50 protein-coding genes and 3 pseudogenes (2 of these 53 cut by a window edge) are annotated in these 56,632 nt (G+C 70.2%); 24 read left to right on the top strand and 29 right to left on the bottom strand.

Annotated features, from left to right (window positions below):
* On the bottom strand, window positions 1-46 hold the beginning of the coding sequence (locus J2853_RS07950) for a spheroidene monooxygenase (protein ID WP_307556319.1). The gene continues 596 nt to the left of window position 1, outside the view; the window shows 46 of its 642 coding nt (coding positions 1-46); its start codon is at window positions 44-46; the stop codon falls past the left edge of the window.
* 40 nt (window positions 47-86) lie between these two features.
* On the opposite strand from J2853_RS07950, the gene J2853_RS07955 reads away from it, so the two are divergent.
* On the top strand, window positions 87-701 hold the full coding sequence (locus tag J2853_RS07955) for a glycerol-3-phosphate acyltransferase (RefSeq protein WP_307556320.1): 615 nt from the start codon (window positions 87-89) through the stop codon (window positions 699-701).
* Here J2853_RS07955 and J2853_RS07960 read toward each other — a convergent pair.
* Entirely contained in the window at window positions 634-1,767 is a 1,134-nt protein-coding gene (locus J2853_RS07960; protein ID WP_307556321.1) for a glycosyltransferase family 2 protein, read from the bottom strand. The two genes, J2853_RS07955 and J2853_RS07960, sit on opposite strands and share 68 nt — an antisense overlap.
* Entirely contained in the window at window positions 1,764-3,194 is a 1,431-nt protein-coding gene (locus J2853_RS07965; protein ID WP_307556322.1) for a phytoene desaturase family protein, read from the bottom strand. The genes J2853_RS07960 and J2853_RS07965 overlap by 4 nt, the downstream gene beginning before the upstream one ends.
* A 494-nt stretch (window positions 3,195-3,688) precedes the next feature.
* On the opposite strand from J2853_RS07965, the gene J2853_RS07970 reads away from it, so the two are divergent.
* Window positions 3,689-4,984: an esterase-like activity of phytase family protein gene (locus J2853_RS07970; protein WP_307556323.1), complete on the top strand. Its 1,296-nt coding sequence runs from the start codon at window positions 3,689-3,691 to the stop codon at window positions 4,982-4,984.
* A gap of 87 nt (window positions 4,985-5,071) precedes the next feature.
* Here J2853_RS07970 and J2853_RS07975 read toward each other — a convergent pair whose 3' ends face one another.
* The 9 genes and pseudogenes from J2853_RS07975 to J2853_RS08015 form a co-directional block, all read right to left on the bottom strand.
* On the bottom strand, window positions 5,072-5,854 hold the full coding sequence (locus J2853_RS07975; RefSeq protein ID WP_307556324.1) for a carotenoid biosynthesis protein: 783 nt from the start codon (window positions 5,852-5,854) through the stop codon (window positions 5,072-5,074).
* Window positions 5,855-6,348: 494 nt separating this feature from the next.
* On the bottom strand, window positions 6,349-7,650 hold the full coding sequence (locus J2853_RS07980; RefSeq protein WP_307568630.1) for a CehA/McbA family metallohydrolase: 1,302 nt from the start codon (window positions 7,648-7,650) through the stop codon (window positions 6,349-6,351).
* Entirely contained in the window at window positions 7,542-8,525 is a 984-nt protein-coding gene (locus J2853_RS07985) for a hypothetical protein (protein WP_307556325.1), read from the bottom strand. Before J2853_RS07985 ends, J2853_RS07980 begins: the two co-directional genes overlap by 109 nt.
* A 281-nt stretch (window positions 8,526-8,806) precedes the next feature.
* Window positions 8,807-8,986, bottom strand: a pseudogene (locus J2853_RS07990) (aldo/keto reductase); the annotation flags it as partial.
* A 13-nt stretch (window positions 8,987-8,999) separates the two neighbouring features.
* The gene (locus J2853_RS07995) at window positions 9,000-10,661 is read right to left on the bottom strand and encodes a dipeptide ABC transporter ATP-binding protein (RefSeq protein WP_307556326.1); all 1,662 of its coding nucleotides are present in this window, start codon (window positions 10,659-10,661) and stop codon (window positions 9,000-9,002) included.
* Window positions 10,658-11,512, bottom strand: a complete 855-nt coding sequence (locus tag J2853_RS08000; protein WP_307556327.1) for an ABC transporter permease — start codon at window positions 11,510-11,512, stop codon at window positions 10,658-10,660. Before J2853_RS08000 ends, J2853_RS07995 begins: the two co-directional genes overlap by 4 nt.
* Window positions 11,509-12,489: an ABC transporter permease gene (locus J2853_RS08005; RefSeq protein WP_307556328.1), complete on the bottom strand. Its 981-nt coding sequence runs from the start codon at window positions 12,487-12,489 to the stop codon at window positions 11,509-11,511. The genes J2853_RS08000 and J2853_RS08005 overlap by 4 nt, the downstream gene beginning before the upstream one ends.
* Window positions 12,486-14,123: an ABC transporter substrate-binding protein gene (locus tag J2853_RS08010; protein WP_307556329.1), complete on the bottom strand. Its 1,638-nt coding sequence runs from the start codon at window positions 14,121-14,123 to the stop codon at window positions 12,486-12,488. The genes J2853_RS08005 and J2853_RS08010 overlap by 4 nt, the downstream gene beginning before the upstream one ends.
* Window positions 14,124-14,670: 547 nt before the next feature.
* Window positions 14,671-16,098, bottom strand: a complete 1,428-nt coding sequence (locus tag J2853_RS08015; protein ID WP_307556330.1) for an LLM class flavin-dependent oxidoreductase — start codon at window positions 16,096-16,098, stop codon at window positions 14,671-14,673.
* A gap of 281 nt (window positions 16,099-16,379) precedes the next feature.
* Between J2853_RS08015 and J2853_RS08020 the strand changes: the two genes are divergently transcribed.
* From J2853_RS08020 to J2853_RS08030, 3 genes are all read left to right on the top strand, one after another.
* On the top strand, window positions 16,380-17,600 hold the full coding sequence (locus J2853_RS08020; RefSeq protein WP_307556331.1) for an SfnB family sulfur acquisition oxidoreductase: 1,221 nt from the start codon (window positions 16,380-16,382) through the stop codon (window positions 17,598-17,600).
* An 8-nt stretch (window positions 17,601-17,608) separates the two neighbouring features.
* Entirely contained in the window at window positions 17,609-18,763 is a 1,155-nt protein-coding gene (locus J2853_RS08025; RefSeq protein ID WP_307556332.1) for an LLM class flavin-dependent oxidoreductase, read from the top strand.
* A 405-nt stretch (window positions 18,764-19,168) separates the two neighbouring features.
* Window positions 19,169-19,651: an inorganic diphosphatase gene (locus tag J2853_RS08030; protein WP_307556333.1), complete on the top strand. Its 483-nt coding sequence runs from the start codon at window positions 19,169-19,171 to the stop codon at window positions 19,649-19,651.
* Window positions 19,652-19,741: 90 nt separating this feature from the next.
* Here J2853_RS08030 and J2853_RS08035 read toward each other — a convergent pair whose 3' ends face one another.
* The 6 genes from J2853_RS08035 to J2853_RS08060 form a co-directional block, all read right to left on the bottom strand.
* Window positions 19,742-20,362, bottom strand: a complete 621-nt coding sequence (locus J2853_RS08035) for a response regulator (protein WP_307556334.1) — start codon at window positions 20,360-20,362, stop codon at window positions 19,742-19,744.
* Complete coding sequence (locus tag J2853_RS08040; RefSeq protein ID WP_307556335.1) at window positions 20,359-21,567, bottom strand: sensor histidine kinase; 1,209 nt, start codon at window positions 21,565-21,567, stop codon at window positions 20,359-20,361. The genes J2853_RS08035 and J2853_RS08040 overlap by 4 nt, the downstream gene beginning before the upstream one ends.
* A 36-nt stretch (window positions 21,568-21,603) precedes the next feature.
* The gene (locus J2853_RS08045; RefSeq protein WP_307556336.1) at window positions 21,604-23,424 is read right to left on the bottom strand and encodes a hypothetical protein; all 1,821 of its coding nucleotides are present in this window, start codon (window positions 23,422-23,424) and stop codon (window positions 21,604-21,606) included.
* On the bottom strand, window positions 23,409-24,176 hold the full coding sequence (locus J2853_RS08050; protein WP_307556337.1) for an ABC transporter ATP-binding protein: 768 nt from the start codon (window positions 24,174-24,176) through the stop codon (window positions 23,409-23,411). Before J2853_RS08050 ends, J2853_RS08045 begins: the two co-directional genes overlap by 16 nt.
* Before the next feature lie 110 nt (window positions 24,177-24,286).
* Window positions 24,287-25,360 carry a LacI family DNA-binding transcriptional regulator gene (locus J2853_RS08055; protein WP_307556338.1) on the bottom strand — a complete coding sequence of 358 codons (1,074 nt, stop codon included), beginning with the start codon at window positions 25,358-25,360 and terminating at the stop codon, window positions 24,287-24,289.
* Complete coding sequence (locus J2853_RS08060; protein ID WP_307556339.1) at window positions 25,357-26,271, bottom strand: PhnD/SsuA/transferrin family substrate-binding protein; 915 nt, start codon at window positions 26,269-26,271, stop codon at window positions 25,357-25,359. The genes J2853_RS08055 and J2853_RS08060 overlap by 4 nt, the downstream gene beginning before the upstream one ends.
* Before the next feature lie 367 nt (window positions 26,272-26,638).
* Between J2853_RS08060 and J2853_RS08065 the strand changes: the two genes are divergently transcribed.
* From J2853_RS08065 to J2853_RS08090, 6 genes are all read left to right on the top strand, one after another.
* Complete coding sequence (locus J2853_RS08065; RefSeq protein ID WP_307556340.1) at window positions 26,639-27,529, top strand: ABC transporter ATP-binding protein; 891 nt, start codon at window positions 26,639-26,641, stop codon at window positions 27,527-27,529.
* Window positions 27,526-28,365, top strand: coding sequence for an ABC transporter permease (locus J2853_RS08070; protein WP_307556341.1), 840 nt, complete (start codon window positions 27,526-27,528; stop codon window positions 28,363-28,365). Before J2853_RS08065 ends, J2853_RS08070 begins: the two co-directional genes overlap by 4 nt.
* Window positions 28,366-28,441: 76 nt before the next feature.
* Window positions 28,442-29,569, top strand: coding sequence for an ABC transporter substrate-binding protein (locus J2853_RS08075; RefSeq protein WP_307556342.1), 1,128 nt, complete (start codon window positions 28,442-28,444; stop codon window positions 29,567-29,569).
* Window positions 29,570-29,573: 4 nt separating this feature from the next.
* A complete protein-coding gene (locus tag J2853_RS08080; RefSeq protein WP_307556343.1) occupies window positions 29,574-30,743 on the top strand; it encodes an LVIVD repeat-containing protein in 1,170 nt (389 codons plus the stop codon).
* Window positions 30,744-31,016: 273 nt separating this feature from the next.
* The gene (locus J2853_RS08085; RefSeq protein WP_307556344.1) at window positions 31,017-31,268 is read left to right on the top strand and encodes an AbrB/MazE/SpoVT family DNA-binding domain-containing protein; all 252 of its coding nucleotides are present in this window, start codon (window positions 31,017-31,019) and stop codon (window positions 31,266-31,268) included.
* Window positions 31,269-31,272: 4 nt separating this feature from the next.
* The gene (locus tag J2853_RS08090) at window positions 31,273-31,683 is read left to right on the top strand and encodes a type II toxin-antitoxin system VapC family toxin (RefSeq protein ID WP_307556345.1); all 411 of its coding nucleotides are present in this window, start codon (window positions 31,273-31,275) and stop codon (window positions 31,681-31,683) included.
* A gap of 129 nt (window positions 31,684-31,812) precedes the next feature.
* Here J2853_RS08090 and J2853_RS08095 read toward each other — a convergent pair whose 3' ends face one another.
* On the bottom strand, window positions 31,813-32,310 hold the full coding sequence (locus tag J2853_RS08095; RefSeq protein WP_307556346.1) for a MarR family winged helix-turn-helix transcriptional regulator: 498 nt from the start codon (window positions 32,308-32,310) through the stop codon (window positions 31,813-31,815).
* Between the two features lie 99 nt (window positions 32,311-32,409).
* Between J2853_RS08095 and J2853_RS08100 the strand changes: the two genes are divergently transcribed.
* From J2853_RS08100 to J2853_RS08110, 3 genes are read left to right on the top strand one after another with little or no spacing between them, the layout of a single operon-like run.
* Window positions 32,410-33,252 (top strand): NAD(P)H-binding protein, encoded by an 843-nt coding sequence (locus J2853_RS08100; protein ID WP_307556347.1) that lies wholly within the window; start codon window positions 32,410-32,412, stop codon window positions 33,250-33,252.
* A 53-nt stretch (window positions 33,253-33,305) separates the two neighbouring features.
* Window positions 33,306-34,772, top strand: a complete 1,467-nt coding sequence (locus J2853_RS08105) for an MFS transporter (RefSeq protein WP_307556348.1) — start codon at window positions 33,306-33,308, stop codon at window positions 34,770-34,772.
* Window positions 34,773-34,784: 12 nt separating this feature from the next.
* Window positions 34,785-35,207, top strand: coding sequence for a MarR family winged helix-turn-helix transcriptional regulator (locus tag J2853_RS08110; RefSeq protein ID WP_307556349.1), 423 nt, complete (start codon window positions 34,785-34,787; stop codon window positions 35,205-35,207).
* A gap of 38 nt (window positions 35,208-35,245) precedes the next feature.
* On the opposite strand, the gene J2853_RS08115 is transcribed toward J2853_RS08110, so the two are convergent.
* Window positions 35,246-36,451: a M24 family metallopeptidase gene (locus J2853_RS08115; RefSeq protein ID WP_307556350.1), complete on the bottom strand. Its 1,206-nt coding sequence runs from the start codon at window positions 36,449-36,451 to the stop codon at window positions 35,246-35,248.
* Between the two features lie 51 nt (window positions 36,452-36,502).
* Here J2853_RS08115 and J2853_RS08120 point away from each other — a divergent pair, with 51 nt between their 5' ends.
* The 6 genes from J2853_RS08120 to J2853_RS08145 are packed head-to-tail and all read left to right on the top strand — an operon-like array spanning window position 36,503 to window position 43,344.
* Window positions 36,503-37,567, top strand: a complete 1,065-nt coding sequence (locus J2853_RS08120; protein WP_307556351.1) for an alpha/beta hydrolase family protein — start codon at window positions 36,503-36,505, stop codon at window positions 37,565-37,567.
* Window positions 37,568-37,626: 59 nt separating this feature from the next.
* Entirely contained in the window at window positions 37,627-38,574 is a 948-nt protein-coding gene (locus J2853_RS08125) for an NAD(P)-dependent oxidoreductase (RefSeq protein WP_307556352.1), read from the top strand.
* A gap of 35 nt (window positions 38,575-38,609) precedes the next feature.
* A complete protein-coding gene (locus tag J2853_RS08130; RefSeq protein WP_307556353.1) occupies window positions 38,610-39,860 on the top strand; it encodes a M24 family metallopeptidase in 1,251 nt (416 codons plus the stop codon).
* The gene (locus tag J2853_RS08135) at window positions 39,844-40,875 is read left to right on the top strand and encodes a thiamine pyrophosphate-dependent dehydrogenase E1 component subunit alpha (RefSeq protein WP_307556354.1); all 1,032 of its coding nucleotides are present in this window, start codon (window positions 39,844-39,846) and stop codon (window positions 40,873-40,875) included. Before J2853_RS08130 ends, J2853_RS08135 begins: the two co-directional genes overlap by 17 nt.
* A 43-nt stretch (window positions 40,876-40,918) precedes the next feature.
* Window positions 40,919-41,893, top strand: a complete 975-nt coding sequence (locus tag J2853_RS08140) for an alpha-ketoacid dehydrogenase subunit beta (protein WP_307556355.1) — start codon at window positions 40,919-40,921, stop codon at window positions 41,891-41,893.
* Window positions 41,893-43,344, top strand: a complete 1,452-nt coding sequence (locus J2853_RS08145) for an NAD-dependent succinate-semialdehyde dehydrogenase (RefSeq protein WP_307556356.1) — start codon at window positions 41,893-41,895, stop codon at window positions 43,342-43,344. The genes J2853_RS08140 and J2853_RS08145 overlap by 1 nt, the downstream gene beginning before the upstream one ends.
* Before the next feature lie 77 nt (window positions 43,345-43,421).
* Here the strand turns inward: J2853_RS08145 and J2853_RS08150 are convergent.
* Window positions 43,422-44,203, bottom strand: a pseudogene (locus J2853_RS08150) (IS5 family transposase).
* A gap of 105 nt (window positions 44,204-44,308) precedes the next feature.
* Here J2853_RS08150 and J2853_RS48120 point away from each other — a divergent pair.
* Window positions 44,309-44,443, top strand: a pseudogene (locus J2853_RS48120) (IS256 family transposase); the annotation flags it as partial.
* 152 nt (window positions 44,444-44,595) lie between these two features.
* Window positions 44,596-45,735, top strand: a complete 1,140-nt coding sequence (locus J2853_RS08155) for a hypothetical protein (protein ID WP_307556357.1) — start codon at window positions 44,596-44,598, stop codon at window positions 45,733-45,735.
* Between the two features lie 128 nt (window positions 45,736-45,863).
* Here J2853_RS08155 and J2853_RS08160 read toward each other — a convergent pair whose 3' ends face one another.
* The 5 genes from J2853_RS08160 to J2853_RS08180 form a co-directional block, all read right to left on the bottom strand.
* Window positions 45,864-46,712 carry a hypothetical protein gene (locus J2853_RS08160; RefSeq protein ID WP_307556358.1) on the bottom strand — a complete coding sequence of 283 codons (849 nt, stop codon included), beginning with the start codon at window positions 46,710-46,712 and terminating at the stop codon, window positions 45,864-45,866.
* 258 nt (window positions 46,713-46,970) lie between these two features.
* Entirely contained in the window at window positions 46,971-49,178 is a 2,208-nt protein-coding gene (locus J2853_RS08165; protein ID WP_307556359.1) for a molybdopterin cofactor-binding domain-containing protein, read from the bottom strand.
* On the bottom strand, window positions 49,175-49,639 hold the full coding sequence (locus J2853_RS08170) for a (2Fe-2S)-binding protein (protein WP_307556360.1): 465 nt from the start codon (window positions 49,637-49,639) through the stop codon (window positions 49,175-49,177). Before J2853_RS08170 ends, J2853_RS08165 begins: the two co-directional genes overlap by 4 nt.
* A 172-nt stretch (window positions 49,640-49,811) precedes the next feature.
* Window positions 49,812-50,996 (bottom strand): aminotransferase class V-fold PLP-dependent enzyme, encoded by a 1,185-nt coding sequence (locus J2853_RS08175; protein ID WP_307556361.1) that lies wholly within the window; start codon window positions 50,994-50,996, stop codon window positions 49,812-49,814.
* 43 nt (window positions 50,997-51,039) lie between these two features.
* Window positions 51,040-52,494, bottom strand: a complete 1,455-nt coding sequence (locus J2853_RS08180) for an aminopeptidase P family protein (RefSeq protein ID WP_307556362.1) — start codon at window positions 52,492-52,494, stop codon at window positions 51,040-51,042.
* Window positions 52,495-52,611: 117 nt separating this feature from the next.
* Between J2853_RS08180 and J2853_RS08185 the strand changes: the two genes are divergently transcribed.
* A complete protein-coding gene (locus J2853_RS08185) occupies window positions 52,612-52,800 on the top strand; it encodes a hypothetical protein (RefSeq protein ID WP_307556363.1) in 189 nt (62 codons plus the stop codon).
* A 226-nt stretch (window positions 52,801-53,026) separates the two neighbouring features.
* On the opposite strand, the gene J2853_RS08190 is transcribed toward J2853_RS08185, so the two are convergent.
* On the bottom strand, window positions 53,027-53,617 hold the full coding sequence (locus J2853_RS08190) for a TetR/AcrR family transcriptional regulator (protein ID WP_307556364.1): 591 nt from the start codon (window positions 53,615-53,617) through the stop codon (window positions 53,027-53,029).
* Between the two features lie 51 nt (window positions 53,618-53,668).
* Here J2853_RS08190 and J2853_RS08195 point away from each other — a divergent pair, with 51 nt between their 5' ends.
* Window positions 53,669-54,223, top strand: a complete 555-nt coding sequence (locus J2853_RS08195) for a GNAT family N-acetyltransferase (protein ID WP_307556365.1) — start codon at window positions 53,669-53,671, stop codon at window positions 54,221-54,223.
* Between the two features lie 36 nt (window positions 54,224-54,259).
* On the opposite strand, the gene J2853_RS08200 is transcribed toward J2853_RS08195, so the two are convergent.
* The gene (locus tag J2853_RS08200; protein WP_307556366.1) at window positions 54,260-55,495 is read right to left on the bottom strand and encodes an NAD(P)/FAD-dependent oxidoreductase; all 1,236 of its coding nucleotides are present in this window, start codon (window positions 55,493-55,495) and stop codon (window positions 54,260-54,262) included.
* Window positions 55,496-55,787: 292 nt separating this feature from the next.
* A protein-coding gene (locus J2853_RS08205) for an RICIN domain-containing protein (protein WP_307556367.1) crosses the window boundary here: on the bottom strand, window positions 55,788-56,632 show its 3' portion. Its footprint extends 262 nt past the window's final position; only the last 845 of its 1,107 coding nucleotides appear in the window; its start codon lies beyond the right edge, outside the window; its stop codon occupies window positions 55,788-55,790.

Here is a 56,632-nt window from a genome sequence, read left to right on the forward strand (position 1 = left end):
CCGGGGTGCTCCTCAGCACGGGCCGGTCGAACGCCATGTAGCGCATGGCTCCCCTGTCCGCATACCTGGTGAGGTGGAAAGAAGCGATGGTTCCTCTGCTCGTCGCGGTCATCGGCGGCTATCTTCTCGGATCCGTGCCGGTCGCCGTGCCGGTCGCCGTCGTGCACGGCTTCGACCCCCGTGAGGTGGGGGACCGCAACCCCGGATTCTGGAACGTCCGGCAGCGGATCGGCTGGCAGGCCGCCGTGCCCGTCTTCGTGGGCGACACGCTCAAGGGCACGCTCGCCGGGTTGCTCGCCCTGGTGGTCAGCGGCCTGCACACCACCGGGTCCGGTGAGGTGAGCGGCGACAGCGTGGTGCCGGTGTACCTGGCGGTGGCCGCGGCGATGGCCGGGCACGCCTGGCCGGTGTTCGCCGGGTTCAGGGGCGGACGGTCGATCCTCACCTTCGTGGGCGGCTTCGCCGTCATCTGCCCGCCGGGCTTCCTGCTCGGGGTCGCCGCGGTGGTCGCGATCAGCCTGGCGGCGCGGTCCTTCACGATCGGGGCGCGGTGCGGGGTGTTCGGCGTCCCGCTGTTCCAGTCGTTCTTCGCGCCGGTCGAACACGTGGCGGGGACCTGCCTGCTGATGGGGCTCATCGGGCTGCGCTTCGGGCAGGCCGCCTGGGCCGGCCGCCCGGGCCGGGCGGGGCGCCGGCCGTGACCACGGGATAGGTGCGGCCCCGCCAGGTGCGCACCGGACGGAGCGTGGCCTGCGTCAGCCGTACGGCCGTCAGCGGGTCCAGCAGGGGGGAGAGCAGCACGCCCGGCCCCGGCCGGGTGTAGCCGCCGCGCAGCGCGCCGGTCACCAGGAACCGCACGGCCAGCAGAGCCAGATCGAGCCGGGTGGGCCGCCCGGCCGCCAGCCGCAGGACGGGCAGCGCGGTGGTGAGCCAGATGACGGTCAGGTCCGCGACCTGCCATCCGGCCCCCGTGACGTCGCGCAGCGGCAGCGACCGCCCCCACTCCCGCCACACCTCGGCCGCCGACTCGTGCATGTCGACCTCCAGCAGGCCGCTCGCGTCCAGGAACCCGACGGCCCACCCGCCGGCGGCCAGGTTCCTGGCCAGCGCCACGTCGTCGGTCAGGTGGCCGCGGATCCGCGCGAACCCGTCGGCGGCCAGCATCGCCGTACGGCGGAACGCCATGCACTGTCCGTTGGCCACGACGCGGTGCGGCGCCGGGGGAACGGCCGGCCCGATCGGGCCGAACCGGTAGACCAGCGTCGCGAGGAACGAGGCGTGCAGCGCCTGCTCCACGACTCCGTCGCACACGAACCTGGGGCCCACGGTGACCAGGTCGTAGCCGTCCAGGGCCGCGGCGACGGCGCCGAACAGGCCCGGCGCCGGCCGGGTGTCCGCGTCCAGGGTCACCACGACGTCGCCGCCCGCCGCCATGACCCCCTGCCGCAGCGCCCACTGCTTGCCCACCCACCCCGCGGGGAGCGGCGCGCCCGAGACGACCTTCGCCCCCAGCTCCGCGGCCAGCCGTGCCGTGCCGTCGACCGACTCGTCGTCGACGACGACGACCTCGACGACGGCGGGGTCGGCGAGCACGGCCGACAGGCAGGGGCCGAGGCGGTGCTCCTCGTCGCGGGCGGGGATCACCACCGAGATCCGCGCGGTCGTCGTCTCGACGGGGGTCAGCGCGGGCAGGCGGTCGCGCCCGCGGGCCAGCCGTACCCCCGCGACGAGGGCCGCGGCGGCCTGGAGCGCGGACAGGGGTCTCATCGGGGGAAGTCCTCCTCCACGAGCGAGGCGACGATGCGGCCGCCCATCGCCACCAGCGGCAGCCCGCCGCCGGGATGCGCCGAACCGCCCACCAGGTACAGGCCCCGCCGGGGGCCCCGGTTGCCCGGACGGCGGAAGGGGGCCAGCCGCCCGGAGTAGGCGCCGCCGTAGATGGAACCACCCCACGCGCCGTACCGGTCGCGCAGGTCGGCGGGGGTGAACAGGTCGACGAAGCGCAGGCGTCCCGACAGGTCGTGGCCCCGGACGGCCAGGCGGTCGAGCACCAGGTCGCGGTACGCCTCCGGGGACATCGGCCACCTGGCCGGGTCGCGGGACGGAACGTTGACCAGCATGACCCAGTTCTCGGCGTCCGGCGGCGCCTGGGAGGGGTCGTCCACGGCCGAGCAGCCGATGTAGACGGTCGGGTCCTCCGGGGGCCTGCGCCGGTCGAAGATGTCGGCGAACTCCCGCTCGTAGTCGGCGGAGAAGACGACGGAGTGGTGCGGCAACCCCTCGGTCCTGCCGTTCACCCCGGCCAGCAGCAGGAACGCGGAGGAGGAGGTGCCGAGCGCGGCGATGCGCCGCAGGCGACGGCGGTCGGGCAGCAGCCTCCCGTAGAGCGCCGCCGCGTCGGTGTTGGCGATCACGACGTCGGAGCGCTCACGCTCCCCGGAGGCCAGCCGTACCCCCAGGACGCGGCGGCCGTCGGCGAGCACGCCCGCCACCTCGGCGCCGAGCGCGACCTCCACACCCGCCTTGTCCAGCAGCGCGGCCAGGGCGTCGGCGATGCGGGGCAGCCCTCCCGGCACGTACCAGCCGCCCTCGCCGTGCTCGATCGCCGGGATGCAGCCCAGCGCCGCCGGCGCCCGGTACGGGCTGGAGCCGGCGTAGGTCGCGTAACGGCCGACGTACTGCCGCAGGCGCGGGTCGCCGAAGAAACGGCGGGCCAGGCCGTCGAGGGTGCGGCCGGGCGCGACCGCCATCAGGTCCGGCAGGCGGGCCTCGGCGGACGGCCGGGTGAGCGGTCCGGAGAAGAAGGTACGGCGCGCCGCGTCGAAGCACCCTCGCGCCCAGTCGTGGAAGGCCAGCCAGTTGTGCCCCTCGCCGGGGGCGAGCCGTTCCACCTCGGCGGCCATCCTGGCGGGGTCGCGATACGCGGCCAGCGTCGAGCCGTCGGCGAAGCGGTACCGGCACAGCTCGGGGAGCTCGACGAGGTCGAGCGTCAGCCCCAGCTCGCCGAAGACCCCGGGCAGGGTCAGCAGGGAAGGGCCGACGGAGAAGGTGAACCCGTCGCGATTGTGCTCGGCGAGCTTGCCGCCCAGCCGTGACCGCTGCTCGTACAGGCGCACCCGATGCCCCCGCCGGGCCAGCAACAGGGCGGAGACCATGCCCCCGACCCCGCCCCCGACCACGATCACTTCCGCCATCCGCGCCTCCGTACGAGCGGGACGGGAAGGAGCGTCACGTCCGCCGTCCGCATTTCCGCCTCCACGCGCGCCCGGCGCTCTCACACCCCGGGCCGTGGCGTCCCCCGCCTCGGCGGGACCGGGCCGGCCGCCGTTCGCGTCACTCCTGTGCCCGGTGACGGGTCATCGGATCGGCCGGTCCCGGTCAGATTCACTTGACGTCCCGGCACCGGGCGCGGGCGCCCACGAGGGGAGTGGGCGGGGCGTGGACGGGCCTGTGCCCGCGTCCGGGTCCCGGGCAGGCCTCGGCGGGGAGGACCCGGGAGATGAACGAGGCGTTCCGACCCGGGGTGTTCGTTCACCTTCCGGTCTTTACCCGGGTTCGTGCGCCTCGGTGGAATTCCGTGTGAGCCGGGCATTCGACGGGTCCGGTTCATCTCCGCGCCATCGAGTGTCTAGATGTCCTCGCTAGTTTGTGCACCGCTATACCTGAATACGCCAGAAAGGCATCCTTGATGCGAGTTGTACCTGCTGCCCTGGCCGCCTCGATGGCCGCGGCGCTCGCCTTCGCCGCGGCCGGACCGGCTGTGGCCACCGCGGCGACCGCGACCCATGCGGCGCCGCGCGTGATCAGCGACGTGACGTTGCCCGCGCCCGCCCTGGCCGACTTCGAGCCCCACCTCGTCAAGGACGACCACGGTGTCAAGCTGGGCGGAGTGGGCAGCGGTCTGTACCCCGCGGGGCGCTCCGGTGAGTACTGGATGGTCACCGACCGCGGCCCCAACGGCCAGCCGGAGATCGACGGCGAGAAGCGCCGGACCTTCCCGACGCCGGGGTTCGCGCCCGCCATCGTCCGCGTCTCCGTACAGCACGGCAAGGCGAAGATCGCACAGACGATCACCTTGAAGACCTCGGCCGGCAAGCCGATCACCGGCATGTCGAACCAGAAGGGCCACGACGAGAAGCCGTACGGCTGGGACGGCAGGACGACCCTTTCGTACGACCCGAACGGCCTGGACACCGAGGACATCATCCGTACCGCCAAGGGCGAGTTCTGGCTGGTCGACGAGTACAGCCCGTCGCTGGTCCGGGTCGCCGCGAACGGCAGGATCCTGGCCCGCTACGTGCCCAAGGGTCTCCACTTGGCCCACACCGGCTACCCCGTGCACGAGACGCTGCCGGGCATCTTCCTCAAGCGGCAGCAGAACCGCGGTTTCGAAGGACTCGGCATCTCCGGCGACCGGCTCTACGTCGCGCTGCAGAGCCCGCTGGAGAACCCGGACAAGGACATCAGCAAGACCTCCAAGGTCACCCGGATCCTCGCGGTCGACCTGCGGACCGGCAAGCCCGTCGGCGAGTACGCCTACGTCTTCGAGGACGTCACCAAGTTCGACCCCAAGGTCGAGGGTGACCAGAGCGCGATGAAGATCTCCTCCGTGGTCGGTCTCGGCGGCGGCAAGCTCCTCGTCGAGGAGCGGACCGACAACGTCGCCCGCCTCTACACCGCGGACCTGAAGGGCGCCACCAACCTGCTCTGGGGCAAGTACGACCTCGTGGGGACGAAGCCGAGCCTGGAGACGGCTCTGCCGTCGAAGGTCAAGCCGCTGGCGAAGAAGCTCACCGTCGACCTGGCGGCCGTCTCCAAGGTCCCCGGAAAGCTGGAGGGCGTCGCCGTGCTCGACCGCACCACCATCGCGGTCGCCAACGACAACGACTTCGGTCTCGGCGAGTTCGACGAGAACGGCAAGCTGATCGACACCGGCGTGCCCAGCCGCCTGCTCGTCATCAAGCTGCCCCGCGCGCTCGGATGACCACCGGCTGAGAGCTCTCCCGCCGGCCCGGACCCACAGGTCCGGGCCGGCGGCGTTCCATCGGACGGCGAGGCCGCCCACGGCGTCTCACCGATCGCGACGCCTTCGCAGGCCGCGTCTCCAGGCGAGCAGGGCGAACAGCCCCATGGAGATCCCTCCGGCGGTCGCGACCAGCGGGTCCGGCGGATCGAAGACCATCGCGAAACCGACGGTCTCCATGACCGCCATCACCGTGTAGATCGCGACCAGCCCGGTGCTTCTCGCGGCGGGATCGGCCACGATGTGATCGATCAAGGCCATGACCAGCAAGGACACCAGCAGCCAGCCGGCGAAGTTGCCGATCGGCACCCCCCGGTAGGGGCCGGGATCGTGCCAGGTCCACAGGTTCAGCCGGATCATCTGCGGGTCAAGGAACAGGTCCCAGGCGGTGAGCGCCAGCGCCCCCAGCACGATCCGCCCCCTCCGGCTCCCGGGAGCCGCCGCCGCGGCCGTGGCGTGGGCCGCCAGCCCCATGCCGCCCCACGCCAGCGCGACGATCACCGGCACCCCGCCGAGCTGCGGCCGGAGCAGATCGCCGTAGCCGTAGTCGCCGAACGGCAGGCCCGTCCTGATCCCGATCCACTCGGCCGCGTAGCCGGTCGCGACCACGGCGCCGAACGCCGCGACCGCCCTGGGGAAGGTGTGGGCCGCGGTGGCGAAGGCCAGAGCGCCGGCCGCCAGGAGGAGCACGACCACGCTGGTCAGCCGGATCGGCTGCGGGTGAAGTCCCGTGGCGACCTGCGCGGCGACCATGGACAGGAGCAGCGTCCCGCCGAGCGCGCTCGCCGGGTGCGCGACCACCGCCGCCCGCAAACCGCCGGCCGTTCGCAAACCGCCGGCCGTTCGCAAACCGCCGGCCGTTCGCAAACCGTACGCCGCTCGTGGACCGTTTGTCGCCCGCGGGCCGATCGCCGTTCGCAGGGCGTCCGCGGTTCGCGGATCGTCCGGGGACGGCCTCTTCCAGATCGCGCGTCTCACAGCTCCGAGACCGAGACGTCCGCCGTTCACCTCAGTGCTGTGCCCTCTGGAAGGTCAGTCCAGCGGCAGGCACCGGTCATGTTCGTTTCCGGATTCGTGGTGACCCCTGAGCCCGGCGGACGGAGCCGAGCCCGGCGCCCCCGCAGCGACATGTGACGGCCCGTCCCCACCGCACAGGGGACGTTACGGGCAGGTCGCGGACTCTATGAATTGCGGGACCTCCCACGTGCACGAAGGCCCCGGTCCACTTAGGTTCTAGGGATCGTTGCAACACTTGATCCATTCAGGGGTTGCAGTGTTCGAGATCCGTAAGGACCGGGGCCTTCGTCGTCACCGAGATCGACGGATCAGCGGACGTAGACGGGCGAGGTCATCGCGACCATCGCCGCGTCGTACGGGCACAGGTTCGCGCCGAGGTCGATCGCTCCGCACAGCGGGGTCTGCTCGAGCAGGTCGTTGCCGAGACGCAGTTCGGCGCGCAACCAGCCCGGCTGGGCCGGGGCGGTGAACTCGATCGCCCGGTCGCGCGTGAGGTGCTGGTCGAGCAGCGTCTGGCCGTTGGCGAGGACGCGCAGCGAGCCGTCGGTGAGCGGGTCGAGCGAGCGCACGTGCAGCTTCTCGCCCGGGCGGACGTCGTCGCCGATGACGGGCACGAAACGCCCGTCGCGCTTGGCCTCGATCACGAGCGGGCGCCCGCCGACGGCCGGCGGCAGCGCGGACACGCTGGTGCGGCTGGCGCGCAGCGCCTCGAGCACGGCACCCTGCGAGCGGTTGCGCGCGAGCACCCAGGTGGTGGGATAGCCGGCGCCCTGAGGCTGCCCGTACTGCGTCTGGGCGTCGCTGCCGCCGGTCAGGGCGACGCGTGCGCCACGCTGCAGCCAGCAGTCGAGGTAGTCCTCGGCGGCGCGGATGCTCGAGCTCGGGTTCCAGACCTCGACCGTGTCCGGCCGCACGTCGAACCCGTAGCCCCAGGTGAGCGTCGAGGCGTCGCAGCCGGCGAACTTCTTGGTGATCTTGGAGCCGGGGTGGTCGACCTGGAAGAGGCCGCCCTTCGCGCGCACCTCGTTCGCGAGCGCGTTGATCGCGGCGGCGGAACCGTCGCCGTTGCCGAGCAGCTTGTCCACGCCGAGCACGTGGGCGTCGCCCTTGACCTTGTCCTCGTAGCCGGGGATGGCGAGCACGCCGTGGCTGCCGGAGCCCGGCGCCTTCGCCGAGCGGACGTCGTTGTCGTCGGTGACCGCGAGGTAGTCGAGCCCGCGGCTGCCCGCCTCGGCGAAGCGCGAGCGGACGTCGACGCCCTGGCGGAACGGGTCGGCCGCGCTCGCGTCGTCGGTCCCGGCGCAGTAGACGTCGCTGGAGAAGCAGCTGTGGACGTTCAGGTCGCCCGCCAGCCAGCGGCCGCCCGTGGTGCTCAGATCGCCCTTGGGCGCCTTCGGCGAGCCCGCCTGCTTGCCGTCGTTGACCCAGATCGGGCTGGAGTACGCGACCGGACGCCCGTCGCGGAGGACCCGGAGGAAGTACCAGGTGTCGTCGCCCGCCTTCAGCGAGGCGTTGCGTAGAAGCGGCGATCGGCCATCGCGCTCTTGATGTCCTTCTCGGTGTTGGACTTGGCCAGGACGACGGTCTTGGCGTACTGCGAGCCGCCCCAGTCGTCCGTGCGGTCGTGCCCCTTGTCCTCGGCGCCGATCGCGCCGACGTGCCAGCCCTTGTCGAGCGCGTGGGCGTACCAGCCCTCGGGCGGGGCGTTGTGCCCGGGCGCCGAGCCGAAGTCGCCGCCGCCGTTGAAGACCTCGATGCCGGCCATCTGGTCGTCGGCCTTCGGGAAGTACTTGAAGTCCTCCCAGCCGAAGCCGAGGTCGCTGCGGACGTCGCACTTCAGCGGGCCGCACAGCGTCTTGTCGCCGGGGTGGTTGAACACCGCCAGGCCGTCCTTGCCGGTGGTCGTCAGCCAGTCGTAGAAGCGGTCCATCGCGATGGTGCCGCCGTCGGTCTCGGGCAGCGAGTTCTCGCGCGAGAAGTAGACGTTGATGTGGCCCATGCGGTCCGAGGTCCACTCGAACCCGCGGAAGCCGACGAAGTCCTTCGCGGGGTCGGTCGAGGCCTTGGCCTGATCGAGCTCCGCGTCCCACTTGCGCAGCGCGTCGAGCGGATTGACCGGATCGGCGTTCTGGCAGCTCGGCGCGACCCGCGGGTCCAGGCACTCCTCGTTGAAGGTGAACGGCGAGTTGACGTTCGAGGTGTGCTCGCTCGAGCCGACGAAGTTCAGGTCGTGCTTGTCGCGCCCAGACGCGAAGTAGTCGGCGGGCCGGGAGCCGGGCCATCCGTCGGAGTAGCCGCTGTGCTCGTGCAGCGCGCCGATGAGCTCGCGCTCGCGGGGCGCACCGGGGTGCTGTGTCGCGGCGACCGGGGCCTTCTCGATATGAGCGTCGTCTGCCGCGCCGGAGGCCGCGAGAGCGGGGCTCGCGGCTGCTATGAGGGCGAGCGCGCCCGCGGCGGCGGTAGTGAACAGCGCGCGGATGCGCATGTGTTCTCCGTCTGTTGGGTAGGGACGTCCTGCCTCGGAGGAGAGGTGGACCGGTCCACCCTTCACCCGGCCGATGGCCCCCGGATGGCCTGGACCTGAACGCCTGGCGAGGCTTTCTCGCACGGAATCGCGCCCCGCAGCGACATGCGGCGGTCCGCCCTCACCGCAGAGGAGACATCACGGGCAAGCCGCGGATTCTGTGAACCCGAACGGACCTCTGACGAATCGGGGCCAACGGGGATAGACCCCTGGACCGACTCCTCCGGCCCGATTGCGGCACTTCACGGGCGTGAATTTGACGACTCAGTCGGTCTTGGGTTGTTGGAGAGGTTGCCGGCCGGCTGCTCGACAGTGCGGGCACCGATGATGGGGTGGACGGCGCGGGAACGTGACCTGACCCAGGCGAGGGCGACCTGCGATGAGGTGACGCCCAGTTCGTCGGCCACCGTCCGGACGGCCTTGGCGACGTTGAGGTCAGCTCACTCCCATGGGGGTAGGCGGCGCCGCATGGGTGGTCAGGCGCGGGATCGCGGCGAGCAGTTCGCGGGTGTAGTCGTGCTGGGGATCGGCGAACACGGTGCGCACGTCACCGGACTCCAGCACCCGCCCGTCCCGCATCACCAGCACCCGGTCGCTCGCGTGGTAGACGACGCCGAGGTCGTGGGAGATGAACAGGTAGGCCACGCGCAGCCGGGTCTGAAGGTCGGCGAGCAGGTCGAGGATCTGCGCCTGCACCGAGACGTCCAGTGCGGACACCGGCTCGTCGCAGACGATGACCTCCGGCTCGGCTGCCAGCGCCCGGGCGATGGCCACCCGCTGCCGCTGCCCGCCGGACAGCTCCAGCGGCCGCCGCCGCAGGTACCCGGCGTCGAGCGCGACCAGCTCGAGCAGCTCGACGGTGCGGTCTCGGCGGCGGGTGCCGCGCGGGTATCCGGCGACGCCGAGCGCCTCGCCGATGACTCTGTCCACGGTGTACCGCGGGTCGAAGGAGCTGAGCGGATCCTGGTACACGATCTGCAGCCGGCGCCTGTGGGCGCGCCGCTGCTCGGAGGTAAGCGCGGTCCACGCGGTGCCGTCGACGAGCACGTCGCCGGCGTCCGGCGTCTCCAGGCCGAGCAGCAGCCGGGCGGTGGTGCTCTTCCCGGAACCGGACTCTCCCACGATGCCCAGCGTCTCGCCGGCCCGTAAAGTCAGCGAGACGTCCTCGACCGCGACGCGCGCGACGCCGTCCGGCCCGGGGAACGACTTACGCAGCCCGACGGCCGCCAGGACGGGCTCCAAGCCCGGCGCCGGGCCGGGGTCCGGGACCGCTACGGACGCCGAAGCCGCGGGCCGCTCCACCGCGGACAGACGGGTGCCCTTGGCGTGCGCCGACGGTACGGCCGCCAGCAGCGCCTTGGTGTAGGGGTGTTGCGGATCCTGCAGCACGGCCTCGGTGCTGCCGGCCTCGACGATCCGCCCGTCCTTCATGACCGCGACCCGGTCGGCCAGCCGGGCGACCACCGCCAGGTCGTGGCTGACGATCAGCAGACCGCTGCGGTTGCCCTTGAGCGAGCCGAGCAGGTCGAGCACCTGCAGGGCCACGGTCGCGTCCAGCGCGGTGGTCGGCTCATCCGCCAGCAGCAGGTCCGGGTCGCACGCGATCGCCGAGGCGATCAGCGCCCGCTGGCGCAGCCCGCCGGACAATTGGTGCGGATACTGGGCGGCCCGCACCTCGGGCTCCGGCACTCCGACCGAAGTCAGCAGTTCGTGTACCCGCGCGGCCCGCTCAGCACGGTTCAGTGCGGTGTGCAGCGTCAGCGGTTCGGCGATCTCCCGGCCCACCGGGCGCAGCGGGTCGAGCGAGGCCAGCGCGTCCTGCAGCACGAAGCCGATCCGCGCCCCGCGCACCCGCCGCCAGGTCCGGTCGGTGAAGCCGGTGACGTCGGTACCGTGGAATCGCAGCCGGTCGGCGTGCACTCGGGCGCCGTACCCGGTGAGGCCGACCAGGGTACGGGTCGTCACGCTCTTGCCGGAGCCCGACTCCCCCACCAGCGCAAGGCACTCCCCGCGCTGCAGGGCGAAGGAGACTCCGTCGACGACCCTGGTGCCGTGGAATGCGACGGTCAGCCCGGCGACGTCGAGCAGGCTGCTCATGTGGTTCTCCCTTCGGAGCGGCGGCGCAGTTCGCGGCCGAGCACGGTGATGGACAGCACGGTCAGCGTGATCGCCACACCCGGCACAGCCACCAAGAGCCAGTCGTTGGAGATGTACTGGAGGCCGTTGGAGAGCATGTCGCCCCACTCGGCAGCCGGCGGCTCGGTCCCCAGCCCGAGGAAGCTCAGCGCGGCGCCGGCGCTGATCGCGGTGCCGATCCCGATGGTGGACAGCACCAGCACCGGCCGGATCGCGTTGGGCAGAACGTGCCGCCAGACCACCGTGGAGCGCCGAATGCCCAGCCCCGTCGCCGCCTCGACGAAGGTGGATCGGCGCACGATGTGCGTCTGCGCCCGTACGATCCTCGCGTAGGACGGGATGCTGGCGAACGCGACGGCGAACATCGCGTTGGTGCTGCCGGCACCGGCCAGTGTGATGACCACCAGCGCCAGCAGCAGTTCCGGTACGGACAGCACGACGTCGATCAGCCGCATGATGAGACTCTCGGTCAATCGGCTGCCCAATCCGGCGATCAGCCCCAGCACGGTGCCGCCGGCGACCGCGATCGCCGTCGCCCCCAGCCCCATCACCAGCGAGGGACGGGCCCCGTAGACCATCCGGCTGAGCACGTCGCGGCCGGATTCGTCGGTACCGAGCAGGTGGCCGGCGCGGGGCGACAGGAACGCCCCGTCGATACCGATCTCCAGGGGGTCGTGCGGGGCCAGAAGTTGTGGCACGAGGGCGGCGGCCACGACGACGGCCGCGAACAGCCCGGCCAGGATCAGCCCGGGGCGCGGCCGGATGCGGCCCGCCCGCGGCAGCGCCGCGACCGTGGCGGTCAACGCGCTCACCGGGTCACCAGCCTCGGGTCGATGAGCGTGTACGCGATGTCCACCAGCAAGTTCACCACGACGTACACGAAGGCGGCGAAGACCACCAGCCCCAATACCATCGGGATGTCCTTCGTGGTAACCGCGGAGAGCATCAGCTGCCCCACTCCCTGGCGGACGAACAGCGTCTCGGTGATGACCGCGCCGCCCAGCAGACCGCCGACCACGAAGCCGGACATCGTGACGATCTGCACCAGCGCATGGCGCAGGGCATGCCGTACCCGGACCGCGGTGTCCCGCATGCCGCGGCTGCGGGCGGTGAGGATGAACGGCTGCTCCAGCACCTCCTCCAGTTCGCTGCGCAGCACCTGGGCGAGCACCGCGCCGATCGGCAACGCCAGGGTGAGCGTCGGCAGGACCAGCGCGCGCGGCCCGTCGTTCCCGGAGACGGGAAAGACCTTGAGGGTGAACGAGAAGATGATGAGCAGCACAATGCCGATCACGAAGGTCGGCGTCGAGGACAGCGTCAGCTCCACTCCGGAGGCGATCGACCGCCACGGCCGCCGCCGCGCGGTCAACACCGCCACCGTGATCGCCAGCAGCACCGCCACCACGGCCGCGGACACCGCGAGCTGGACGGTCTGGCCGAGCTGCTCGGTGATCGCCTGGCTCACCTCGATCCGCTGCTGGTAAGACTGGCCCAGGTCGCCGTGGAGCAGGCGACCGATGTAGTCCAGATACTGGTGGTAGAGGGGCTGGTCCAGGCCGAGGTCGCGGCGGACCTGGTCCAGCAACTCCTTCGTCGGGTTGGCGCCCTGGCCTGCCACGGTGGACAGCGCGGCATCGCCCGCGGTGACGTGCAGCGCGATGAAGCTGAGCGTGGCCGCGCCCCACAGAACCCCCACCCCGGCGATCAGCCGTACCCCGATCCGTTTGGCGATGGCGACCGCGGTGGGGTGCCCGGCGAGCCGGGTCGTCGTCGCGCCGCGGGCGGTCATTTCGTGAGCCACGCGTAGGTGAACACGGGCGTGGCATGCGACGTGTCCGTGATGACGCCCCGCAGCTTCTTGCTCGTGGCCCACAACACCGAGTTGTCATAGATCGGGACACCGGGCACCAGGTCGACCAGCCGCTGCTGGACCTTGCCGTACAGGTCCTGGAGTTTCGCGCCGTCGGTGGTCTGACGGGCCTGTTCCAGCCATCCGTCGATCTGGGGGTCGGAGAGGTGGGACAGGTTCTGCCCGAGGCGCTTCTCGTTGGGGATGCTCTCCGTCGCGTACTTGATGTAGAGCACGTCCGGCGTGTTGGTGTGCCAGACCCCGGAGAGGAGGTCGTAGTCGCCGGCGTACCGCAGCGTGGTGATCTGCGTGAGGGGCAACAGGTTCACATTCACCTTGAAGCCGACCGCCTTGGCCTGTGCCTGGATCAGGTTGTAGATCGGGCTGACCGTGGCCGTCTGGGTCACCGGCAACTGCGCCTCCAGGACCTTGCCGTCCTTGGTGCGGTAACCGTCGGCGTCGCGCCCGGTCCAGCCGGCCTGGTCGAGGAGCTGGTTGGCCTTCGCGGTGTCGTACCCCGGGAACTTCGCGTTCGGATCGTAAAACTGGGTGACCCGGTCGAGGAAACCGGTCGCCGGTTGCCGCTGTCCGAACCCGATCGTCTGGATGATCGCCGGCACGTTGATGGATGCGGCGAAAGCCTGGCGGACCTTGATGTCGTCGAACGGCGCGCGGGAGAGGTTGAAGTCGAAGGTGAACGGCCAGCCGATCCGGTTGTTGTTGTGGAAATCCAGGTCGGGGTTGGACTTCACAGCCTGCGCGTTCTGCGCCGGCAGATAGCCGGTGGCCTGGTACTGGCCGCTGACCAGCGAGTTGAAGCGCACCGCGTCCTGGCCCACCCAGTCGACCTTGATGCCGTCGAGATATGCGGGACCGGTGTGCTTGAACAGGTCGGGCGGCCAGTTGTAGTCGGCCCGGCGGGCGAAGGTGACGCTCTGGTTCTTGGTGTAGCCGGTCAGCACGAACGGGCCGGAGCCGACCGGGTGCTCGCACAGTTGCGCCGGAGTCTTTTCCTTGATCGCCTTGGGCGACTCCATCCCGAGCCAGCCCTGGGCCAGCACCGTCAGGAACGGGACGTACGGCCGGGACAGATGCACTTCGAGCGTGTGGTCGTCGATGATTTTGCTGTCCTTGTACGGCGCGATGTACGGGCCGGCCAGTGGGGAGCGGGTCGCAGGGTCGAGCATGTGCTCGAAGTTGGTGACGACCGCCCGCGCGTCGAACACGGCCCCGTCGCTGAAGGTCACGCCCTTACGCAGATGGAAGGTGTAGGTCCGGGCGTCGGGCGAAATCTCCCAGGAGGTGGCCAGCCACGGCGACGGGTTGCCCTTCTCGTCGAGGTAGACCAGGTTGTCGGTGAGGATGTGCCCGAAGATCTGCTCCACGTCGGAGGAGATCGCGTGCGGATCGAGGCACAGCGGATCGAGTGACATCGACAGGTTCAGGGTGCCGCCGTGCACCGGTTGATTGGAGCCGATGTCGGTGACGCCCTGGGTGGCGCCTCCGCAGGCCGTCAGCAACGACAGGCCGGCCAGCGCGGTGATCAGGCGCCGGATGGTTCTCGGGGGGAACAACGAACGCTCCTCATGGGATGCGGGGACAGCATGGAAGTCGCGCCGGCCGTACCTGCGAGGGCGGCGTCCGGACGGAAGGGAATAGACGATCAGGAGTGGGGGATGACTCGGCCCAAACCGGCCGGAATCTCCTCCAGCCGCGGGAGGTCCGCTGTCACGACGCTCATCTGGTCTCCCCTCTCGCGGACGCCGCTTCTCGCGGTCTGCGGCTCCCCGCGGGAGCCGAGCCGTCGGCGGCACATGGGTGTTCACAAGGCGACCGCAGCCTCCGGGCTTCTTCCCGTGGGACGCGGTAGGGCTCGGAGATCCGACGGCGATCTCACCGGATCAGCGGGGTCGTAAGTCCGCGATCAGCAACACTGCGCGCTTGCGACATGGCCGAAGTCAACGTGGTGGCGCCGAGTCAGGTGGACATTCTGGCTCATAAACCTCAATTTATGGGCTAGAGACATAGAAGTCAACATTTCCTACTGGTTTTACATGAAATATATGATCGTCGACACGGCCGGCTTCGGAACGCTCCGGTCGGATGAGCGAGCCTGGTGGCTCACGATTCCGCTGACACCGCGCCAGGTTCAGCCACACCCTTGGGGCCTCGGTCCGCGGTGCGGAACGCCGCGCCCGGATGAGTGTCCGGCAGTCGGTGGATGCCGGGGCCCAGGAGGCGCTCGCGCAAGGTGCTGTCGTCGTAGGACGTGCGGTAGCGACCTCGTCGCTGGAGTTCCGGAACGACGAGCTCGACGAAGTCCTCGGCCGTGCCCGGCGAGAGGTACTGCATGAGGTTGAACCCGGCCGCGCCTGTCTCGTCCGCCCAGCGCTCGATCTCGTCGGCCACTCGTTCCGGCGTGCCGGCCACGAAGAACGGTCCTCCCCGTCCGATGCGGCCGACGGATTCGAGCACGTCCCTGACTCGCAGGCCCCTGCCCACCAGGGGGCGTATCGCGCGCTCGGTGAAGTCGCCGCCCCGGGCGACGATGTCGTCGATCGTGTCGTCGGGGTCGTAGGCGGCCAGGTCGATCCCGCTGCCGCGCTGGGCCAGGAACCCCTGCGGTCTGATGTGACGCTGCAGGTCGGCGACCTTGGCGTCGGCCTCCTCCTGGGTCCTGGCGACGATCACCGACGCGCCGGGGAAGACCTTGACGTGCTCGGGGTCGCGGCCGAAGGCCACGGCGCGCCGCTTGATGTCGGCGATCTCCTCGCGCAGCGCCTCGATCGACGGGGCCCCTGTGAAGATCGCCTCCGCGTGCCTGGCCGCGAAGTCCTTACCCCGCTCCGAGTTGCCGGCCTGGTAGATCACCGGGGTGCGTTGCGGGGAGGGTTCGGACAGGTGGGGTCCGGCGACGCGGAAGTGTTTTCCGTCATGGTCGATGGGGTGGACCTTCGCCGGGTCGGCGTAGATCCTTCGTTCCCGGTCGCGGATGACCGCGTCGTTCTCCCAACTGCCCTCCCACAACTTGTAGAGGACTTCGAGGTACTCCTCGGCGATCTCGTAGCGCAGGTCGCGCTCGATCTCGTCGTCGAGCCCGAAGTTCCTGGCAGCGCTGCGCAGGTAGGAGGTGACGACGTTCCAGGCCACCCGGCCCTTGGTGAGGTGGTCGAGGGTGGACATGCGGCGCGCGTGCGCGAACGGAGGTTCGTAGGTGGTGGAGAAGGTCACGGCGAAGCCGAGATGCCGGGTGACCGCCGCCATCGCGGGCACGACGAGCAGCGGGTCGTTGGCCGGCACCTGCACCGCTTCGCGGATCGCGGTCTCGGGTCCACCCTGATACCGGTCATACAGCCCGACCACGTCGGCGAGGAAGACCGCGTCGAACAGGCCGCGTTCCAGCAGTGTGGCGAGCCCGGTCCAGTAGTCGATGTCGGTGTAGCGGTGCCGGTTGTTGTCGGGGTGCGTCCACAGGCCGTGCTGGATGTGGCCGACACAGTTCATCTCGAAGAGGTTGAAGTGGATGATCCGGCGTTCGATGTCAGTCACGTTCACTCACTGCGGGTTCGGTTGGTTTGGGCGATGCCGCCGGCCCGGCCGGGCGACCGGCCAGGCCTGGCTCGTCTGCTCGGGATCGGGAGGGGGCGGGGCCCGTTCGACGGCCGCTGCCGCGCATCTGGAGCGGCTCGACGAAGTCGACGTCGTATCGGACGCGCGCCCCGGGGACATTCCCACACCATACGGACCTGTCGAGAAAATGCAACATTGCCTACTGGTTATACATGAATTAGGGTCACTCTCGACGCCACTACGCACCAACGGACGGCACCATGAGCATTGACAGCGCACCATCGCGATCCCCTGACCGATCGGCCGCGCACGTGATCGCAGACGAGGAGGAGGCGCTGGCCGTGGGGCGGGCGCTCGCCGTCGAGTTCGCGGCGGGAGCGGCCGGGCGCGACGCCCAGCGGAGGCTGCCCCGGCAGGAGCTGGACCGGTTGTCGGCCAGCGGATTGCTCGGGGTCACCGTTCCGCGTGAACACGGCGGCGCGGATGTGAGCGCGCGGACCATCGCTGAGGTGTTCCGACTGCTGGCCGCCGCCGATCCGAACATCGCCCAGATCCCGCAGAGCCATATCGTCTACGTGAACGTGCTGCGCCATCAGGGCAGCCCCGCTCAGCGGGAGCTCTTCTTCGGCGAGGTGCTGGCGGGCAGGCGCTTCGGCAACGCGCAATCCGAGGCGGGGACGAAGCACGTGCAGGACTACCGGACGCGGTTGATTCGCGCGGGTGACCACTTCGTGCTGCGCGGTGTCAAGCACTACAGCACGGGCGCGCTGTTCGCCGACTGGATCCCGGTTCTTGCCCGTGACGAGGACGAGGCGCTGCATGTCGCGTACGTGCCCCGCGACGTCCCCGGGCTGACCGTGGTGGACGACTGGGCCGGAATGGGACAGCGGACCACGGCCAGCGGCACGGTACGGCTCGAGGACGTTCCCGTGCCGGCCGCGCACGTGGTGCCCCACCACCTGACGTTCACCGGGCCGCAGTTACACGGCGCGCTGGCGCAACTACTGCACACGGCGATCGACGTCGGAATCGCGGGAGGCGCGTTGACCGAGGCGGTGGAGTTCGTGCGGACCAAGGCCCGACCCTGGTTCGAGAGCGGCCAAGAGACCGCCGCGGAGGACCCGCTGGTCATCCAGCGAGTCGGCGAACTCTCCATCAAGGTCCGCGCGGCCGAGGCGTTGCTGGTCGCGGCCGGGGAGGCGGTCGACGCGGCGCGCGCCGACCTGAGTGCGGAGTCGGCCGGCGCGGCCTCGATCGCCGTGGCCACCGCGAAGGCCTACGCGGACCCGGTCGCGGTCGAGCTCGGCAGCGCCGTCTTCGAATTGGGCGGCACCCGGTCCAGCCTGGAAGGGCTCAATCTGAACCGGCACTGGCGCAACGCCCGCACCCACACCTTGCACGACCCCGCGCGCTGGAAGGTCCAGCACATCGGTCGGTACGTACTCAACGGACAGCTTCCACCCCGCCACGGCCTGCTCTAGGGATAGCCATGACTTTGACCTTTCACTGGTTCCTGCCCACGTACGGTGACAGCCGCGACATCGTCGGCGGCGGGCACGGACTGCCCGCGGGATCGGCCGGCGGCGCCCGGCCGGCCACCTTGGCCTACCTGCGCCAGATCGTGCACGCGGCCGAACAGCTCGGCTTCGTCGGCGCCCTGACGCCCACCGGCGCCTGGTGCGAAGACGCCTGGCTGACCACGGCCATGCTCGTCGAGACGACCGAACGGCTCAAGTTCCTGGTCGCGTTCCGGCCGGGCTTCATCACCCCGACCCTGGCCGCGCAGATGGCCGCCACCTTCCAGCGCCACTCAGGCGGCCGGCTGCTGCTCAATGTGGTCACCGGCGGGGAGAGCCACGAGCAGCGCGCGTACGGCGACTTCCTCGACAAGGACGCCCGGTACGCGCGTGCGGACGAGTTCCTGCACATCGTGCGGGGCCTGTGGAAAGGAGAGGTGGTCGACTTCGCCGGCGAGCATCTGAGAGTCGAGGGCGCGCAGCTCAACCGGCTGCCCGACCCGGTGCCGGACATCTACTTCGGCGGCTCGTCCGCCGCCGCGGGCCGGGTCGCGGCCCGCCACGTCGACGCGTACCTCACGTGGGGAGAGCCCCCTACCGCCGTGGCCGAGAAGATCGCCTGGGTGTCCGGCCTCGCGGCGGCAGAGGGCCGCAGCCTCCGCCAGGGCATCCGGCTCCATGTGATCAGTCGGGACACCAGCGAGCAGGCGTGGGCGCAGGCCCAGCGGCTGCTCGACGGCATCGATCCAGCCACCGTCGATCAGGTCCAGGCAGGCCTCGCCCGCAGCGAGTCCGAAGGGCAGAAGCGGATGCTCGACCTGCACGGCGGCGGTCGCGACGGATTGGAGATCTATCCGAACCTGTGGGCTGGGGTGGGCCTGGTCCGCGGCGGAGCCGGCACCGCACTGGTGGGCAGCCACACCGAGGTCGCCGACCGGATCGAGGAGTACCACCGCCTCGGCATCACCGAGTTCGTCCTCTCGGGCCATCCCCACATCGAGGAGGCGTACTGGTTCGGCGAGGGCGTGCTGCCCATCCTGCGCAGCCGCGGGCTCTGGGAGCACCCGCAGGCCCAGCAGGACGCGGACCAACCGGCCACCATCCCCTTCGCCTCGGCGTCTCGCTGACACGACCCCTCCGCCTGGAAGCGGGACCGTCTACCTGCTCCCGTTCGGCAGCGGATGTTCAGCGTGCCCGGCTGCGTATCGCCGTTGTGGTAGGAGGTTCGCGCGGAGTGTCAGTGCCCGGTCCTCGACGTGCTCCGGACGTCGGCGCCGACCGTTGGAAATGGCATGGCGTAATATGGTGAATACGGTGCGCCGTCCGGCGGTGCCTCCCCGTCGAGGCCGGCCCTGCCCGATCGCCGCACTCCTGGACGCCGGTGTGGCCGCCCGCGCATGGCGCGGACCGCCTCGGTGACGCCTGAGCCGAGGCGGTCCGCCGGGTGCGGGTGAAGACCTGGCCACGGGTGCCGTCCGAGGAGGGCGCCGACCAGGAACCGCAGAGGTCGCGCCACCGGAAGGGGGCCCGAGATGCGCTTCGACATGATCGTGGAGACGCCGCAGAGGTCGCGCAACAAGTATGAGATGGACCCGGTCAAGCAGAGGATCCGGCTGGACCGGCTGCTGTTCACCTCGACCGCCTATCCCTACGACTACGGGTTCGTGCCCGGCACCCTGGCCGAGGACGACGATCCGCTCGACGCCCTCGTGCTCGGCGACGCTCCGACGTTCCCCGGCTGTGTGATCAGCGTCCGTCCCGTGGGGGTCTTCTGGATGCGCGACGAACGCGGCCCGGATGCCAAGGTCCTGTGCGTGCCCGCCAACGACGTCCGCTTCAACGACATCCAGGACATCCAGGACGTCCCGCCGTACGTGCTCAGCGAGATAGGCCACTTCTTCGACGTCTACAAGGACCTTGAGCCCGGCAAGAGCACCAACGTCCGTGGCTGGGAACCACGGGCGGAGGCCGAGAACGTGGTCGTCCAGGCCGTGAGCCGCCTCTCACGGCCGTAGGCTTCCCCGGGCGGATCCGAGCGCGATCTTGGAATGGATCTCCGGCGAGGTACGGCCGGCGTGGCCCTGTGAAGGCGGGCTGCCGGTCGACTAACTGAGCAACCCCCGTCGATAGCCCTCGCCGACGGCGGCGGCGCGGTCGCGGACGCCGAGTTTGTCGTAGATGTGCAGCAGGTGGGTCTTGATGCTGGCCTCGCTGATGAAGAGTTTGGCGGCCGCCTGGCGATTGGAGGCTCCGTCGGCGACGAGGGCGAGGACCTGGAGCTCGCGGTCGGTGAGGGCGGCCTTGACCGGTCTGCGCACCTGGCCCATCAGGCGGCCGGCGACGGAGGGGGACAGGACCGGCTCGCCCGCGGCGGCGGCGCGGACGGCGCGCAGGAGTTCGTCGGTGGGGGCGTCTTTGAGGAGGTAGCCGGTGGCGCCGGCTTCGATGGCGGGCAGGACGTCGGAGTCGCCGTCGAAGGTGGTCAGGACGAGGGTCTTGATGTGGGGGTGGGAGTGGCGCAGGGCGGTGATGGCGGTGACGCCGTCCATTTCGGGCATGCGCAGGTCCATGAGGACGAGGTCGACCTCGAGCGCGACGGCGCGGTCGATGCCCTCGCGGCCGTTGGCGGCTTCGCCGGCGACGTCGATGTCGGGTTCGGCTTCGAAGGCGGCGCGCAGGCCGTCGCGGACGATGGGGTGGTCGTCGACGATGAGGAGGCGGATCACCGGGGGTTTCCTCGGAGCGCGGGGACGGTGGCGCTGACGGCGGTGCCCTCGCCGGGCGTGCTCTCGATTTCGAGGGAGCCGCCGACGCCGCGCAGGCGTTGTCTCATGCTGCTGAGGCCGAATCCTTTGCCGTTGGGATTGTGGATGCCGGTGCCGTCGTCGCGGACGTCGAGGAGGACGACGGCGTCGGTGTAGGAGAGGGTGAGGCCGGCGCGGGTGGCGCCCGCGTGTTTGGCGACGTTGGCGAGGGCCTCCTGGGCGACACGGAAGAGGGTGACCTCGATGGCGGGGCTGAGGGGGACGCGGTCGCCGGTCACCTCGACGTGGAGGTCGACGCCGGTGGTCTGGGTCCAGTTGCGGGCCAGGGTGGTCATGGCCTCGGGGAGGTGGGCGTCCTCGAGCTGGTGGGGCTGGAGGGCGGCGACGGAGCGGCGGGCTTCGGTGAGGCTGTCCTGGGCGAGGTCGAGCGCGAGTTCGAGGTGGGTGTCGGAGTCCTCGACGCGTTGGGCGGCGCGTAACTGGGTGATGATGCCGGTGAGGCCCTGGGCGAGGGTGTCGTGGATCTCGCGTGCCATGCGCTGGCGTTCGTCGAGGATGCCGGCCTGGTGGGCCTGGGTGAGGAGCTGGGCGTGGAGGTCGGCGTTCTCCTCCAGGGCGGTCTGAAGGTCGCTGACCGCTTTCTGGTATTTGCGCTGCCGCTCCTCGATCCTGATGCCCGCGATGCAGCCGCCGCCGATGGCGACGGTCTGCACGGCGATGATCGCCAGGTGGAAGGCGATGAGCTGGATGGTGGCCTGGGTCCAGTCGAGCGTCGAGCCGTACAGGACGAAGGAGGTGGCGGCGACGGCGGCGAAGGTCCACCTGGAGGGAGCGAAGTTGGCGGCGATGAAGAAGCCGGAGATGCAGTAGATGACGAAGATGGGGTCGTGGAAGGTCAGCAGCGCGGTGGTGGCCAGGAGGCCGACGAAGTGAACGGTGACGGCGACCCTCCGCCGGCGTACGGCGGCGGGGAGGAGGACGTGGGCGCCGAGAATCCAGGCGAGGGCCAGGGCGGTGAGCACGAGGGTGCGGGGGATCTTGCCCTCGGGCTGGTCGGGTGAGGCCAGGCTGATGACGAGGGAGGCGGCGAGGGTGATGTAGGGGACGATCTCGACGACGTGCCCGAAGCGTCGCTCCCAGGTGGAAGGGGGGAAGGGGTCGTTCATCCGGGGGGTGCCCCTCCTCTCGGGTACGAATGGGTTTCACCCGGTGGTGGCCGACGAGGACGAGCTTAGGCGCATGGGGATCAAGATGGCGTAGCCGTACATCAGCAGTCCTAGAGCGATCATGAAGATGATGGTGGGCCACTGCCAGATCGGCGGGAGATGAAGGGCGAGGAACCATACGCGCTCCTCGATGCCGAAGATCTTCATGACCATGGGCACGAGTCCCTGGGGGAACAGGGGAAGCCAGGCGATGGTGTAGCTGATCATGACGCCGATGCGGTGGTGGATGGGGAGGTCCGCGGTGGTGGGTTTGTCGGCCTGGGGCGCCGGGCCGTGCTTCATGAGGTTGAGCAGCTCGATCCCGTGGCTCTCGAGCCTGCGGTAGGCGATCCTGCCGAGCCCCCAGGCGCTGAGGACGCCGGTCAGCACACCGGTGGCGATGCCGGCCCAGGGGTTGAGGAGAATGGCGCCGGCCGCGGGCAGGGCGATGGCGGGGACCGCGACGAGCACGAGCCAGGCGAGGCTGGTTTCGGCGGTTTCGTCGGCGCCGGTGCTGAGCGGGTTGCCGCCGCGTTTGTGAGGGTCGGTGCCGGGGACGAGCGAGGTGACGGCGAGCAGGACGATGATCCCGGCGCCGCCGCCGAGGAGGGCGGGGAGCAGACCGAGTACCCACGGCCAGGCCCAGGTCTCGCCGCTGACGAGGGTGCCGGCCAGGGTGAGGACGACGGCGGCCGGGCCGATGATGAGGAGCCAGGCCAGCTGGCGGCCGCGGACGTCGGCGCGTTCCGCACCGGGGGTCATGAGGGTGAGCCAGAGAGCGGTCCCGTCGGCGCCGTAGAGGTTGGCCGAGGACGCGGCGGCCATGACGATCGCGATGAGTCCCGTGAAGGGGACCATGATCCAAGCGTCGATGGTGACGAGCAGGAGAGGGGTGACGACGGCGTAGGAGAAGGCGAGGGCAAGGAGCTGGATGCGGACGAGATCGCGCCACCAGACACGCAGTTCCTTGGCGGCGGTGACGCGGGCGCCGCTGGTGGTGGGGAAGGGGCGGGGCGCGCCGCGGCGGGGCGGCACACCGCCGCGTGCGGCCGAGACGACGCGCCGCGACAGCAGGCCTGCCCAAGCAGCCAGGAGAAGGGCGATCACACCGGCGTTGGCGGCGAGGACGGCGAGGGCGAGAAGCCAGGGGGCTTCGATGGCGGCCACGCCCCATCCGGAGGGCAGGGCGCGGACGAGGACCTCAGACCAGGCGGTGGTGTCGGCGCCGCCCAGAGCCACGATGGGTGCCCAGCCGTTGCTGCACAGGGCGATGGCGGTGCCGATCACGATGCCGACGGCGGCCGCGGTGGCGCGGGATCTGACGAACAGGCCGATGAGCGCCACGATGACGCGGGAGATCATCACCATGGTGACGAGCGTGGTCACGGCCGCTGCCAGGCCGATGAGCACTCCGGCCGGACCGAAACGCCAGCCGTACACGGGCAGGGACAGCAGGGCGATGAGATTGACCGCGGGTGCGGGGCCGGCGAAGGCTCCGGCGAGCAGTGCCGTGGCGATCCGGCCTGGCGTGGCCGGGAGCATGGAGAAGTATTCGGGGCGGAGGGCCTCGTTGCCGCCCCCGACGAAGATGGGGCCGAAGATCCAGCCGGAGAGCCACGCGGCCAGGGTGAGGGGCAGGTAGGCGGGCCACAGGACGGCGACGGCGATCGTTCCGAAGGCCAGGATCAGCCCGGCCGAGACGCCGATGTAGAGGTTGGAGGCGTTGTCGCCGCGCAGGGAGTTGCGCATGAGCGTCAGCCGCATGCGGATCATGTGCTGTGCCAGGTCGGCCGGGCCGGGGGTCAGGAGGTGAGCCATGCCAGTCCCTCCGTTCCTCCGGTGCGGGCGCCGACGAGGTCGACGAAGGCGTCCTCCAGGGTTCCGGTGCCGCGTACGTCGGCCAGCGGCCCGGCGGCTACGAGGCGGCCGTCGGAGATGACGCCCACGTGGTCGCAGAGCTGCTCGACCAGGGCCATGACGTGACTGGAGATGATCACGGAGCCGCCGTTGCCTACGAACCTGCGCAGGATGGTCTTGATCGTGGCCGCGGAGACGGGGTCGACGGCCTCGAAGGGCTCGTCCAGGACGAGCAGGCGGGGCGCGTGCAGGAGGGCGACGGCCAGGCCGATCTTCTTGCGCATGCCGGTGGAGTATTCGATGACCAGGGTCCGCTCTGCGGAGTCGAGTTCGAGGATCTGGAGGAGTTCGTCGGTGCGCTCGGTGACGACGGCGGGCGGCAGGCCGCGCAGCAGGCCGAGGTAGGTGAGGACCTCGCGGCCGGTGAGCCGTTCCGGCATGGCGTTGCCGTCGGGCAGCACGCCGATCAGTCCCTTGGCCTGGACGGTGTCGCGCCAGACGTCGACGCCGAAGATCTTGGCGCTGCCGGCGTCGGGGCGGAGCAGGCCGACGGCCATGGCCAGGGTGGTGGTCTTGCCGGCGCCGTTGGGGCCGACCAGGCCGTAGAAGGATCCGGCGGGGACGGTGAGGTGGATGTCGTCGACGGCCACGTGGTCGCCGAAGGCTTTGCGGAGTCCGGCGGTGCGGAGGGCGGGCTCCCGGTGTGTTGGCATGTCTTGAGCATCGCGGGGGGGCGGGGGTGGCGGATCGTCCGGGCGGGGAGCGGGACGGTGGATTCCGGCATCAACCGATCGGTTGATGCCGGAAGATCGGCGGACGGTGGTCAGCGCCCCCGTGGAGGGGCGGTGGACTGCCGGTTCACCAGGGTGAGCGGCAGCAGGACGGACCGGGCCGGCCGGTTCGGGGCCCGCAAGCGCTCCAGGAGCAGGTGCGCGGCCTCGGCCCCGACCTCGTAGTGGGGGATGCGCACCGTCGTGAGCGGAGGGCTCAGCTTGTCGACGAAGGGCATGTCGTTGAAGCCGACCACGGAGACGTCGCCCGGGCACGACAGCCCGCGCTCCGCCAGGGCGTCGTAGCAGCCGAGCGCGAGGAGGTCGTTGCCCGCCAGGACGGCGGTGAACTCGACCCCGTCGTCGAGGAGCTCGGCGACCGCCTTCGCGCCGGCGGTCTCGGCCCACGCGGAGCAGAGCTTCAGGCGCGACGGGGAGTTCTCCAGCCCGTGGTCCTCCAGCGCCTGCCGGAAGGCGCGCAGGCGGTTCACCCCGGTGGAGAGGTCCTGGGGACCGGCGAGGTGGACGATCTTCCGATGACCGAGTTCGACGAGATGGCGCATCGCCATCGCGACGCCTCCGGCGTCGTCACCCGTCACCGAGGGGATATCGGACAGGGCGAGCCTGCGGTTCACCAGGACGGTGGGGGTGCCGCCGGCGGCCAGCCGCTCGAGGAGCGGGTGATGGAGGCGCGCCGTCGCGAAGACGAAACCTTCGACGCTCCTGTTCTGGAGGGACTCGACGACGGCCGTCTCGCGGTCGGGGTCGTTGTCGGTGTTGACGATCCAGGCGTTGTACCCGACGCCGCCGAGCACGTCCTCGACGCCCCTGACGATCGGCGGGAACAGGGGGTTGGTGAGGTCGGGGATGACCAGGCCGATGCTTGAGGAACGTGCCGTCTTGAGGCTGCGGGCGATGGGGTTCGGCTGGTAGCCGAGCGAGTCCGCGACCCGGTGCACCCGCTGCGCCGTCTCGTCGTTGACCAGGTGGCGCGTCTCGGGATTCAGCGCGCGGGAGGCCGTCGCCGGGTGGACGCCCGCCTCGCCGGCCACGTCCTTGAGCGTCGGCCGCCGTGCCGCTGAGGCGGCCTGGACGCCGGGCTCGGTGGCGGGGGACGGAGGCGTCACGGCGCGGCTCCCGGCAGGAAGCGCTCGTCCAGGAGCCCGGTGTCGCGCAGCAGGGCGCCGGCGAGGTCGGCCGAGCCGGCGTGGTGGCGCGTCCGCAGTGTCACCAGCGTGTCAAGCGACTCCCGGTCCACGCGGCCGCCGGCGACGAGTCCCTCCTCGGGGTCGGCGAGCAGCTCGACGTACCGCCGGACGTCGTCGTCGCCCAGCTTCAGGAGCCGCGCGGTGACCGACGACGCGAGTTCGTGGAGGCGCCCGGCGGCCAGCTGTCCCGCGGTGTCCACGATGACGCGGGTCAGCGCCGCGAGCGACTCCTCCTCGTGCCCCCCGGCGCTCGCGAGGACCGTCGCGACGTACGGGCCGAGCTCTCTGGCACGCGAGAGCCTGTGGCAGCCGGCCCCCTCGGCGCGAAGGTCGTTCCCCGCGTTGAGCACGGTCACCGCGCACCGCCCCTCGGCCAGCGCCTCGGCGCGCCGGGGGGTCGATCCGAGCGCGGTGATCTCGCAGTCGATCCCCGCCTTGACGCCCTGCCGCGCGAGCAGCTCGTAGGCCACGAAGGCGAAGCCCGAGGTGGGGACGTCGACGGCGAGGACACCCCCGCGCAGCGAGTCGACGTCCTTCACCCCGGGGGCGGTGAACAGCGACAACCCGAGGCCGCGGTCGACGGCGGCGAGAATCCTCAGGTCGGCGGTGCTTCTGAGGGGGTTGTCCGCGACGAACCGGTAGGCTAGGACGTTGTCCGGGCTGGTGATGGCCGCGTCGAGCTCGCCTGCGAGCAACGCGGCGAACTGCTCGGGGGAGCTGCGTGCGGGCACCTGGGTGATCGCGAGCCCGGCTGCGTCGAGTGCTCCGGTCGCCGCGGCGACGCCGAGCACCACGGATGGGCTGAACGTGCCGATCCGCAACGTACGCATGGTCCACCTCCTCTGGTGACAGGATAGAGCAAACGATTGCTGCGCAAGGATACGCGGCGCCGGGCGAATGAGGTCCATTCGCTTTCGGCTTTCGCATGCAATCGATTGCGTCATCATGCGGGCAGCTCGGGGCAGCCGGCCCGCGAGGTCTAAAGATCACGAATATGAATGATCGTCGGGTTTGAAAGCCCTTCATTTTTGAGATCCGGGATCCGGAGGCACCGGGCGGCGGAGTCGGCGGGCGAGAAGTTGTTGACGCCGTCGTAATCCTTAGGTAACGTGCCGCAAACGATTGCAGTGTGAATCGCGTCACAGCCCGTTCGCGCCGGCACGCAAGCGCCGCGCACTGGTTGAGCAAGGAGCTGAAATGGTGCACGTCGGGTCTCGCCAGACCGAACGTCCGGCCAAGGAGCACGCGAGTACCGTCGGATCCACGCTGATCGAGGCGACTGAGGTCAGTGCGGGATACGACAACCAGCGCGAACGCACGCGACTGATCGCGCTGCGCGACATCTCCCTCACGGTGACGCAGGGTGAGTTCCTGGCCATCGTCGGTCCGTCGGGGTGCGGCAAGACCACCCTGATCAACATGATCGCCGGATTCGTCAAACCCATCTCCGGCTCGGTCAAGGTGCGAGGCGTGGAGGTCGGCGGTCCCGGGGCCGACCGCGCGATGGTGTTCCAGGACTACGCCCTGCTGCCGTGGCGAACCGTCGAACGCAACGTGGAGTTCGCGATCGAGAACCGGCGAGGACACGTCCCCAAGCCCGAACGGCGGCGCCGCATCGCCGACGCCCTGAAGCTGGTGGGGCTGGCCGGATTCGAGAAGTCCTACCCGCACGAGCTCTCCGGCGGCATGCGCCAGCGGGTCGGCATCGCCAGGGCGCTCGTCGGCGAGCCCGAGATCCTGCTGATGGACGAACCGTTCGGCGCCGTCGACGCCATGACGCGCGAGGCCATGCAGGCCGAGCTGGAGAAGATCATCGCCGAGACGCGGCAGACCGTCGTGTTCATCACCCACTCGATCGACGAGGCCATCACGCTCGGCGACCGCATCGTCGTGGTGTCCAACCGCCCCGGAACGATCCGGGAGATCATCGACGTCGACCTGCCGCGCCCCCGGTTCGACGAGCGCAACGACATCAAGCGATCGGCCAGGTTCGGCGAGATCCGCAGCCATCTCTGGCAGCTTCTCGCGGACGAGGCGCTCGGCGCCAAATCGGGATCCGTCGCGCAGCAGGAGGTCGAGACCCGATGACGCACGCCGTTCCGGCCGGGCAGAGCACCCGGGGCACCGCCCAGATCGAGACGATCGCCGTCAACAGGTACGCGCGGTTCAGGAGCACGGCGATCACGATCGTCAACCTGTCGGTGTTCTTCCTGATCTGGGAACTCGTCGCGCGTGCCGAGCTGATCAACGCCCTGTTCTTCCCCAGGGCGTCGGCCATGTTCGAAGCCATCTACACCGGGTTCGCCGACGGAACGATCTGGCCCGAGCTGTCGCACAGCATCTCGAACTTCCTGATCGGGCTGGCCATCTCCATCGCCATCGGCATCCCCGTCGGCCTTCTGATGGGGGCGAGCAAGGTCGCGGACCTCATCCTGAGCCCCTATGTCTGGGCGATGGCGTCGCTGCCCAGGGTCGCCCTGATCCCGTTGCTGATCCTCATCATGGGATTCGACAACTCGATGCAGCTGACCATCATCGTCCTCTCGGCCGTCTTCCCGATCATGGTCAACTGCATGGCCGGCGTGAAGACCGTCGACCCCTCGCTGCTGCGCGCCGGGCGGGTGTTCGGGACCAGCCGCCTGCAGACGTATTCCAAGATCATCTTTCCGTTCACGCTGCCGTTCGTGATCTCGGGCGTGAACCAGGGGATCGCTCGAGGCCTCGTCGGGATGCTGATCGGCGAGCTTCTCGGCGGCGGCGGCAACGGCCTCGGCTTCCTGCTCGACCGGGCCGGCGACCAGTTCGACGCGCCGATGCTGTACGCGGTCCTGATCCTCCTCGCCATCATGTCCGTCGGTCTCATCCAGTCCATGCGCTGGCTGGAGCAACGCGCCGCGCCGTGGCGGGACACCTCGCGCGCGTGACCACGTCCTCGGATTCCTCGACGATGTCGCCCCCCTCGACCCAGATCTCGCCACAGGCAGAGCAGGAGTCAAGCTCATGAACGGATTCACCCGGTGCCTCGGAACGATCGGCGTGTCACTCCTCTTCGCGGGCTCGCTGGCCGGATGCGGTGGCTCCGGCGACAGCGCCGGCACCGCCGCCGGCGGCGGTGCCGGCAACGCGCCCATGGACGCCGTCAAGGCCAACGTGCCCAAGAGCGAGACCGACGTCAGCGGGACGATCGACAAGAGCAAGGTCAAGAAGAGCCTCGTGGTCGGGGTGGACAACCCGTACTACCTCTTCCACCACGACATCGAGGTCGCGCTCGTCAAGGGCTACTTCAAGGAGTTCGGCATCGACTCCGTCGAGATCAAGACGATCGAGGACCCGCTGCCGCCGCTCATCGGCGGCTCGCTCGACCTGGCCCTGTACGACACCGACACGGCGATCACCGCGGCCAAGAAGAGCGGCCAGGGCCTGCGGTTCCTCTCGGTCTACCTCGGTGGCGAGGCGAACATCCTGGGGGTGGGCAAGGGGATCACCTCGGGGGCCGACCTGAAGGGCAAGACCATCACCGGCGGCCAGTTCGGCAGCCGCAACGACGCGATCATCCGTCAGCTGCTCCGGGACAACGGCGTCGAACCCGACAGGGACGTCAAGATCGTCAGCACCGGCGGCCAGTCGAACGAGCGGCTGCAGTCGGTGATCGCCGGCACCGTCGACGGCGCCAGCATCCAGTTGCGCCACCGCACGGTGCTGGAGAAGGCGGGCGGCAAGGTCCTGTTCCAGGAGACCCGCGAAGTGCCGCAGAGCGGCTGGTCGGCGAACAAACTCCTCCAGGAGAGCCCCGAAACCGTGACCGCGTTCCTCGCCGCCACCCTGAAGGCGCGTCAGTTCATCACCGACCAGGCCAACAAGGACGAAGTGCTCACCATCATGCGCGACAGGAAGTTCGACATCCCGGCCGAGTACGCGGACGCGTACGGGGCGGAGAACGCGCCGGACTACCACGTGAGCGACGGCGGATTCAAGCCGGCGGACATGGACAAGTTCATCGGTGACCAGATCGCCTACAAGACGGTGCCCGAGGGGACGGACTGGCGCGAGTTCACCTACCTCCTCCCGCTCTGGCGCGCGCAGAAGGCTCTGGGCCTTCCGCTCAACCCCGCGCTCGCGGACATGTGACCCGATGCGCGTGGAAACCGCCGAGGCGAAGGGCCTGCGACTGCTCGCGCATCACGATCTCGACGGCAGGGGCGACGGGATGCAGGTGATGCGTCACGAGAACACCCTGTACGTCGGCCATGCGGGGACGTCGAGGGCGGGAACCTCGATCCTCGACGTCTCGGACCCCCGGCGCCCGAAGCTGGTGGATCAGTGGCCGGCGCCGGACAACACGCACACGCACAAGGTGCAGGTCGCCGACGGCCTGCTGCTGGTCAACCACGAGCGTTTTCCGTACCGGCCCACCGCCCCGCTGGGACCGCACTCGGCGGGCCTGGCGATATACGACCTCGCCGATCCGCCGGCGCCGAGACGGATCGCGTTCTGGGAGTCCTCCGGCAAGGGCGTTCACCGGATCGTGTGGGAGGGCGGGCGGTTCGCCCACGTCTCCGTCACGCCGGAGGGCTTCACCGACCGGATCTGGATGATCCTCGACCTGTCGGACCCGTACCACCCGGTGGAGGCGGGCCGGTGGTGGTGGCCCGGCCAGTGGGAGGCCGGAGGCGAGCGGCCGGACTGGCCGGCCGGGCGACGGCACGCGGCGCATCACGCGCTGCTCGACGGAGACATCGCCTACCTCGGCTACGACGACGCGAATCTCGTGGTCCTCGACATCGCGGACCCCTCCCGCCCCCGGGCGATCGGGTTCTGCCGATGGGAGGGCGGCGCCACGCACACGTGCCTCCCGCTGCCCGGCCGTGACCTGCTCGTCGTCACCGACGAGCAGCAGCAGGACGGACCGCGCGCGCCGGCCCGGCGCATCCACCTGATCGACGTCGGTGATCCGGCGAACCCGCGCTATCTGGCGGCCCTCCCGGAGCCGGAGGGCGACTTCGGCGCGCTGCCCATGCGGTACGGGCCGCACTGCCTGCACGAGAATCGCGCGGGGTCGTTCCAGAGCGGGCGCCTGGTCTTCGCGACGTACTTCAGCGCGGGGGTCCGGGTCTACGACCTGGAGGATTCCGGCCGTCCACGCGAGATCGCGCACTGGGTCTCGCGGACGCCGCCCGGTCAGGCCGCCCCACAGGCGAACGACCTGTTCGTCGATCGCGACGGCCTCGTCTGGGTGACCGACCGCACGAACGGAGGGCTGTTCGTCCTGGAGCCCGAGGGCGAACTCGCCGCTTTGATGTAAATGTGTGCTTTGGGGCCGTCTGCCTTGGGGCCGTCTCCATGGCGACGAGACACCCAGCTCGTTCCATCACCGAAACGAGCGACCACCCCTTCCCACCCGAGGCCTGCCCCCGGTCTTCTCGATCCTCCAGGCCTGGATTGTGGAGGACCGAGGTTCCCCGGGTCGGGCGGAGCGAGGCGTGAAGCAGTCGGCAGGCCGGTGACTTTGCGGAATCGAGCACGTGCTTTTGGTGACGTAGTTTAACCTTTACCTATGGTGGCTACAGTAAAGGTTATGGAGTACGGCAAGAGAACACGTGTCAGGCGTGAGGGACCGGCGCGCATTTCCAGCAAGAACCAAGTGACTCTGCCGGCCGCCGTGCTGCGCAAGCTCGGGCTTCGCGCGGGAGACCCGATCGACATAACCGAGGAAGGCGGCCAGATCGTCATCCGGCGGCATCGCAGCCGCTTCGACGGTGTCATCGGCACGGTCCCCGGCTTCACCGAAGCCGTGGACGTCGAGGCAAGCCGCGAAAGCTGGAGCTGACGGCGTGCCGACGGTGATACTCGACACCAACATCATCTCCAGTCTCCTCAATCCCGACGACGCGCTCCACCTTGACGCCTTCGCCGCGGTCCGCCGCTGGGAGGACCAGGCGGCGTCCTTCGCCATTTCTGTGATCACGTGGAGCGAGCTACGGGTTGGTGCGGTCCGCAGGGGAGCCGAGGCCGAGAAGGCGCTCGCGGAGTTCCGTACCGCCGCCCTCGATCGGATCGTCGGGGTGGACGAGGCGACGGCCGAGAGCGCGGCCCAGCTCAGAGCCGGAGATCTGACCGTTCGGATGCCGGATGCCCTCATCATCGCGACCGCACGTGAGGTGGGGGCCGCAGCGCTGCTCACCGCGGATCGGAAGTTCCCGGGCGTCGCGCCGGAACTCGTCGAGCTGGTCCGTCCGAGCTGATCCGCGGGATCGGGGTCCCGGGACTGTCCGGCTGAGAACCAGCGCCAACGACTGAGCCGCAGATCAGAAGGTGTTTCGGTCGGCGAGGTTGGTTCCGGGTGGTCCATCCGCGCTTGCGTCAAAGGTGCGCTAAGAGCCCTTTACGTCTTCGGCCAGACCTCGGTTGCGGAGGTGGGCCAGAGAGCCGACGTACTTGAGCATCAGGCGGGCGAACTCCAGGCGGTCGTGGTCCGACCAGTCGGCGGTGATGTATTCGAACGCCGAGCGCTGGTGGCGACGGAAGCGGGCCATGAGCTCGGCGCCTTCCGGGCTGAGCTGCAGGACGGTGCGGCGGCCGTCCTGCTGGGAGGCGGCGCGGATCAGGTAGCCGGCCTTGATGTTGTCGGTGACCATTCGGCTGGCCACCGAAGGATCCACGGCCAGGAATTCGGCCACCGCCCCGACAGTGATCTCCTTGCCGGAGTCCTGGGTGTGCTCCAGGACGATGTTGAGCACGAGGGTCCGGCTCAGGTCCTTGGCCGAGATCGGGTTTTCGACCTCCAGCAATGAGGTGCGGCGCAGCTTGGAGAACGCGGAGCCCACGGCGTCCAGCAGCTCGTCGGCCGTTCGTGGCTCGCTCGTCGTCATGTGCCCATCGTATATCCGTGAACCTCCGAAGACATGTGTTGACGCGAAAATACATGCATGACAGCATGCATATGCATAACACCATGAACGGAGAAGATCATGACTATCCTCATCACCGGTGCCCGCGGCAGGGTCGGTCAAGCGGTCATTTACCGCCTCCACTCCGCAGGTATCTCCGTCCGCGCCGCCAGCGCCAATCCCGCTGAACTGACCGTCCCCGCCGGTGTCGAAGTCGCCGAGCTCGGGCTCAACCGGCCGGAGACCTTCGAAGCCGTGCTCCGCGGCGTCCGCCAGGTGTTCCTCTACCCCGAGCCCGACGGCATCGACGCCTTCATCAAGACCGCCGAGGCCGCGGGCGTCGAGCACGTCGTTCTGCTGTCCTCCTCCTCGGTCCTCGACCCCGGCGCCGAGACCGACCCGCTGGCCTCACACAGCCTTAAGGTCGAGCAGGCCCTCGCCTCCTCCGATCTCACCTGCACGTTCCTGCGCCCGGACGCCTTCGCCAGCAACGCGCTCGGCTGGGCCTACTTCATCGGCCAGAATCTGCCGATCCAGCTCGCCTACCCGGACGCGGACATCACGCCCATCCACTCCGAGGACCTCGCGGACATCGCCGTCGAGGCCCTGAGCGGCGGTTCCCTCAAGGGCCGCTCGATCACCCTCACCGGCGCGCAGTCGCTCACCTTCCGCGAGCAGCTCGCCGTTCTGTCCGAGGTCCTCGAGCGCGACATCCTCGTCGTGAAGATCACTCACGCCGAGGCCGAGCAGCAGATGAGCCAGTACATGCCCGCCCCGATGGCCGCTTCCCTGCTTGCCCTCTGGTCCGCCGCGTCCGCTCGCCCCGCCGCCATCGCCGACACCACCCAGACCCTTCTCGGCAAGCCCGCCCGCAGCTTCCAGCAGTGGGCACGTGAGAACGCCGCCGCCTTCACCCAGCGCTGACCTCGCCGGTCCTCCGTTCAGGCGGCGCCCCTTCCTTCCCTTAAGGCCTCCCCATGTCCACCCTCCTGGCTCCCGTGCCGCCGCATTCCGCCGATCACAGACGCTGGGCCGTCCTTGCCGTCGTCCTCTTCGCCGCAATCGTCGACCTTCTCGATGCGACGATCACCAACATCGCCGCCCCGACCATCGCCGCCGACCTGCGCGGCGGAGACGCCCTCGTCCAGTGGCTCGGCGCGAGCTACTCCCTGGCCATGGGCGTCCTACTCGTGGTCGGCGGACGGCTCGGCGACAGGTTCGGGCGTCGCCGCCTGTTCCTGATCGGAATCACCGGCTTCACCCTCGCGTCCATCGCCTGCGGCCTGGCCTTCGACCCCGCGTCCATCGCCTGCGGCCTGGCCTTCGACCCCGCGTCCATCGCCTGCGGCCTGGCCTTTGACCCCGCGTCCATCATCGCCTTCCGGCTGCTTCAGGGAGCCTTCGGCGCCCTGCTGATCCCGCAGGGCTTCGGCATCCTCGGCGCGGTATTCCCCCGCGACGAGATCGGCAAAGCATTCGGCGTCTTCGTCCCCGCCCTGGGCCTGTCCGCCATCGGCGGCCCTATCCTCGCCGGATTGCTTATCGACGCCAATCTGTTCGGCCTCGGCTGGCGCTCCATGTTCCTGATCAACATCGCGCTCGGCGGCTTCGCGATCGGCCTGGCCGCCCGGCTCCTGCCCCATGACACCGGCGACCGGACGGTCACCGTCGACGGCCTCGGCTCCGGCCTGCTCGCAGCCACGATGATCGGCCTCCTGTACGGCCTGGTCGAGGGCTCCAGCCATGGCTGGACGCTGCGCCCGATCCTCTCCCTGGCGGTCGGCGCGGGCCTCTTCGCCCTGTTCTGCCTGCGTCAGCGCGCCGCGGTCAGCCCACTCATCGAGCCCTCGCTGCTGACGAACCGAGGCTTCACCTCCGGCCTGCTCCTCGGACTGGTCTTTAACGCGGCAGTCTCCGGCCTGCTGTTCGTCCTGTCCCTCTTCCTGCAGGACGTGCTGCACCGCACGCCGACGCAGGCATCTCTCGGCCTCGCGCCGATCGCGGCAGGCATCATCGTCTCCTCGATCACCGTGCACAACCTCATCGCTCGTATGGGCCGCACCCTGATTCTGATCGGCCTGACCCTCACCCTGACCGGCACCCTCTCACTGCTCGCACTGGTGCAGACCCAGGGATCCGACCTGGCCGGCTGGGCGCTCATCCTGCCGGTGTTCGTCATCGGCCTGGGCCTGGGCACATGCTTCGGCACCATCTACGAGGTCACCCTGGGTGACCTCGACCCGAAGGAGTCCGGCAGCGCCAGCGGCTCGCTGTCGGCCACCCAGCAATTGGCCAACAGCGTCGGCGCCGCGGCCATCACCACCATCTACCTCCACACCTCCGGCGGCACCGCCCTCAGCCTGGCCGCCGTCGCCGCCGGCGTGTTCGTCTGCTGCGGCCTCGTCCGGCTCATGCCACGCAAAGCCCAACCTCGACTTCACTGAGGAGCACCGATCATGAAACCCATCGGTTACTGGCTCAACCGCACCGACGAAGCCCTCACCCATCACATGAACGGCATGCTGAACGAGTTCGGCCTCACCCGGATCGCCTGGCAGGTCCTCAACGTCGTCGAAGACACCCCTCAGGTCTCGGACACCGACGTCCTATCGGTCCTCGCGGCCAACGCCGATGTCCCCACCCTGACCGCCGTCATCGAAACCGTGCTCGCCGACGGTTGGGTGACCCGCCCCACATCGGACCGGCTCACCCTCACCTCCGACGGACGTCGGCGTCTGGCCAAGGTCGCCGAACGCGTCAACGCGTTTCGTGAGCTGTCGATGTCTGGCATATCCATGAACGAGTACCTCACGGCCGTCGGCGTCCTCGAACGCATGACCCACAACATCGAGGCCCGCCGGACAGGAATCGAACGATGAAGGCCGCCCACACCACGACGGGCTCCGCACGGTCCTGATCAGCCGTACGGCCGCGAGGCGTCGAAGGGAAGGGTGAGCAGGCCGGGCGGGAACCGGTGCAGGGAGCGGCAGCCGGTGTCGGTGACCACGACCATCTCACCGGTCTGCACGCCGGCGGAGAGATCGGGGGTGCAGACGTTGGGCTGCACCACGAGCGTCGTCCCCGCGCGCAGCGGCTCGGCGTGCAGGCCGCGCGGGGTGAGGTCGCGCCCGCTCAGAACGGGAGGCAGGTATCCACCGCCGAGTCCATGGAGGAGATCGTCGACGGTCGACAGCCCTTCGGCCCGGACATGACGCAGGCTCGCCAGCAGCTCGGCGGGCGGGACCCCGGCGCGCAGGCGGCCCATGACCTCGTCACGGACCGTCTCGGCGACCGCGTGCAGCCGCCGGTACAGCGCGGGGGGCTCGGCGCCGACCACCGCGGTGCGCAGCAGTTGGGCGGGGTGGTCCTGTCCCCAGCCCGCACTGAGCTCGAACACCACGACGGACCCGGGCCGCGTTACGCGCTCGCCCGGCCACTGGGCCGGGACGCAGCGGTCGGGCGCGCTCATCGACGTCGTCGTGACGTAGCAGATGTGGTGCGTGCCCCCCTCCGCGCGGTAGGCGTGCTCCGCGGCGGCGACCATCTCCCGCTCGCTCGCCCCCTGTCCGGCGGCGTCGAGCAGGGCCGCCGCGCCCAGGTCGGTCAGCGCCGCAGCGTGCTCCAGCCACCGCAGTTCCTCGTCGGATTTGACCATGCGCAGGCGGGTGTAGTGCTCGTCCAGCGTCACGACGGCGCTCGCCCACCCGCCGACGGCGTCCCGCACCCTGGCCGGGACCGGGCCGACGAGGCCGACCCGGCACGCGGGGCCGAGCCGCCGCAGAGCCCGCACCGCCGCGTGCGCCGGGTCGTCGCCGATCGGGCCGGCCTCGTCGCCGAGGTCCGCGGCGAGAACGGTGCGCCGGGCGTCGGGCACGTGGTTGTGGAATCCGACGAGCAGATGTCCCGCCCCGTCCGCCGGGAGCACGAAGAGCGCCTCCCGGGTGACCGGCCAGGTGGTGAGCCAGGGGATGGCACTACCGGTCCGGTTCGCGCCGTACGCGAGGACGACGTCCGCGCCGTGCGCCGTGGCGGCGGCCCGCATGAGCGCACGTCTGGAATGCAGTTCCCCGGTGCTGAACGGAGCGGGGGCGACGAGTGGCGATCTGAAGAGCGGCGTTGACATGACTCTTATGATCGAACAGTATGCAACCGATTGCAATGAGAGGAGTAGATCATGGACGAGCTCGTCGCCTCGGCGGTCTCGCACTGGGCTCCGAGGTTCACGACGAACGGGGTCGCGGTCGCGGACTTCGAGCGCGTGACGTCCGGTCTGAAGGACTGGGACGGCTGGTGCTCCGCGTGGTCGCAGGTGGGGGCGGAGTACGAGGCTCTCGGTGCCGAGGCCGTGGAGGAGGGCCGCCTCCGCTCGGCGGGACAGCATTACGTCCAGGCCGCCGTCTGCCATCACTTCGGCAAGTTCCTCTTCGTCCAGGACCCGGTCCGGATGCGCGAGGCGCACCTGGCCGCGGTGCGATGCCTCGACGCCGCGCTCCCGCACCTCGACCCGCCGGGGCGGCGCGTCGAGATCCCGTTCGACGGATCACGTCTCGTCGGCGTGCTCCGTCTGCCCCGCGGCCCCGGCCCGCACCCGGTGACGGTCATGATCCCGGGCCTGGACTCCGCGAAGGAGGAGTTCCGCTCGACCGAGGCCCTCTTCCTCGAACGGGGCGTCGGAACCTTCAGCGTCGACGGTCCCGGACAGGGCGAAGCCGAGTACGACCTGGCGATTCGCGGTGACTGGGAGGTCCCGGGCGGCGCGATCCTCGACGCCGTCTCGGCGGAGCCGGACGTCGATCCGGACCGGCTCGCGGTCTGGGGGGTCAGCCTCGGCGGCTACTACGCCCCTCGCGTCGCCAGTGGCGACGGCCGGGTGCGCGCCTGTGTCGCGCTCGCCGGACCCTACGACTTCGGCGAGTGCTGGGAGCGGCTGCCGGCCCTCACCCGGGCGGCGTTCCGCGCCCGGTCCAGGGCGGAGAGCGACGGGCACGCGCGCGAGATCGCGCACACGCTCAGCCTCACGGGGCGGACCGCCTCCATCACCTGCCCGCTGCTCGTGGTCACCGGCAGGCGCGACCGGCTCATCCCGTGGCAGCACGCCGTCCGCCTCGCCGAGGAGGCGAAGGGGGAGACCCGGCTGCTGCTCCTCGACGAGGGCAACCACGGGTGCATGAACGTCGCCGCGCGGCACCGCCAGAAGACGGCGGACTGGGTGGCGACCCAGCTCGGAGCGGGTGAGTGAACCTTGACACCCGACAGGTGCCTCAGTAAATTCATGGCAATCGATTGCAAGGAGTCCGCATGAGCCTTGAACCACTCCCGCCGCCGCGCGTCGGGTGGATCGGAGCGGGCCGGATGGGAGCGGCCATGGCACGGCGGCTCGCGCGGGCCGGCGTCGACGTGGCGGTGTGGAACCGGACGCGATCGAAGGCCGAGGAACTCGTGGCCGACGGCGCGTCGGTGGCCGAGTCGATCGGCGACCTCGCCGACCGCGACGTGGTCTTCACGATGGTGTCCTCCTCGGAGGACCTTGAGCAGGTGCTGGTCGGCGAAGGCGGCCTCCTCACCGCCGGCGGCCCCGTTCCCCCGATCGTCGTCGACTGCTCCACGGTGTCGGCGGAGACCTCCGCGGAGATGCGAGCGGCCGTCAACCGGCACGGGGCCGAGTTCCTCGCCTCCCCGGTGAGCGGCAACGGCAAGGTCGTGGCGTCGGGGAAGCTCAGCTTCGTCGTCTCCGGTCCCGAGGAGGTCTACGACAAGGTCGCGCCGCTGCTCGGCGCGATCGGCCGTTCGGCCTCCTACGTGGGGGAGGGGGAGACGGCCAGGCTGGTGAAGATCTGCCACAACCTGCTGCTCGGCGTCGTGGCCCAGTCGCTCGCCGAGGTCACGGTGCTCGCGGAGAAGGGCGGCGTCTCACGGGCGGCCTTCCTCGCCTTCCTCAACGACAGCGTCATGGGCTCCACGTTCACCCGCTACAAGACACCGGCGTTCGTGAAGCTCGACTACACCCCCACCTTCACCCCCGTCCTGCTGCGCAAGGACTTCGACCTCGGGCTCAAGGCCGCCCGCGAGCTGGGCGTGGCGATGCCCGTGGCGGCCCTGACGCAGCAACTGGTGCAGGCCACCATCGGAGGCGGCCGGAGCGAGGAGGACTTCTCCGTCCTGCTCGACCAGATGGCCGCCGCCGCGGGCCTGGAGCTGAAACCCGAAGCCGCCGAGGTCGACGACGGCCTCGGCGCGGGCAAGTGAGCCGGGCACGTGAGCCGGGCGAGTGAGGAGACGCGATGAGCAGCACCACAGGACCGCTCGTGCCGGCCCCCGGACGGATGGGCGTCGACTTCGAACAGCGGGTCGACTTCGGCCGGCTCCGTGACCACCGCCTGTCCCGTGCGCGCGCCGCGCTGGACGCCTCCGAGCTCGGCGCGCTGCTCGTGTTCGACATCAACAACATCCGCTACATCACCTCGACGATGATCGGGGAGTGGGCGCGCGACAAGATGGCCCGATACGCGCTGCTGCCCCGTGAGGCCGAACCGGTCCTGTGGGACTTCGGCTCTGCGGCCAGACACCACCAGCTGTACGCGCCCTGGCTGCGGATGGAGAACTCACGTGCGGGGATGCTCGGCCTGCGCGGCTCCGTCGCACCGGAGGCGGGCCTGTTCGAGCGGGCCGCCCGCGAGATCAAGGGCGTGCTGGAGGACGCGGGCGTCGCCCATCTGCCCGTCGGCGTCGACGTCGTCGAACCGCCGATGCTCTTCGAGCTGCAACGCCTCGGCCTCGACGTGCGCGACGGCCAGCAGGTGATGCTCGACGCGCGCCAGATCAAGTCCGCCGACGAGATCGCGCTGCTGTCCACGGCGGCCGCGATGGTCGACGGCACCTACCAGACGATCGTCGACGCGCTCAAACCCGGCATCCGGGAGAACGAGGTCGTCGCGCTGGCGAACAAGCGCCTGTACGACATGGGTTCCGACGACGTGGAGGCCGTCAACGCGGTCTCGGGCGAGCGTTGCAGCCCCCACCCGCACAACTTCACCGACCGCATCATCCGGCCGGGGGACCAGGTCTACTTCGACATCATCCAGTCGTTCAACGGCTACCGGACCTGCTACTACCGGACCTTCGCCGTCGGCCGATCCACTCCCGCCCAGCGCGACGCCTACAAGCGGGCGCGCGAGTGGATCGACATCGCGATCTCCACGGTGAAACCCGGTGTCGGAACCGACGAGATCGCGCGGCTGTGGCCGCGCGCCGAGGACTTCGGGTTCGAGGACGAGATGTCGGCCTTCGGCCTGCAGTTCGGCCACGGTCTCGGCCTCGCGCTGCACGAGCGGCCGATCATCAGCCGTCTGAACTCGCTGGAGAACCCGGTCGAGCTCCAGGCGGGCATGGTCTTCGCCCTGGAGACCTACTGCCCGGCCTCCGACGGTTACTCCGCGGCACGGATCGAGGAGGAAGTCGTCGTCACGGAGGACGGCCCGCGGGTCATCACTCTCTTCCCGGCAGAGGAGCTGTTCGTTGCCAACCCCTACTGATCTAGGACTGCCCGAGACGCCCGCCTTCCGGCACGAGGTCGACGCGGAGACCGAACTCGAGCTCTACCGGTCCATGGAACGGCTGCGCAGGTTCGAGAAGCGCGCCTACGACCTGTTCCTGCAAAGCCTGGTCAAAGGCACCAGCCACCTGTCGCTGGGACAGGAGGCGATCGCGGCGGCGTTCGGGGCGAGCATGCGCCCCGACGACTGGACGTTCGCGACCTACCGCGGGCACGCGCACACCCTCGCCCGGGGGGTCGCGATGGAGCCCATCATGGCCGAGCTGCTCGGGCGATCCACCGGCCTGATGGCCGGCAAGGGCGGCTCGATGCACCTGACCAGCGTCGAACACGGCGTCATGGGCTCCTACGCCATCATCGGCGCGCACCTGACCATCGCCAACGGCGCCGCCTGGTCGGCGAAGCTGCGCGGCACCGACCAGGTCGCCGTCTGCTTCTTCGGCGACGGCACGACCAACATCGGGGCGTTCCACGAGGCCCTCAACCTCGCGGCGACCTGGAAGCTCCCGGTCGTCTTCGTCTGCGAGAACAACCAGTGGATGGAGTACACCCCGATCGGCAGCGTCACCGCCGTACCCCGCCCGGCCGCCGACCGCGCGGCGGCGTACGGCCTGGAGCCGGTCGTCGTCGACGGCAACGACGCGACCGCGATGTACGCGGCCGCGCGCGACGCCCTCCGGCACGCGCGCTCGGGGCACGGGCCGGTGCTGATCGAGGCGCTGACCTACCGGCACGGCGGGCACTCACGGGCGGATCCCGCGAAGTACCGCCCCGCCGAAGAGGTCGAGCCGTGGCTCCTGCGGGATCCGCTCGTGACCTACCGGGCGCACCTGCTGCGCAAGGGCGTGGAGGAGGGAGTGCTGAAAGGGATCGACGAAGACGTCCTGCGCGAGGTGGACGACGCCACCGAGGCGGCGAGGAACGCGCCGGAGCCGGACCTGACCCTCATCGAGCGTGACGTATGGGCTGACGGGAGCTCGGCATGGCGCAACTGACCCCTCTCCTCGACCGTGACACCCGCGCCGAAGGGAACCCGGCATGACGCTGATGACCTACCGCGACGCCGTGGCACGGGGCATCGCACAAGAACTCGAACGCGACGACAGGGTGGTCTTCCTCGGCGAGGACGTCGGCGCGGCGGGCGGCGTGTTCAAGGCGACCGGAGGACTGCTCGAAAGATTCGGGCCGCTGCGCGTCGCCGACACGCCCATCTCCGAACAGGCCATCCTCGGCGCCGCGATGGGCGCGGCGATGACCGGGCTGCGCCCGATCGCCGAGATCATGTTCTCCGACTTCCTCGCCGTGTGCTGGGACCTGGTCGCGAACGAGATCGCCAAGACCCGCTACATGACCAATGGGCAGATCTCGCTCCCGCTGGTCATCCGGACCGGAAACGGCGGCGGGCTGCGGTTCGGCGCCCAGCATTCGCAGAGCCTCGAGAACTGGGCCATGGCCGTGCCCGGCCTGAAGGTGGTGGCCCCGTCCACGCCCGAGGACGTCGTCGGCCTGCTCGCGGCCGCGGTGCGTGACCCCGACCCCGTGATGTTCTTCGAGCACAAGGGGCTGTACCCCACGAAGGGGGAGGTCCCCGACGGGGAGATCGTCGACACCCTGGGCACCGCGAAGGTGCGGCGGCGGGGAACCGACTGCACGATCCTCGCGCTGGCCGCGATGGTGCCCCGGGCGCTGAAGGCCGCCGACGCGCTCGCCGCGGCGGGCGTCAACGCGACGGTCGTGGACGTCCGCTCCCTGGTCCCGCTCGACACCGCGACGATCCTCGACGCCGTCGCCCGGACCGGGCAGCTGTTCACCGTGGAGGAGAACCCCCGGCTGTGCGGCTGGGGCGCCGAGATCGTCTCGGTCGTCGTCGAGGAGATCTGGGACGACCTCGACGGACCTCCGATCCGGATCACCACCCCGCACGTCCCGCTCCCGTCCTCGGACACGCTTGAGGACGCCACGATCCCCTCGGTCACGCGCATCGTGGACACCGTACGGAAGGTGATGGAGTGATGAGCGCCGAGGCGCTCGCCCTCGCCCCCACGGACCTGCTGGTCGGCGGCCGGTGGCGGCCGGCGAGCGCCGGTTCGGTGATGGACGTGCACGACCCGGCCACCACCGAGGTCCTCGCCCAGGTCGCCGACGGCGGGGTGGAGGACGCGACGGCCGCCGTTGCCGCCGCCGCGGACGCCGGTCCCGCCTGGGCCGCCACCCCGCCCCGCCTGCGGGCGGAGGTGCTCAGGCGGGCGTTCACGCTGATGACCGAACGCGCGGAGCCGCTCGCCGCGTTGGTCGTGCTGGAGAACGGCAAGGCGCTGCCGGACGCGCGGGGAGAGATCGCCTACGCCGCGGAGTTCTTCCGGTGGTACGCGGAGGAGGCCGTGCGCGCGACGGGCTCCCTCTCCACGGCCCCGGCGGGGGCCAACCGCATCCTCGTGCTGCACCAGCCGGTGGGCGTGTGCGTCCTCGTCACCCCGTGGAACTTCCCCGCCGCGATGGCGACCCGCAAGATCGCACCGGCTCTCGCCGCCGGGTGCTCCATGGTGCTCAAGCCCGCCGGCGACACGCCCCTGACCGCGCTCGCGATCGGCGCGATCCTCGCGGAGGCCGGGGTGCCCGACGGCGTCGTCAACATCGTGCCGTCACGGCGCTCCGGGGCGGTGGTGTCGGCGATGCTGCACGACCCCAGGGTGCGCAAGCTCTCCTTCACCGGAAGCACCGAGGTGGGCCGGGTCCTGCTGCGCGAGGCGGCGGACCGCGTGGTGAACACGTCCATGGAGCTGGGCGGCAACGCGCCGTTCCTCGTGCTCGACGACGCGGACGTGGAGGCGGCCGTCGCCGGCGCGATGCTCGCCAAGATGCGCAACGGCGGCGAGGCGTGCACCGCGGCCAACCGCTTCTACGTCCACCGCCGGGTCGCCGGGGAGTTCTCGAAGGGGCTCGCCGCCGCGATGGACGCCCTCGTCGTCGGGCCGGGGCTCGAACCCGGAACGCAGGTCGGACCGCTGGTCAACCAGGCCGCCGTCGACAAGGTGAGCGCACTGGTCGAGGGCGCGGTCGACGACGGCGCCCGGCTGCTGGCCGGAGGCGGTCCGGTGGACCGGCGAGGGTGGTTCTACCGGCCCACCGTCCTCGGCGACGTCGACCCCTCCTCGGCGATCCTCCGGGAGGAGATCTTCGGGCCGGTCGCCCCGATCGTGGTCTTCGACGACCTCGACGAGGCCGTCCGGCTCGCCAATGACACCGAGTACGGCCTGGTGTCGTACGTCTACACCGGCGACCTGGCGCGCGGGCTGCGGGTGGGCGAGGCGCTCGAGGCGGGAATGATCGGCTTGAACCGGGGCGTGGTGAGCGACCCCGCGGCGCCGTTCGGCGGGGTGAAGCAGAGCGGCATCGGCCGCGAGGGCGGCCACGACGGCCTGCTCGACTACCTGGAGTCCAAGTACGTGGCGGTGCGGTGGTGAACCGCCACCATGGGCCGCCGACGCGGCGCCGCCGGGCGCGGGGCGGCGGCGCTAGGGCCTGTTCGAAGTTCGGATCTTTAGGTGGGGCGGAGGTTTCGGATCCATGGGATCGCGCCTCGCAGGTGGAGCCCGGCCAGGTGGCTTTCCGGGGTCTCGTCGAAGCGGAAGGCCGGCCCACGCCATTCCTCGATCCGGGTGATGCAGCACTCGGCCGTGTTGCGCTCCGCGTACAACGCCTCGTCGTGGCGGACCGGACGGCCACCGCGTGAGCCCCGCTTTGTGCGATGGGCCGCCCGGTCGCTCTTTTCCGGGATGACCGCCTTGATGCCACGGTCGCGCAGGTGGGCGCGGTCGGTGAGACAGGAGCAGGCCTTGTCGGCGGCGACCGCGCCGGGACGGGTGCGGGGACGGCCGATGGGGACGCGCACCGTGATACGGGCCGGCACCGCGGTGAAGCCGGGGGCTGTCGGCTGACTCCTGTGCCTGGGCCTTGTGTCCCTTTCGCGGAGCCCCTTTTCCTCCTCGGCTGTCTTTTCCACCTCCTGCAGCGGTTGCGGATCGAGTGCCGTCCCGGCGGCGTGATGGTGCGCACGAGCCGTCGTGGAATCCACGCTGACCAGGTCGAGTCTGCCCGCCCACGGGCGGCGGCCTCGCCGATCACTGCGTGCATCAGGTTCTGGAAGACACCCGCGGTCGCCCAGGAGCGGAAGCGGTCATAGACAGTGGACCACGAGCCGTATTCGTCGGACAAATCCCGCCACGGGCTGCCGGTACGAAACCTGCACATCACGGCGTTGAACTGCCGCCGCAGGTCCGGAATCGGGCCCGGCTCGCCCAGCGGTAGATGAGGTTCGATCAGGGCTCACTTGTCATCGGTGAGGTCACCACGCGCCATGCCTTGTGCTCTACCAAGGCCGGACGGCGCCGCGCAGGCGAATATCATGATCTGAATCCCGAACAGGCCCTAGCTGAGCAGACCGATCAGTGGATCGAGGCCCGCCGCTACATGGGCCTGGACATGCAGGCTAAGGCCCGGCTACGGGTGACCTGCGGCGACACGCCGCCACGGAATCCCGTCCCGCAGACACTTACCGCTTAACCTGCAAAAGGATCATGCGGAGATCGGCTCATACACCACTCCGCTGGACGTGACCGTTCGCTCAGAACGTCTGCCCGCGGATGGGCGCAGCAGCGAACCACCAACCCCGGCGAGCACGGGCTCGACCGGGATGCGACACCAAGGAAAAGATCATGAAGCGCAGCGACTTAGGTCTAGATAGGCCATACCGGCAAGCTCCATCTGATCAGCGAGCGGCAGTTTCCAACGAAAAAAACGTCATAAGAAGAATCCGCAGAATCGGAGCCGCATCCACGACCGAAGTGCAAAACGTCGCCCGCCGTACTAGGTCTTTTTCCGCAGCTGGCCGGATATTTCCGGCCATCGCTGCGTTGATGCTCGGTACAGCGGGCAGCTTGGTTACGGCCTCCCCCGCGCAGGCCGCGCCGGGCGGAGATGCGATCATCGAGGAGACAACATTCGCGTTGGGGGGTGGTGCTCAGCGTGGTCAGGTCGTCACATGCCCGCCGGGTACTCGGGTAACCGGGGGAGGCGTCGGCACAACCGCTACGAACGTCCATTCGACAGTGCTGGTCAGCGGTCCGCTCGATGAAACGGGCACCACCGCCGCCACCGACGACGGCGACATCGCCACATCGTGGTACGCGGCTGTCTATAATCGCGGCCTACGCGAAGATCCGCCGACCATCTACAAGGTGTTCGCCCTCTGCTTGGCCAACTCCGACGCGGTCATCGAGGCCACCACGGTCACACCATCGATGACCTCTTATGGCGGCCATGGCGTTGCGACGTGCCCAGCGGGCCGTCGCCTCGTCGGCGGCGGACTCGGCACGACCTTTCCGTACGTCGATCACAGCTATCTAGCGGGCTCATCGTGGCAGATGCAGCACAGCGGCCCCCTCGACGAAACGGGCACCACCGCCGCCACCGACGACGGCGACATCGCCCGGTATTGGTATGCGTCGTGGCGGACGACGGAAGGCGGACCCCCCCGGACTGTCAAGGTGTTCGCACTCTGCTCCGCAACCTCAGACGCGGTCATCGAGGCCACCGCGTTCAATGTGCCAGCCAGTGGCAGGCGCGGCGCCGTTGCCGAGTGCCCTTCCGGGCGGCGCGTCACGGGCGGCGGAGTCGGCACACCCACTACTCCTGTCAATGACTACATACTGATCAGCGGCCCGCTCGACGCCAGCGGCACCACTGCCGGCACGAGCGATGGCGATGTCGCCCGGTACTGGTATGCGCACGCCTACAATTTCGACTCATGGAGTAGTGATCGAGTCTATAAGGTCTTCGCTTTGTGCAGCAGCTGAGCCCTCTCGTACGCGGCTGGTGAGCTTGCCCTCAGGTCGGGTCTCCTGGCAGCCGGGTGGCATCCCCTCTCCTCGCCCATCTCCACCTCGACCGAGTCATCGCCCTCACCGACATCGCGGACTGAGCGTCACTGCTGTTCGTCGGGCAGGTCCTCCACCTGGTTGACCTCGTCCCGCGGGAGGACTCCGCGCCCGTCGAGGGCGGGCGTCGCCCCGCCCTGCCCGACGCCCTCGCTGAGAAGGACCACCCCAGACGTGGCGGGGACGTTCGCGGTCGGCTTGTCGGCGTCGCCGTGGATCACGCAGTCGAACATGACCTTCCAGTGGGTGTGGTGAAGGTAGACCACATCCATCGGCTGGTGGTTGGCGTCCTCCCGGACGGCGACCAGCCATGTCCAGAACTCCTTCTCCCCGCCGCATCCGGCCGGCGTCCAGTCGACGAGGGCCGCCAGGCCGGGCCCGCCGGTGTGGCGGGGGTGGTGGAAGGGGACCACCGGATCGTCCATCAATGAGATGGTGACAGGCTTGGCGGGGTCGGCCTTCTCGCGCGACTCGTCCCCGTACCAGCAGCCCTTGCGGGTGTCGCTGTCCCGCATGCGCTGCGGCAGCTTCGTGCGCTGCCGGGCGGCGCGCGCGCCGTTCCGATAGAGCACCCAGAAGTCGGCCGACTCGACGGTCTGCACCCAGCCGATCTTCCATGCCTCGTTCCCGACGAACCTTACGGTCGCGTTGAAGTCGACCCCAAAAGAGCCGATCGCGTGGGACGGCAGTTCGGCGGCCTCGTCTCCCGACTCGCTCGACTCTGAGTCGTCCGAATCGGGCTGGTTCGCTTGGACGACCAGCCCGGACGTGAAGGCCAGGGCTAGGCTCAGCACCTGAAACCGCTGCCCGCGAGGGCCGACGACCTCTGGATACGGCACGGTGCTGCCCGCCTCCGTGCGCACGCTCTGCGGAGGCTGGAACGGCTGATCGGTCATGAGGCCCCTTCTCTTCGGCTTCGGCCCTCATGGCACCACAGCATGATCCGCGTCACAAGACCACCGCCCGGTTCTGCCGCCCTACGTCCCCGAGCTCAACCCCGTCGAACAGACCTGGGCCCATCTGAAGACCCCGCTGGCCAACCGGCCGAATAGTGGTTCAGGCACACATTCCGTGATCTCCCTGTTCGAGAAGCCCTGCAGGCGATCGCGCTGGACCGCGCAGGCGAACATCACGATCTGAATCCCGAACAGGCCCTAGTCGTCCATGGCGGCGACGATCCGCTCGGCGGTGATCGGCAGATCCCGGACCCGCACGCCGACCGCGGCGGCCACCGCGTTGCCGACGGCCGCCGCGGTGGGGCCCTGCGCCGCCTCGCCGGCGCCGACCGACGGCTCGTCCGGCCGGTCGATCACCTCGACCACGACCTCCGGCACCTCGGTGAACCGGAGGATGGGGTAGCTCTCCCAGTCGTCGCTGGTGATCCGGGTCCGGTCGAACCGCACCCGCTCCTTGAGGGTCCAGCTCACGGACTGGACCGCCCCGCCCTCGATCTGGTTCGCGACGCCGTCGGGATTGACCACGCGGCCGACGTCGACGGCGATCGTGAGCCGGCGCACGCGGACGTCGCGCACCGCCTCCACCTCGGCGACCACCGCGCAGTACGCGCCGCTGTCCTTGTACCTCGCGAAGCCGATGCCGCAGGCGACGCCGTCCTCCCCGGGCGGTCCTGGCCGTCCGGGCCAGCCGGCGGCCAGGGCCGCCCGCTCCACGACCTCCCGCGCCCGCGGGTCGGTGAGATGCGCGAGGCGGTACTCGAGCGCGTCGCGTCCGGCCGCGGCGGCGAGCTCGTCGATGAAGGACTCGATCGCGAAGACGTTGAGGTAGGCGCCCAGCGTCCGCAGCGCGGACGTGCGGATCGGCGTCGTCAGGACGCGATGCGCCCTGATGGCACGACGCGGGATCACGTATAGGGGAACGGCGTTGCGCGCGGTGCCGCCACCGCCCGCGAGTACGGGATCGGCGGACGGGGGGAGGGGGTGGGGCCGCTCCGTGTGCGCCGCGGCGAGCAGCCCCGGGGATCCCGCGTATCCCGGGCGGGCCGTGTGCCCGTAGCTCCACACGTCGTAGGTCCACGACAGGAGCCGTCCGTCCGGAGCCAGGTCCGCGCCGACGTCGGCGACCATCGCGGAACCCATGGGGCTCCAGGTCAGCTCGTCCGCCCGGCTCCACACCACGTGCACCGGCCTGCCGGGGACCGCGCGGGCGAGGAGCACGGCGTCGTAGGCGGCGTCGTCGGCGCCGTTGTGGCCGTAGGCGCCGGCGCCCTCGACATGGTGCACGGTCACGGTGGCGACGTCGATTCCGGCGGCCCGGGCGATGGCGCGGCGCAGCGGGTGGATGCCCTGGCTGTGCGACCAGACGGTGAGCCCGTCCTCGTCCCACCGGGCGGCGCCGCAGCTCGGCGCGATGGAGGCGTGGGCGATGAAGCCGCGCGTGTAGGTCGCCGACCTCGAGGTGGCCGTCGAGGCCGGCTCGTCCTCGGCCAGCTCGTCGTCACCCGCTGCGGCGGTCGCGGACCCGGCGCCGCCTTCGCGTGCCGTGGCCGTCCCGGGTCCGGCGCCGTCGTCGCGCACCACGGTCGTCTCGGTCTCCGCGCCGCGCAGCACCGCCCGCATCGACTCCTGCGGTGGCAGGGAATCCTCCTGCCGCCACCGGCAGGCGCGGCGCAGCGCGGCGGCCGCCCTCTCCGCCCCGGTCTCCGTCTCGGCAACGACGCCCAGGAAGTCTCCGTCGCGGACGACCGCGACGACCCCGGGCAGCCGTTCCACGGGAACGGGGTCGAACGCGAGCAGCCGCGCGGCCGGAGACGGCGGCCGTACGACGCGGCCGGCGAGCTGTCCGGGCAGGGAGAGGTCGTGGATGAAACGCGGCCGTCCGGTCAGCTTGTCCGGCAGGTCGACGCGGGCGGCGCTCGTGCCCACCACGGCGTGCCCGGTCACGGGCCTCGGCGAGGCGAGGCCCCGGATCTCCCGATCGAGGTCGACGCCCGCCGCCAGCTCCCAGTAGGAGGTCTTCCAGGTGCCGTCACGATCCCGCAGGACGCCGTCCGCCACGACCACCTCGTCCGCGCCGGCTCCGAACGCCGCCGCGGCCCGCTGGACGAACAGGGCGCGGGCCTCGGCGCACGCCACGCGCAGCGCCTCGGAGTCGGCGATCGACATGCTTCCCGCGGTGAGGCCCTGATCCGGTCCTGAGGCGGTGGTGGCCGGCAGGACCCGGACGCGATGCGGGGCGATCCCGAGCTCGTCGGCCGCGACCTGGCCCAGGGCGGTCAGGATGCCCTGCCCGAGCTCGACCTTGCCACTGAACACGTGGACGGTCCCGTCGTCGTGGATCGTGAGCCACTGCGACACCCGTGGGTTCGCCGCGATGCCCCGTGGCAGGGAACCGGGCGAGGTCATCGGCGGTCCTCCCTCGCGGCGCGCATCACGGCACGGATCATGCGCCGCTGGGCGCCGCAGCGGCAGAGGTTGCGGTCGAGCGCCTCGGCCACCTCCCGTTCGTCCGGCTCGGGGTTGCGGGCGAGGAGCGCGGCGGCGCTGACCAGGATTCCGGACAGGCAGTACCCGCACTGGCCGGCCTGCTCGTCGAGGAAGGCGCGCTGCAGCGGGTGGGGGGTGTCGAGGTCGCCGAGCCCCTCGACGGTGACGACGTCCTTGCCCTCGGCCGCCCAGAGGGGGGTGTCGCAGGACGGCGTCGGATGCCCGTCGAGCAGTACGAAGCACGCGCCGCACAGCCCGGCTCCGCACCCGAAGCGCGGCCCCTTGAGGCCGAGATCCTCCCGGAGGACGTGCAGAAGGCTCGTCTCCGCGTCGGCGCCGACCGAACGCCTGACCCCGTTGACGGTCATCTCATGCGTCACGTCGTCTCGGCCCCCTCTGTGAGCACTCATATGTTCCTGCAAACGATTGCCAACGATGTCCCGTAAGAATGCCACACGTCAAGGGGGCCATGCGAACGTCACTCGGTTCGGGGTCCCAGAGCCGGCGGGGGCCGGGTATGGCTTGAGGAGAATTACGTAGGTTCGGTTGTAGTCAGGTTCGGTGCGAGCCTAGCGTTGCGCACAGCGTGTCGATCTCCTCGTCGGTGTTGTAGTAGTGCACCGATGCCCGCACCACCGCAGGGAGGTTGCGTGCTCCCAGGTCGTAGCGGGCAGAGGTGATCGCTGAGACGCCGGTGTTGATGCCTGCCGTGGTGAGACGGCGGTGGACGTCGGCGGCGGGCACGCCGTCGACGGTGAAGGTGACGATTCCGCACAGGCGCCGGCCTCGGTCCTGGACGGTCACTCCGGGCAGCTGGGCGAGCTGGTGCCGGAGCCGTGTGGCCAGAGAGGTGACGCGTTCCTCGATCGCTTCGATACCCCAGTCCAGGGCGTAGCCCACCGCGACGCCGAGGCCGATCTTGGCCGCGTAGTTGGTCTCCCAGCTTTCGAACCGGCGCGCGTCGGGGCGGATGTCGTAGGTCTGTGCGTCGGTCCAGGTGGCGGCGTGCAGGTCGAGGAAGGGCGGTTCCATCGTTTCGACGAGCCGGTCGGAGACGTAGAGGAAGCCGGTGCCGCGCGGCCCGCGCAGGAACTTGCGCCCGGTGGCTGACAGCATGTCGCAGCCGATCTCCTGCACGTCGACGGGCAGTTGTCCGACGGACTGGCAGGCGTCGAGCAGGAACGGGACGCCGGCGGCGCGGGTCAGCCGGCCGACCTCGGCCGCGGGGTTGACCAGGCCGCTCTGGGTGGGGACGTGGGTGACGGCGACGAGCTTGACGTCGTCGTCCAGGCGCCGCTCCAGGTCCTCGACCGACAGCTGGCCATGCTCGTCGTCGTCGACCACCTCGATGTGGGCGCCGGTGCGGCGGGCGACCTGGAGGAAGGCGATGACGTTGCTGGCGTACTCGGCGCGGGAGGTCAGGATACGGTCGCCGGGCCCGAAGCGCATCGCGTAGAAGGCCATGTCCCAGGCGCGGGTGGCGTTTTCGACCACGGCGACCTCGTGCGGCCGGCAACCGATCAAGCGGGCGATCGACTCATAGACGGCGTTCACCTTCGGGGCCGCGGCCGTGGCGGCCTCGTAGCCGCCAAGCCGTGCCTCCAGGTGCAGGTGATCGATGACGGCGTCGAGCACCGGAGCCGGAGTAAGTGCCGCGCCGGCGTTGTTGAGATGCACGACCTCGGCGCATCCGGGGGTGTCGTGGCGGGCGCGGGTCACGTCCACTGGTATCGGCATGGCATTCCTGTTCGCGTTCGTCATGGTGAGGTGGCGGCGGGGTTCAGGGCAGTCGCGGGCCGGCGTCCCGCTGGGCGGCGAGCCAGGCCTCCACCTCCCCGGACCGCCGTGGCAGGCCGGCGGAGAGGTTGACCGCGCCCTCGGCGGTGACCAGGATGTCATCCTCCAGCCGGATGCCGACCCCGCGGAGCTCGGCCGGAACCAGGCCGTCCTCGGGCTGGAAGTACAACCCCGGTTCGACGGTCAGTACGTTGCCCTCGCTGAGTTCGCCCTCGCGGTAGCGGTCCGGGCGGGCCGCCGCACAGTCGTGCATGTCGATGCCGAGCATGTGACCGAAGCCGTGCAGCGTCCAGCGCCGGTAGAGCATGGAGGCGGGATCCATCGCCTCATCGGCACTCATCCGCAGCACGCCCAGCTCCACCAGGCCCTCGGCGAGCACACGCATGCAGGTGAGGTGGACGTCGGCGAACCTCACGCCCGGTTTGATGGCCTCCATGCCGGCCTGCTGGGAGGCGTAGACGATGTCGTAGACCTCGCGCTGGAGCGGGGAGAAGGTTCCCGAGACGGGCAGGGTGCGGGTCACGTCGGCGGTGTAGAGGTGGTTGTTCTCCACACCCATGTCCATCAGCAGCAACTGGCCGGGCACGGTGAGGCCGTCGTTGCGCTTCCAGGACAGGATCGTGGCGTGCGGGCCTGCGCAGACGATCGAGCCGTATCCGACGTCGTTGCCATCGTGGCGGGCGCGCAGGCCGAAGACGCCTTCGATGAGGCGCTCGGACACACCGCGGTCGGCCGGCACCACGCGGGCGACGTCTTCGAAGCCGCGGACGGTGGCGTCGATCGCGTCCTGCAACTGGGCGATCTCCCACTCGTCTTTGACGAGCTTCAGTTCGGAGATCGCCGCCGCGAGCTCACGGTCGCGGGTGCCTGTGGCGGGCACGGCCGCGTCGACCCGGGGGTCCAGGCCGCGCAGCACGCGGGTGCGGCCCGGCGCGCAGCGGGTCAGGACGGTGTCGAGGTCGGCGAGCGGGGCCGTGTCGATGCCCAGTTCGCCCGTTTTCTCCGCCAGAGTACGACGGCGGCCGGCCCACAGTTCGCCGTCCCTGTCACGGAAGAACTCATCGGTCTCCCGAGAGGAGCGCTGCCTGGTGTACAGGAGGGCGTCGTGGCCGTCGCCGCTCGGCCGCAGGATCAGTACGCTGTCCGGATCGTGATCGCCGGTGAGGTAGGCGAAGTCGCTTCCCGGGCGAAAGCGGTAGAGCGTGTTGTTAGCGCGTACCTTGGTCGGCCCGGTGGGGATGATGAGCGTTTCTCCGGGGAAGGCGTCGGACAGCGCCGCGCGGCGTCGCGCGTAATGGGTCACCGCCGGCTGGGGCCGCACCTCGATCGGATGGTCCAGCCACCCGGCCCGCATGAACTCCAGCAGCTTCTGCGGGAAGTCCGGGTCGTGCGAGGCCGTACGCGCGGTCGCGAACCGGCTCACTCCTTGGTCCGACATCAGTACCTCCAGTCCTGCGTACCCACCTCCGTGAGCCGCGATCAGCAAGTATGTACTATTGCCATAAGTTTGCAATAGCAAAAGATAGGCACAAATGGGCCTCCGAGGAGGAGGGGGGTGGAGAGATTTGGAACGTGGCGCACGGGCCCGTTGCGGGCCTCGGGCCCGTCGATCGTCATGGCGCTGGACCTGGTGGCGGAGATCGCCGGCGCGGGCCTGGGAAAACTGAAGCTGAACCAGATGGTGCCGCAGCGGCGGGTGGCTGAACTGGCCGCTACGGGATGGCGGTCCGTTCGGCGCAGTTGAGGAAACACCTGCCTGCGCGGCAGTCGGCGACGCTGGTGGCGACGGTGCGGCGGCTGGAGACCAAGATGATCGACGACGTCCTGGAGTTGCTGAACCTGTTGATGGTGACGGGGCTGGACCTGCGACGGATTGCAGGTCCACCCCGAGGAGTGCGCTACCGGCCCGCCCGTCAGGGTCGTTCACCGGTCACCACGACGCTCGCGCGATCGGGCGGAGCCCAACCTGATCAGCTCTGGGCAAGGCCGGCCAGGAAGCGGTCTACCAGCGCCACCTGGCGCTTCGGGGGGAACGCCGCCGGGTCGAACAGCGCCTGCACGACCACCCCGTGCGTGAAGGCGATCGCCGCGGCGGCCAGGTCGTCGCCGTCCCCGCCGGGCAGCTCGCCGCGTTCCTGCGCGACCGCGATGTGCTCGCGCAGTTTCGCCCGGATGCCCTCGTACCGTGCCGCCTGGTCCGCGCCCAGTTCCGCGTCGGCCAGCGCCACGTCCCACGAGGCGACCCAGATCCGGTTGTTCGCGGTGCCGTCGGGCGTCAGCGGCAGGATGTCGATCAGCGCGGTCCGCAACGCCGCCAGGCCGGGGGCGGGCGGCGCCTGGCGCGGCCGGCCGTGCGTGCGCTCCCCCAGGATGTCCAGCGCGTACACCACCAGGGCCCGCTTGTTCGGGAAGTAGTGCGTCAGCAACCCGGTCGAGGCGCCCATCTCGGTGGCCACCGCACGCAGCGTCAGTCCGGCGAAACCGCGCGTGGCCATCACGCGCCAGACCGCCGCGGACACGTCCTGGCGCCGGGCATCCCAGCGTTCCTTGCTCGGTGACATGGCATTAGGGTACATACCAAACATTTGTTATGTACGAGGTGAGGTCCCCGCATGTTCGCCCTGTCCCTGCCCGCAGGCCCCGGCCACGACGCGCAACTCCGACCTCTGGAACCGTGGCAGAGCACCGAGTTCTTCGAGCACATCGAGCGGGCCCGCGCCACGGTCGACCCGTGGATACCGTGGGCGGCCGCGAGCTCCGACCCGGTCGGCGCGCGGGCCACCCTCCAGCGCTACGCCGACGGCCAGGCCGCCGACACCAAGCGGCTGTACGGCATCTGGCTGGACGGCACGCTGGTCGGCGGAACCATGTTCGTCAGGTTCGACACCGAGTCGGGCATCGGGGAGATCGGCGTGTGGACGGAACCGGCGGGCCAGGGCCATGGCCTGGTCACTGCCGCGGTGCGGCACCTCGTCGACTGGGCCTTCACCGTTCGCGGCCTGCACCGGCTCGAATGGCGCACCAGCCCGGCCAACGTGCGCAGCAGCAACGTGGCCCGGCGCCTGGGCATGCGGCTCGACGGAGTCCTCCGCCAGTCCTACCCGCATCGGGGGGTACGCCACGACACGGAGGTCTGGTCGCTGCTGGCGGAGGAGTGGAAGCCGTAGCGAAGCACCCGGTCCGACCGCGACCTCGCCGGCGACTCAGCCGGCGGTCACCTCGTGCAGAGGGACGCCGGGGTCGGCGAGCCTGTCGCGATCGACGGGGCCGCCCGAGCGGATCAGCGCCTGGATCTGGTCCGTGACATCCCAGACGTTGACGTTCATGCCGGCCGTCACCCTGCCGTCATCGATCCAGAACGCGATGAACTCGCGGGAGCCGAGATCGCCCCGGACGACGACGTCGTTGTTGTGGCCGGGCGGGGTGTGGCCGGTGTACTCCATGCCGAGGTCGTACTGGTCGGTGTAGAAGTAGGGCAACCGGTCGTAGGAGGCGTCCCGCCCGAGCATGGCGCGGGCGGCGACGGCGGGCTGGTTGAGGGCGTTGGCCCAGTGCTCGACGCGGATGTGGGTGTCCAGCAGCGGATGGTAGGCGTTGGCGACGTCGCCGGCGGCGAAGATGTCGGGGTCCGAGGTGCGCAGGTCGGCGCCGACCCGTACGCCGTCCTCGACCTCCAGCCCGGCGGCGGCCGCGAGCTCGGTGTTGGGGGTCGCGCCGATGCCGACGACGACCGCGTCCGCCTCGAGGTGGGTGCCGTCCGCCAGCCGTACTCCCCGCACCTTCCCGTGCTCGCCCGTGATCTCGGAGACCTGGGTCCCCAGCCGCAGATCCACGTCGTGGTCGCGGTGCAGGTCGGCGAAGACGGACGCGATCCGGGAGCCGAGGACGCGCAGCAGCGGCTGCCTCTCGACCTCCAGGACGCTCACCCGCACCCCGGCGGCCCTGGCCGCCGCGGCGACCTCCAGGCCGATCCAGCCCGCGCCGATGATCGCGACCCGGGACACGGCGGCCAGCGTGTCGCGGATGCGCTCGCTGTCCCGCACGGTGCGCAGGTACAGCACGCCGTCCAGGTCCGCGCCCGGAACGGTCAGGCGGCGGGGCGAGGCCCCGGTGGCCAGCAGCAGCTTGTCGTAGCCGATCCTCTCGCCGCCGGACAGGGTGACCTGGTGGCCGCTCCGGTCGATGCCGGTCACCGCGGTGCCGGAACGCAGCTCGATGTCATGATCGCGATACCAGGCGTCGTCGTGGACGACGAACTTCTGGCGCCCGGTCTTTCCCTGCAGGTAGCCCTTGGACAGCGGCGGCCGCTCGTACGGCAGATCGCGCTCATCGCCGACCAGCAGGATCCGGCCGTCGAAGCCCTGATCACGCAGCGCCTCGGCGGTTTTGGCCGCGGCGAGGCCACCACCGGCGATCAGGAATGCAGCGGATGCGGACATGGCGTCAGGCTCCTGCGTCGCCGCAGGTCTTCGCTGAACACCGCGACGGCGGCGAGCGCGGCGGCATCCGTGATAACCCGGTCATTCAACGCCCTTCGTCGTCGGTCGAACAAGGTGACACGCCGGTTCCCACCGGACCGTTGGCGAACATTCTGAATATGGCCGTCACTTGTCAGTGAAATACCCTCATCGGCCGCTCACGGTAGGTCGGTACTGCTTTCGCACCCTCGGGCGAACGGCGCCTCGTGACCGCCGCGGCCGGCCGGGCACGCGAACGCCTCCACGGCGGCGATCACCGTACGGACCAGCGCTGCGCCCCGGTGCCGTTGCATTCCCAGAGCCGCACCGGTGTCCCGTTCGCGGTCCCGCTCGCCGCCACGTCGACGCACTTGCCCGACCCGGCGCCCACGATGCCGCCGTTCGCGGCGAACGTGAACCTCTGCGCCGTCCCGCCGTTGCACGTCCAGATCTGGACCTTCGTGCCGTTGGCCGTGCCGTTGCCGTTCACGTCGAGGCAGCGGTTGCCGTAGACGCGCAGTTCCCCGGCGGCGGTGCGGGTCCAGCGCTGGTTGGTCTGGCCGTGGCAGTCCCAGATGTGCACCTGCGCGCCGGCGGTGGTGCTCGCCCCCGAGACGTCCAGGCAACGGTTCGACTGAGGGTTGGACAGCGAGACGGCGGCACCGACCGGCGGGGTCCCCGGAGTGAGACTGCCGGGTACGGACTGCAGAGCGGCGAACCAGCGCGCCGACATCTTGTCGTAGCCGGCCGCGTTCGGGTGGAGACCGTCGGCGAGATCGGCGGTGGTGAACCCGGAGTGCATGTCGACCAGGTGGGTCATCGGCCCCTTCTGCGCGACGATGCCGGGGACGGCGGCGTTGAAGGCCCGTATCCGCGCCTCGAACGCCGGGTCGGCGGCCGGTGTGACCTGCGCGACGAAGAGCTCGACCGTCGGCGCGTTGGCCCGGATCTTGTCGATGAGCGCGGACAGGCGGGCCGGCGCGCCCGCGACGTCGTAGTTCTGGCCCATGTCGTTGGTGCCGATGTGCAGCAGGACGGTGCGCGGGGTGTAGTTCCGCAGCCAGCCGACGATGTTCGCGTCGATCTGGTCGATCCGCCACCCCGAGTGGCCCTCGTGGT

Origin of the sequence: Streptosporangium lutulentum, assembly GCF_030811455.1 — a bacterium.
In the GTDB taxonomy this organism is placed as follows: Bacteria; Actinomycetota; Actinomycetes; order Streptosporangiales; family Streptosporangiaceae; genus Streptosporangium; species Streptosporangium lutulentum.

Excerpts from the sequence above, each read along its gene's own strand:
- J2853_RS08025 (WP_307556332.1), top strand. The coding sequence starts at position 17,609 with ATGACTTTGACCTTTCACTGGTTCCTGCCCACGTACGGTGACAGCCGC.
- J2853_RS07985 (WP_307556325.1), bottom strand. The coding sequence starts at position 8,525 with ATGCGCATCCGCGCGCTGTTCACTACCGCCGCCGCGGGCGCGCTCGCC.
- J2853_RS08065 (WP_307556340.1), top strand. The coding sequence starts at position 26,639 with ATGGTGCACGTCGGGTCTCGCCAGACCGAACGTCCGGCCAAGGAGCAC.
- J2853_RS08140 (WP_307556355.1), top strand. The coding sequence starts at position 40,919 with ATGACGCTGATGACCTACCGCGACGCCGTGGCACGGGGCATCGCACAA.
- J2853_RS08085 (WP_307556344.1), top strand. The coding sequence starts at position 31,017 with ATGGAGTACGGCAAGAGAACACGTGTCAGGCGTGAGGGACCGGCGCGC.
- J2853_RS07995 (WP_307556326.1), bottom strand. The coding sequence starts at position 10,661 with ATGAGCAGCCTGCTCGACGTCGCCGGGCTGACCGTCGCATTCCACGGC.
- J2853_RS08070 (WP_307556341.1), top strand. The coding sequence starts at position 27,526 with ATGACGCACGCCGTTCCGGCCGGGCAGAGCACCCGGGGCACCGCCCAG.
- J2853_RS08040 (WP_307556335.1), bottom strand. The coding sequence starts at position 21,567 with ATGAACGACCCCTTCCCCCCTTCCACCTGGGAGCGACGCTTCGGGCAC.
- J2853_RS08155 (WP_307556357.1), top strand. The coding sequence starts at position 44,596 with ATGAAGCGCAGCGACTTAGGTCTAGATAGGCCATACCGGCAAGCTCCA.
- J2853_RS08100 (WP_307556347.1), top strand. The coding sequence starts at position 32,410 with ATGACTATCCTCATCACCGGTGCCCGCGGCAGGGTCGGTCAAGCGGTC.
- J2853_RS08130 (WP_307556353.1), top strand. The coding sequence starts at position 38,610 with ATGAGCAGCACCACAGGACCGCTCGTGCCGGCCCCCGGACGGATGGGC.
- J2853_RS08190 (WP_307556364.1), bottom strand. The coding sequence starts at position 53,617 with ATGTCACCGAGCAAGGAACGCTGGGATGCCCGGCGCCAGGACGTGTCC.
- J2853_RS08045 (WP_307556336.1), bottom strand. The coding sequence starts at position 23,424 with ATGGCTCACCTCCTGACCCCCGGCCCGGCCGACCTGGCACAGCACATG.
- J2853_RS08200 (WP_307556366.1), bottom strand. The coding sequence starts at position 55,495 with ATGTCCGCATCCGCTGCATTCCTGATCGCCGGTGGTGGCCTCGCCGCG.
- J2853_RS08080 (WP_307556343.1), top strand. The coding sequence starts at position 29,574 with ATGCGCGTGGAAACCGCCGAGGCGAAGGGCCTGCGACTGCTCGCGCAT.
- J2853_RS08165 (WP_307556359.1), bottom strand. The coding sequence starts at position 49,178 with ATGACCTCGCCCGGTTCCCTGCCACGGGGCATCGCGGCGAACCCACGG.
- J2853_RS08145 (WP_307556356.1), top strand. The coding sequence starts at position 41,893 with ATGAGCGCCGAGGCGCTCGCCCTCGCCCCCACGGACCTGCTGGTCGGC.
- J2853_RS08180 (WP_307556362.1), bottom strand. The coding sequence starts at position 52,494 with ATGTCGGACCAAGGAGTGAGCCGGTTCGCGACCGCGCGTACGGCCTCG.
- J2853_RS08020 (WP_307556331.1), top strand. The coding sequence starts at position 16,380 with ATGAGCATTGACAGCGCACCATCGCGATCCCCTGACCGATCGGCCGCG.
- J2853_RS07960 (WP_307556321.1), bottom strand. The coding sequence starts at position 1,767 with ATGAGACCCCTGTCCGCGCTCCAGGCCGCCGCGGCCCTCGTCGCGGGG.
- J2853_RS08050 (WP_307556337.1), bottom strand. The coding sequence starts at position 24,176 with ATGCCAACACACCGGGAGCCCGCCCTCCGCACCGCCGGACTCCGCAAA.
- J2853_RS08115 (WP_307556350.1), bottom strand. The coding sequence starts at position 36,451 with ATGTCAACGCCGCTCTTCAGATCGCCACTCGTCGCCCCCGCTCCGTTC.
- J2853_RS08095 (WP_307556346.1), bottom strand. The coding sequence starts at position 32,310 with ATGACGACGAGCGAGCCACGAACGGCCGACGAGCTGCTGGACGCCGTG.
- J2853_RS08060 (WP_307556339.1), bottom strand. The coding sequence starts at position 26,271 with ATGCGTACGTTGCGGATCGGCACGTTCAGCCCATCCGTGGTGCTCGGC.
- J2853_RS08175 (WP_307556361.1), bottom strand. The coding sequence starts at position 50,996 with ATGCCGATACCAGTGGACGTGACCCGCGCCCGCCACGACACCCCCGGA.
- J2853_RS07955 (WP_307556320.1), top strand. The coding sequence starts at position 87 with ATGGTTCCTCTGCTCGTCGCGGTCATCGGCGGCTATCTTCTCGGATCC.
- J2853_RS08160 (WP_307556358.1), bottom strand. The coding sequence starts at position 46,712 with ATGACCGATCAGCCGTTCCAGCCTCCGCAGAGCGTGCGCACGGAGGCG.
- J2853_RS08195 (WP_307556365.1), top strand. The coding sequence starts at position 53,669 with ATGTTCGCCCTGTCCCTGCCCGCAGGCCCCGGCCACGACGCGCAACTC.
- J2853_RS08030 (WP_307556333.1), top strand. The coding sequence starts at position 19,169 with ATGCGCTTCGACATGATCGTGGAGACGCCGCAGAGGTCGCGCAACAAG.
- J2853_RS08120 (WP_307556351.1), top strand. The coding sequence starts at position 36,503 with ATGGACGAGCTCGTCGCCTCGGCGGTCTCGCACTGGGCTCCGAGGTTC.
- J2853_RS08005 (WP_307556328.1), bottom strand. The coding sequence starts at position 12,489 with ATGACCGCCCGCGGCGCGACGACGACCCGGCTCGCCGGGCACCCCACC.
- J2853_RS07970 (WP_307556323.1), top strand. The coding sequence starts at position 3,689 with ATGCGAGTTGTACCTGCTGCCCTGGCCGCCTCGATGGCCGCGGCGCTC.
- J2853_RS08105 (WP_307556348.1), top strand. The coding sequence starts at position 33,306 with ATGTCCACCCTCCTGGCTCCCGTGCCGCCGCATTCCGCCGATCACAGA.
- J2853_RS07965 (WP_307556322.1), bottom strand. The coding sequence starts at position 3,194 with ATGGCGGAAGTGATCGTGGTCGGGGGCGGGGTCGGGGGCATGGTCTCC.
- J2853_RS08125 (WP_307556352.1), top strand. The coding sequence starts at position 37,627 with ATGAGCCTTGAACCACTCCCGCCGCCGCGCGTCGGGTGGATCGGAGCG.
- J2853_RS08110 (WP_307556349.1), top strand. The coding sequence starts at position 34,785 with ATGAAACCCATCGGTTACTGGCTCAACCGCACCGACGAAGCCCTCACC.
- J2853_RS08075 (WP_307556342.1), top strand. The coding sequence starts at position 28,442 with ATGAACGGATTCACCCGGTGCCTCGGAACGATCGGCGTGTCACTCCTC.